The 57,671-nt window shown below is 71.8% G+C and carries 46 protein-coding genes and 1 tRNA gene (2 of these 47 only partly in view); 22 read left to right on the plus strand and 25 right to left on the minus strand.

Annotation, left to right across the window (positions count from 1 at the left end):
- Nucleotides 1-668 carry the 3' portion of a hypothetical protein gene (locus ACGFZN_RS11320; protein WP_393858206.1) on the plus strand. 52 nt of this gene lie to the left of the window's left edge, so 668 of the gene's 720 nt are visible here — the last part of the coding sequence; the start codon falls outside the window, past its left edge; it ends in the stop codon at nucleotides 666-668.
- Nucleotides 669-723: 55 nt separating this feature from the next.
- Here ACGFZN_RS11320 and ACGFZN_RS11325 read toward each other — a convergent pair whose 3' ends face one another.
- The 4 genes from ACGFZN_RS11325 to ACGFZN_RS11340 all read right to left on the minus strand — a co-directional run bounded on the left by ACGFZN_RS11325 (nucleotide 724) and on the right by ACGFZN_RS11340 (nucleotide 8,823).
- A complete protein-coding gene (locus ACGFZN_RS11325; RefSeq protein ID WP_393858207.1) occupies nucleotides 724-1,440 on the minus strand; it encodes an HNH endonuclease family protein in 717 nt (238 codons plus the stop codon).
- A gap of 221 nt (nucleotides 1,441-1,661) precedes the next feature.
- Nucleotides 1,662-5,195 carry a transcription-repair coupling factor gene (gene mfd, locus ACGFZN_RS11330; RefSeq protein WP_393858208.1) on the minus strand — a complete coding sequence of 1,178 codons (3,534 nt, stop codon included), beginning with the start codon at nucleotides 5,193-5,195 and terminating at the stop codon, nucleotides 1,662-1,664.
- Nucleotides 5,196-5,455: 260 nt separating this feature from the next.
- Nucleotides 5,456-8,038: an ABC transporter permease gene (locus ACGFZN_RS11335; protein WP_393858209.1), complete on the minus strand. Its 2,583-nt coding sequence runs from the start codon at nucleotides 8,036-8,038 to the stop codon at nucleotides 5,456-5,458.
- On the minus strand, nucleotides 8,035-8,823 hold the full coding sequence (locus tag ACGFZN_RS11340) for an ABC transporter ATP-binding protein (RefSeq protein WP_393858210.1): 789 nt from the start codon (nucleotides 8,821-8,823) through the stop codon (nucleotides 8,035-8,037). Before ACGFZN_RS11340 ends, ACGFZN_RS11335 begins: the two co-directional genes overlap by 4 nt.
- Before the next feature lie 411 nt (nucleotides 8,824-9,234).
- Between ACGFZN_RS11340 and ACGFZN_RS11345 the strand changes: the two genes are divergently transcribed.
- From ACGFZN_RS11345 to ACGFZN_RS11355, 3 genes are all read left to right on the plus strand, one after another.
- Complete coding sequence (locus tag ACGFZN_RS11345; protein WP_393858211.1) at nucleotides 9,235-10,740, plus strand: MFS transporter; 1,506 nt, start codon at nucleotides 9,235-9,237, stop codon at nucleotides 10,738-10,740.
- A gap of 199 nt (nucleotides 10,741-10,939) precedes the next feature.
- Nucleotides 10,940-11,419: a DUF485 domain-containing protein gene (locus ACGFZN_RS11350; protein ID WP_393858212.1), complete on the plus strand. Its 480-nt coding sequence runs from the start codon at nucleotides 10,940-10,942 to the stop codon at nucleotides 11,417-11,419.
- Nucleotides 11,416-13,059, plus strand: a complete 1,644-nt coding sequence (locus ACGFZN_RS11355; protein ID WP_393858213.1) for a cation acetate symporter — start codon at nucleotides 11,416-11,418, stop codon at nucleotides 13,057-13,059. Before ACGFZN_RS11350 ends, ACGFZN_RS11355 begins: the two co-directional genes overlap by 4 nt.
- Before the next feature lie 13 nt (nucleotides 13,060-13,072).
- Here ACGFZN_RS11355 and ACGFZN_RS11360 read toward each other — a convergent pair whose 3' ends face one another.
- The 3 genes from ACGFZN_RS11360 to ACGFZN_RS11370 form a co-directional block, all read right to left on the minus strand.
- Complete coding sequence (locus ACGFZN_RS11360; protein WP_393858214.1) at nucleotides 13,073-13,960, minus strand: DivIVA domain-containing protein; 888 nt, start codon at nucleotides 13,958-13,960, stop codon at nucleotides 13,073-13,075.
- 344 nt (nucleotides 13,961-14,304) lie between these two features.
- A complete protein-coding gene (locus ACGFZN_RS11365; RefSeq protein ID WP_393858215.1) occupies nucleotides 14,305-17,220 on the minus strand; it encodes an SUKH-4 family immunity protein in 2,916 nt (971 codons plus the stop codon).
- Between the two features lie 10 nt (nucleotides 17,221-17,230).
- On the minus strand, nucleotides 17,231-18,226 hold the full coding sequence (locus ACGFZN_RS11370) for an SMI1/KNR4 family protein (protein WP_393858216.1): 996 nt from the start codon (nucleotides 18,224-18,226) through the stop codon (nucleotides 17,231-17,233).
- Between the two features lie 264 nt (nucleotides 18,227-18,490).
- Here ACGFZN_RS11370 and ACGFZN_RS11375 point away from each other — a divergent pair, with 264 nt between their 5' ends.
- Both ACGFZN_RS11375 and ACGFZN_RS11380 read left to right on the plus strand, forming a co-directional pair.
- Entirely contained in the window at nucleotides 18,491-19,006 is a 516-nt protein-coding gene (locus ACGFZN_RS11375; RefSeq protein ID WP_393858217.1) for a YwqJ-related putative deaminase, read from the plus strand.
- An 86-nt stretch (nucleotides 19,007-19,092) separates the two neighbouring features.
- A complete protein-coding gene (locus tag ACGFZN_RS11380) occupies nucleotides 19,093-19,650 on the plus strand; it encodes an SUKH-3 domain-containing protein (RefSeq protein WP_393858218.1) in 558 nt (185 codons plus the stop codon).
- A 9-nt stretch (nucleotides 19,651-19,659) separates the two neighbouring features.
- Here ACGFZN_RS11380 and ACGFZN_RS11385 read toward each other — a convergent pair whose 3' ends face one another.
- Nucleotides 19,660-20,961 (minus strand): sensor histidine kinase, encoded by a 1,302-nt coding sequence (locus tag ACGFZN_RS11385; protein ID WP_393858219.1) that lies wholly within the window; start codon nucleotides 20,959-20,961, stop codon nucleotides 19,660-19,662.
- A gap of 166 nt (nucleotides 20,962-21,127) precedes the next feature.
- On the opposite strand from ACGFZN_RS11385, the gene ACGFZN_RS11390 reads away from it, so the two are divergent.
- The 8 genes from ACGFZN_RS11390 to ACGFZN_RS11425 all read left to right on the plus strand — a co-directional run bounded on the left by ACGFZN_RS11390 (nucleotide 21,128) and on the right by ACGFZN_RS11425 (nucleotide 27,683).
- Nucleotides 21,128-22,000: a hypothetical protein gene (locus tag ACGFZN_RS11390; RefSeq protein WP_393858220.1), complete on the plus strand. Its 873-nt coding sequence runs from the start codon at nucleotides 21,128-21,130 to the stop codon at nucleotides 21,998-22,000.
- A 13-nt stretch (nucleotides 22,001-22,013) separates the two neighbouring features.
- Nucleotides 22,014-22,085 (plus strand) — tRNA-Gln (locus tag ACGFZN_RS11395).
- 118 nt (nucleotides 22,086-22,203) lie between these two features.
- Nucleotides 22,204-23,652, plus strand: a complete 1,449-nt coding sequence (gene glmU / locus ACGFZN_RS11400) for a bifunctional UDP-N-acetylglucosamine diphosphorylase/glucosamine-1-phosphate N-acetyltransferase GlmU (protein ID WP_393858221.1) — start codon at nucleotides 22,204-22,206, stop codon at nucleotides 23,650-23,652.
- A 155-nt stretch (nucleotides 23,653-23,807) separates the two neighbouring features.
- Nucleotides 23,808-24,788, plus strand: a complete 981-nt coding sequence (locus tag ACGFZN_RS11405) for a ribose-phosphate diphosphokinase (RefSeq protein ID WP_393858222.1) — start codon at nucleotides 23,808-23,810, stop codon at nucleotides 24,786-24,788.
- 210 nt (nucleotides 24,789-24,998) lie between these two features.
- Nucleotides 24,999-25,595 (plus strand): 50S ribosomal protein L25/general stress protein Ctc, encoded by a 597-nt coding sequence (locus ACGFZN_RS11410; protein ID WP_393858223.1) that lies wholly within the window; start codon nucleotides 24,999-25,001, stop codon nucleotides 25,593-25,595.
- 77 nt (nucleotides 25,596-25,672) lie between these two features.
- Nucleotides 25,673-26,278, plus strand: a complete 606-nt coding sequence (gene pth / locus ACGFZN_RS11415) for an aminoacyl-tRNA hydrolase (RefSeq protein ID WP_393858224.1) — start codon at nucleotides 25,673-25,675, stop codon at nucleotides 26,276-26,278.
- A gap of 52 nt (nucleotides 26,279-26,330) precedes the next feature.
- The gene (locus tag ACGFZN_RS11420) at nucleotides 26,331-26,846 is read left to right on the plus strand and encodes a hypothetical protein (protein ID WP_393858568.1); all 516 of its coding nucleotides are present in this window, start codon (nucleotides 26,331-26,333) and stop codon (nucleotides 26,844-26,846) included.
- A 126-nt stretch (nucleotides 26,847-26,972) separates the two neighbouring features.
- Nucleotides 26,973-27,683, plus strand: coding sequence for an LPXTG cell wall anchor domain-containing protein (locus tag ACGFZN_RS11425; protein ID WP_393858225.1), 711 nt, complete (start codon nucleotides 26,973-26,975; stop codon nucleotides 27,681-27,683).
- 91 nt (nucleotides 27,684-27,774) lie between these two features.
- Here the strand turns inward: ACGFZN_RS11425 and ppc are convergent, their stop codons facing one another.
- Entirely contained in the window at nucleotides 27,775-30,507 is a 2,733-nt protein-coding gene (gene ppc / locus ACGFZN_RS11430; protein ID WP_393858226.1) for a phosphoenolpyruvate carboxylase, read from the minus strand.
- Between the two features lie 302 nt (nucleotides 30,508-30,809).
- On the opposite strand from ppc, the gene ACGFZN_RS11435 reads away from it, so the two are divergent.
- Nucleotides 30,810-31,817, plus strand: coding sequence for an acyl-CoA desaturase (locus tag ACGFZN_RS11435; protein ID WP_393858227.1), 1,008 nt, complete (start codon nucleotides 30,810-30,812; stop codon nucleotides 31,815-31,817).
- On the plus strand, nucleotides 31,814-32,491 hold the full coding sequence (locus ACGFZN_RS11440) for a TetR family transcriptional regulator (RefSeq protein ID WP_393858228.1): 678 nt from the start codon (nucleotides 31,814-31,816) through the stop codon (nucleotides 32,489-32,491). Before ACGFZN_RS11435 ends, ACGFZN_RS11440 begins: the two co-directional genes overlap by 4 nt.
- 13 nt (nucleotides 32,492-32,504) lie before the next feature.
- On the opposite strand, the gene ACGFZN_RS11445 is transcribed toward ACGFZN_RS11440, so the two are convergent.
- Nucleotides 32,505-32,867, minus strand: a complete 363-nt coding sequence (locus tag ACGFZN_RS11445) for a VOC family protein (protein WP_393858229.1) — start codon at nucleotides 32,865-32,867, stop codon at nucleotides 32,505-32,507.
- Nucleotides 32,864-33,682, minus strand: coding sequence for a trans-aconitate 2-methyltransferase (locus tag ACGFZN_RS11450; protein ID WP_393858230.1), 819 nt, complete (start codon nucleotides 33,680-33,682; stop codon nucleotides 32,864-32,866). Before ACGFZN_RS11450 ends, ACGFZN_RS11445 begins: the two co-directional genes overlap by 4 nt.
- An 87-nt stretch (nucleotides 33,683-33,769) precedes the next feature.
- On the opposite strand from ACGFZN_RS11450, the gene tamR reads away from it, so the two are divergent.
- Nucleotides 33,770-34,267 (plus strand): MarR family transcriptional regulator TamR, encoded by a 498-nt coding sequence (gene tamR / locus ACGFZN_RS11455; protein ID WP_393858231.1) that lies wholly within the window; start codon nucleotides 33,770-33,772, stop codon nucleotides 34,265-34,267.
- Here tamR and ACGFZN_RS11460 read toward each other — a convergent pair.
- From ACGFZN_RS11460 to galT, 4 genes are all read right to left on the minus strand, one after another.
- Nucleotides 34,226-34,993, minus strand: coding sequence for a response regulator transcription factor (locus ACGFZN_RS11460; RefSeq protein ID WP_330339504.1), 768 nt, complete (start codon nucleotides 34,991-34,993; stop codon nucleotides 34,226-34,228). The two genes, tamR and ACGFZN_RS11460, sit on opposite strands and share 42 nt — an antisense overlap.
- Before the next feature lie 346 nt (nucleotides 34,994-35,339).
- Nucleotides 35,340-36,494, minus strand: coding sequence for a galactokinase (gene galK / locus ACGFZN_RS11465; RefSeq protein WP_393858232.1), 1,155 nt, complete (start codon nucleotides 36,492-36,494; stop codon nucleotides 35,340-35,342).
- A complete protein-coding gene (gene galE, locus ACGFZN_RS11470) occupies nucleotides 36,494-37,456 on the minus strand; it encodes a UDP-glucose 4-epimerase GalE (protein ID WP_393858233.1) in 963 nt (320 codons plus the stop codon). The genes galK and galE overlap by 1 nt, the downstream gene beginning before the upstream one ends.
- Nucleotides 37,453-38,514 carry a galactose-1-phosphate uridylyltransferase gene (gene galT / locus ACGFZN_RS11475; RefSeq protein ID WP_393858234.1) on the minus strand — a complete coding sequence of 354 codons (1,062 nt, stop codon included), beginning with the start codon at nucleotides 38,512-38,514 and terminating at the stop codon, nucleotides 37,453-37,455. The genes galE and galT overlap by 4 nt, the downstream gene beginning before the upstream one ends.
- A gap of 180 nt (nucleotides 38,515-38,694) precedes the next feature.
- Here galT and ACGFZN_RS11480 point away from each other — a divergent pair, with 180 nt between their 5' ends.
- Together ACGFZN_RS11480 and ACGFZN_RS11485 are read left to right on the plus strand one after the other, a co-directional pair.
- Nucleotides 38,695-40,386: a sodium:solute symporter family protein gene (locus ACGFZN_RS11480; protein WP_393858235.1), complete on the plus strand. Its 1,692-nt coding sequence runs from the start codon at nucleotides 38,695-38,697 to the stop codon at nucleotides 40,384-40,386.
- 21 nt (nucleotides 40,387-40,407) lie between these two features.
- Complete coding sequence (locus ACGFZN_RS11485) at nucleotides 40,408-40,758, plus strand: hypothetical protein (protein ID WP_393858236.1); 351 nt, start codon at nucleotides 40,408-40,410, stop codon at nucleotides 40,756-40,758.
- A 112-nt stretch (nucleotides 40,759-40,870) separates the two neighbouring features.
- Here the strand turns inward: ACGFZN_RS11485 and ACGFZN_RS11490 are convergent, their stop codons facing one another.
- The 4 genes from ACGFZN_RS11490 to ACGFZN_RS11505 form a co-directional block, all read right to left on the minus strand.
- Nucleotides 40,871-41,554: a LuxR C-terminal-related transcriptional regulator gene (locus ACGFZN_RS11490; RefSeq protein WP_393858237.1), complete on the minus strand. Its 684-nt coding sequence runs from the start codon at nucleotides 41,552-41,554 to the stop codon at nucleotides 40,871-40,873.
- 232 nt (nucleotides 41,555-41,786) lie between these two features.
- Nucleotides 41,787-43,535, minus strand: coding sequence for a PQQ-binding-like beta-propeller repeat protein (locus ACGFZN_RS11495; RefSeq protein ID WP_393858238.1), 1,749 nt, complete (start codon nucleotides 43,533-43,535; stop codon nucleotides 41,787-41,789).
- A gap of 82 nt (nucleotides 43,536-43,617) precedes the next feature.
- On the minus strand, nucleotides 43,618-45,378 hold the full coding sequence (locus tag ACGFZN_RS11500; RefSeq protein ID WP_393858239.1) for a PQQ-binding-like beta-propeller repeat protein: 1,761 nt from the start codon (nucleotides 45,376-45,378) through the stop codon (nucleotides 43,618-43,620).
- A 278-nt stretch (nucleotides 45,379-45,656) separates the two neighbouring features.
- Entirely contained in the window at nucleotides 45,657-47,465 is a 1,809-nt protein-coding gene (locus tag ACGFZN_RS11505; RefSeq protein ID WP_393858240.1) for an ABC-F family ATP-binding cassette domain-containing protein, read from the minus strand.
- 182 nt (nucleotides 47,466-47,647) lie between these two features.
- On the opposite strand from ACGFZN_RS11505, the gene ACGFZN_RS11510 reads away from it, so the two are divergent.
- Nucleotides 47,648-48,265, plus strand: a complete 618-nt coding sequence (locus ACGFZN_RS11510) for a Uma2 family endonuclease (protein ID WP_393858241.1) — start codon at nucleotides 47,648-47,650, stop codon at nucleotides 48,263-48,265.
- A 6-nt stretch (nucleotides 48,266-48,271) separates the two neighbouring features.
- Here ACGFZN_RS11510 and ACGFZN_RS11515 read toward each other — a convergent pair whose 3' ends face one another.
- From ACGFZN_RS11515 to rsmI, 6 genes are all read right to left on the minus strand, one after another.
- Nucleotides 48,272-49,165 carry a 4-(cytidine 5'-diphospho)-2-C-methyl-D-erythritol kinase gene (locus ACGFZN_RS11515; RefSeq protein WP_393858242.1) on the minus strand — a complete coding sequence of 298 codons (894 nt, stop codon included), beginning with the start codon at nucleotides 49,163-49,165 and terminating at the stop codon, nucleotides 48,272-48,274.
- The gene (gene rsmA / locus ACGFZN_RS11520; protein WP_393858243.1) at nucleotides 49,162-50,031 is read right to left on the minus strand and encodes a 16S rRNA (adenine(1518)-N(6)/adenine(1519)-N(6))-dimethyltransferase RsmA; all 870 of its coding nucleotides are present in this window, start codon (nucleotides 50,029-50,031) and stop codon (nucleotides 49,162-49,164) included. Before rsmA ends, ACGFZN_RS11515 begins: the two co-directional genes overlap by 4 nt.
- Before the next feature lie 99 nt (nucleotides 50,032-50,130).
- Entirely contained in the window at nucleotides 50,131-51,570 is a 1,440-nt protein-coding gene (locus ACGFZN_RS11525) for a ubiquitin-like domain-containing protein (RefSeq protein WP_393858244.1), read from the minus strand.
- A gap of 159 nt (nucleotides 51,571-51,729) precedes the next feature.
- Complete coding sequence (locus ACGFZN_RS11530; RefSeq protein WP_393858245.1) at nucleotides 51,730-52,626, minus strand: TatD family hydrolase; 897 nt, start codon at nucleotides 52,624-52,626, stop codon at nucleotides 51,730-51,732.
- A 47-nt stretch (nucleotides 52,627-52,673) separates the two neighbouring features.
- On the minus strand, nucleotides 52,674-53,075 hold the full coding sequence (locus ACGFZN_RS11535) for a hypothetical protein (protein WP_393858246.1): 402 nt from the start codon (nucleotides 53,073-53,075) through the stop codon (nucleotides 52,674-52,676).
- Nucleotides 53,076-53,410: 335 nt separating this feature from the next.
- Nucleotides 53,411-54,259 (minus strand): 16S rRNA (cytidine(1402)-2'-O)-methyltransferase, encoded by an 849-nt coding sequence (gene rsmI / locus ACGFZN_RS11540; RefSeq protein ID WP_393858247.1) that lies wholly within the window; start codon nucleotides 54,257-54,259, stop codon nucleotides 53,411-53,413.
- Between the two features lie 139 nt (nucleotides 54,260-54,398).
- Here rsmI and ACGFZN_RS11545 point away from each other — a divergent pair, with 139 nt between their 5' ends.
- A complete protein-coding gene (locus ACGFZN_RS11545) occupies nucleotides 54,399-56,147 on the plus strand; it encodes a dolichyl-phosphate-mannose--protein mannosyltransferase (protein WP_393858248.1) in 1,749 nt (582 codons plus the stop codon).
- A 172-nt stretch (nucleotides 56,148-56,319) separates the two neighbouring features.
- Nucleotides 56,320-57,671: the 5' portion of a penicillin-binding transpeptidase domain-containing protein gene (locus ACGFZN_RS11550; protein ID WP_393858249.1), read on the plus strand. The gene runs 316 nt beyond the window's last position; only the first 1,352 of its 1,668 coding nucleotides appear in the window; the start codon lies at nucleotides 56,320-56,322; its stop codon lies beyond the right edge, outside the window.

The raw sequence follows: 57,671 nt of genomic DNA on the forward strand, positions 1-57,671 counted from the left end.
TGGCCCTCACCGCCTGTTCCTCCGGTTCGTCCTCCGACACCGGCGGGGCGAGCACGGCGTCGGCCAAGGCGAAGGACCCCAACGCCGGGCTCGCCACCGGTACGCAGCTGAAGAAGGCGCTGGCGCCGGCGTCCGCCTTCCCCACCGGGTTCGCCCCCGAGGCCGACGGCGCCTCGGACTCCGGCGGCACCTTCCTCGACCCGTCCGGCCGCAGCAAGGCGAAGCCGGACTGCACCCGGCTGGAGGCCACGTCCTGGATCCAGGTGACCGGCTACAAGGGGGGCGTGTCGTTCGCGCAGAACGACTACGTGAACCACGGCAAGACCGAGGAGGTCGCCCAGGAGATCGACGCGTTCCAGGGCACCACCGCCACCGCGGTGATGAAGCAGATGCAGGCCGTGGCCGACGAGTGCGCCACCTTCACGGACACCGACGCGCACGCCAAGGTGAAGCTCACCGGGACGTCCACGTCCGGGCTCGGGGACGAGGCCTACACGATGACGCTGACGAGCGGCGCCTGGGAGAACGGCACCACGCTCATGGCGGTGCGCTCCGGGAACTCGGTGATCACCGTGCTGTCCACGGCGGGCTCCGACAACGGCGCCGCCAGCGCGAAGAAGGTGACGAGCCGGATCCTGGACTCGCTGAAGGCCCTCAAGACCGCCTGACGGAGGCCGACGGAAGCCGTCGACTGACGCGGCCTCGGCCTGCACGCGTATGCGCTCAGTGCGCGCGGAAGCGGGCCGGGGCCTTGGTGGGGTTGCCGCCCGTGGGAAGTTTCTGGCCGGGGCAGCCGCCGAGGACCTTCTTCATGGCGGCCTTCTCGGCGGCGGTGACCCACAGCCCGTACTTCTTCTTCACCGCGACCTGCTCGGCGACATAGGTGCAGCGGTAGGCCTTGTTCGGCGGGAGCCAGGTGGCCGCGTCGCCGTCGCCCTTGCCGCGGTTGGTGCTCGCGTCGACGGCGATCAGGTTGAGGGGGTCGTTGGCCAGGGCTATGCGCTTGCTGGCGTCCCAGTACTTGGCGCCCTTCTGCCAGGCGTCGGAGAGGGGGACGACATGGTCGATGTCGACCTGGCTGCTGCCGCGCCGGTAGGTGATCTCCTTGCCGGAGTAGGGGTCGGGTTCGAGCAGTCCGTAGGAGACCTTGCAGCTGCCGCCGGTGAACTTCACGTCCTTCAGGTCGCGTTTGAGGATGTCGTCGCGGGTGTCGCAGGAGTTGGAGTCGGTGTCCGCCCAGGCGGTGCCGAATCGTTCCCGCGAGTAACCGGTCTTGGGCGCGCGGCCCTTGACCGTCAACGAGTCGACGGCGGCCAGGGCCGCGCCGCTGCCCCCGGCCGGCTCGGGCCCGGAGGACCCGCCGGCCTTGTCCGTCCTGCAGCCGGCCACGGCGACCAGCACGGCCACGGCGGCGACCGCCCCACCCCTCAGACGCGTCACGGTGCGTCCCCCTTGCCTGTCCTGGTCCGCCCGACGGCTCCGGCGGAATCGTTCCGTCCCTTACCGTAACCGCCGTACGGCCGCCAGCAGATGGGGACGAAAGCGGCGCTTCGGGGCGGCGGGCGGGGAACCGGTGCACGGGGGTGCCGTACGGGGGGCGCACGGCCGGTGCGCCCCCGCGGCCGTGACGTCTTCTACGACCCCCCGGACCGAGACGGGTCCTACGACCCCAGGACGGATGCCAGGAACTCGCCGACCCAGCCCAGCAGTTCGCGGCCGACCAGGGGCTTGCCGCCGACCTTCGCGGTCTTCGGGCGCGGGACCAGCACCTGGTGCGCGGCCGGCTTGATGACCGTGCCCGGGTAGAGGCGCTTGACGCGCAGTTCCTGCGACTCGCGCAGTTCCACGGGCGCGAAGCGGATGTTGGCGCCCTGGAGCACGATCTCGCCCACGCCGCAGGCCCGCGCGAGCATCCTGAGGCCGGCCACCAGCAGCAGGTTCTCCACCGGTTCGGGCAACTTGCCGTAGCGGTCGGTGAGTTCCTCGCGGACGGCCTTGATGTCCTCTTCGGAGTTGGCGGAGGCGATGGAGCGGTAGGCCTGGAGGCGCAGGCGCTCGCCGGGGGCGTAGTCGTGCGGGACGTGCGCGTCGACGGGCAGCTCGATCTTGACCTCGAGCGGCGGCTCCTCCTCGATCTCGCCGGTCTCCAGCTGGCGCCGGTAGTCGGCGACGGCCTCGCCGACCATGCGGACGTACAGGTCGAAGCCGACGCCCGCGATGTGGCCGGACTGCTCGCCGCCGAGGAGGTTGCCGGCGCCGCGGATCTCCAGGTCCTTCATCGCCACGTACATGCCGGCGCCCATCTCGGTGTGCTGGGCGATGGTGGCGAGCCGTTCGTGCGCGGTCTCCGTCAGGGGCTTCTCCGGCGGGTACAGGAAGTAGGCGTATCCGCGCTCGCGGCCCCGGCCGACGCGGCCGCGCAGCTGGTGCAGCTGGGACAGGCCGAAGGTGTCGCCGCGCTCCACGATCAGGGTGTTGGCGTTGGAGATGTCGATGCCGGACTCGACGATCGTGGTCGAGACGAGGACGTCGAACTTCTTCTCCCAGAAGTCGACGACGACCTGCTCCAGCGCGGACTCCGACATCTGGCCGTGGGCCGTGGCGATGCGCGCCTCGGGGACGATCTCGCGGAGCCGGGCGGCCGCGCGGTCGATGGACTCGACGCGGTTGTGGATGTAGAAGACCTGGCCCTCGCGCAGCAGTTCGCGGCGGATGGCGGCGCCGATCTGCTTCTCCTCGTACGGCCCGACGAAGGTGAGGACCGGGTGGCGCTCCTCCGGCGGGGTGGTGATGGTCGACATCTCGCGGATGCCGGTCACGGCCATCTCCAGGGTCCGGGGGATCGGCGTCGCGGACATGGTGAGCACGTCGACGTTGGCGCGGAGCTTCTTCAGCTGCTCCTTGTGCTCGACGCCGAAGCGCTGTTCCTCGTCGACGATGACCAGGCCCAGGTCCTTGAACTTCGTCTCGGAGGAGAACAGCCGGTGGGTGCCGATGACGACGTCCACCGAGCCTTCCCTGAGGCCCTCGAGGACGGCCTTGGCCTCGGTGTCGGTCTGGAAGCGGGACAGCGCCTTCACGCTCACCGGGAACTGCGCGTACCGCTCGGAGAACGTCCCGAAGTGCTGCTGCACCAGCAGGGTCGTCGGCACCAGGACGGCGACCTGCTTGCCGTCCTGCACGGCCTTGAAGGCGGCCCGCACCGCGATCTCGGTCTTGCCGTAGCCGACGTCGCCGCAGATCAGGCGGTCCATGGGGACCGACTTCTCCATGTCCTCCTTGACCTCGGCGATGGTGGTGAGCTGGTCGGGGGTCTCGGCGTAGGGGAAAGCGTCCTCGAGTTCACGCTGCCAGGGCGTGTCGGTGCCGAAGGCGTGGCCGGGGGCGGCCATGCGCGCGCTGTAGAGCTTGATCAGGTCGGCGGCGATCTCCTTGACGGCCTTCTTCGCGCGTGCCTTGGTCTTCGTCCAGTCGGCGCCGCCGAGCCGGTGCAGGGTGGGGGCCTCGCCGCCGACGTACTTGGTGATCTGCTCCAGCTGGTCGGTGGGGATGTAGAGGCGGTCGCCGGGCTGGCCGCGCTTGGCGGGCGCGTACTCCACGACCAGGTACTCGCGGGTGGCGCCCTGGACGGTGCGCTGCACCATCTCGATGTAGCGGCCCACGCCGTGCTGTTCGTGGACGATGTAGTCGCCCGCCTCCAGGGTGAGCGGGTCGATGGTCTTGCGGCGTCGGGCGGGCATGCGGGCGCCGTCGCGGGTGGCGGCGCGCTGCCCGGACAGGTCGGTCTCGGTGAGCACGGCGAGCTTCAGGGCCGGATCGATCAGGCCGTACTCGATGGAGCCGCAGGAGACGTGCACCACCGACGGGCTCGGTTCGCCCAGGTCGGCGTCCATGCGGGCGGCGATGCCCTCGTTGCCGAGCACCTCGACGGTGCGGGCGGCCGGGCCGTGGCCCTCGGTGACGAACACGGTGCGCCAGCCGTCGGCGAGCCAGCCCTTGGTGTCGGCGAGGGCCCGGGCGGTGTCGCCCCGGTAGCTCTCCGGCGCGCGCATGCCGAGCTTGAGGGTGTCCGCGTCGAGCGTTTCGTCGGCGGCGAAGGGGGAGACCGACCACCACATCATGCCCAGCTCGCGCGCCCGGTCGCGGACGTCGGCGATGGACCACAGGGAGGCGGCGCCGACGTCGATGGGGGCCTCGCCGCCGCCGGCGGTGGCCGCCCAGGAGGCCTGCAGGAACTCCTGGCTGGTCGCCACCAGGTCGGCGGCACGCGTGCGGACCCGCTCGGGGTCGCAGACCACGGTCATGGCGCCCGCGGGCAGGACGTCGAGGAGCAGCTCCATGTCGTCGACCAGGACGGGGGCGAGGGACTCCATGCCCTCGACCGCGATGCCCTCGGCGATCTTGCCGAGCAGCTCGCCCAGCTCGGGGTGTTCCTCGGCCAGGGCACGCGCGCGTGCCCGGACGTCGTCGGTGAGCAGCAGCTCGCGGCACGGCGGCGCCCACAGGCCGTGCTCGGCGACTTCGAGGGAGCGCTGGTCGGCGACCTTGAAGTAGCGGATCTCCTCGACGTCGTCGCCCCAGAACTCGATGCGCAGCGGGTGTTCCTCGGTGGGCGGGAAGACGTCCAGGATGCCGCCGCGCACCGCGAACTCGCCGCGCTTCTCCACGAGCTCCACGCGCGCGTAAGCGGCGGCCGCCAGGGCTTCGACGACGTCCTCCAGGTCGGCGCTCTGGCCCGTCCTCAGGGACACCGGTTCCAGGTCGCCGAGGCCCTTGACCTGCGGCTGCAGCACGGAGCGCACGGGGGCCACGACGACGGAGACCGGGCCGGTCCCGGGGTCCTGGGGGCTGGGGTGGGCCAGGCGGCGCAGGACGGCGAGGCGGCGGCCGACGGTGTCGCTGCGCGGGCTGAGGCGCTCGTGCGGGAGCGTCTCCCAGGAGGGGTACTCCACGACGCCGGCCTCAGGCAGCAGGGAGCGCAGGGCCGCCGCCAGGTCCTCGGCCTCGCGGCCGGTCGCCGTGACCGCGAGGACCGTACGGCCGGCCTCGCGGGCCAGGGCGGCGACCGTGAAGGGGCGGGCCGCCGGGGGGCCGACCAGGTCGACGTGCATGCGGTTGCCGTCCGCGGCCGCCGAGATCGCTTCCGCGAGGGCGGGGTCCTTGACGACGGCGTCGAGCAGACCGTGCAGGCTCATGGGGCTTTGTTTTCCGTCCGGGGGTGGGCAACGCAAGCAGCCCGGTGCGGTGAGCAGCCGGGGGTGTCCAGCGTACGACTCCGTCAGCGTTGGCGCTGAAGCCTGTGGATAACTCTGCTGCCCGGCGCCCGGTGCTGCAGTCCGCCTTCTTGACAGCAGACCGGCAAAAATCCCGGTGCCGGGAAGTCGTGGTGACTTCCCGGCACCGGGTTTCCCCCCGCAACCCCCGTGTGCGGTGGTCGTCGGGCCGGCCTGTGCGGCTAGTCCGTGGCGATGGCGTTCAGGACGTTCATCCGGCCGGCCCGGAACGCCGGGATCAGGGCGGCGAAGAGGCCCACGAAGGCCGAGGCGACGAAGACCGTGGTGATCGTCGGCCAGGGGATCTCGAGGATCTTCAGGCCCTGCAGGGCGAGGAGCTTCTGGGCGGTGGCGCCCCAGCCGATGCCCAGGCCGAGGCCCAGGAGGGCGCCGAAGACGGCGATCACCACGGACTCCAGGCGGATCATGCGGCGCAGCTGGCGGCGGGACAGACCGATCGCCCGCATCAGGCCGATCTCCCGGGTCCGCTCGACCACCGACAGCGCCAGGGTGTTCACGACGCCGAGGACGGCGACGATGATCGCGAGGGCGAGCAGGCCGTAGATCATGTTCAGCAGCTGGCCGATCTGGTCCTTCAGCGCCTTCTTGTAGTCGGTCTGGTCGCGCACGGTGAGCTGCGGGTAGTCGTCGTGCAGGGCCGACTTCAGGGACGCGTAGGCGGCGGCCTGCCGTCCGTGCTCGGCGGTGGCGAAGACCAGCTGGTCGAGCGGCATCTTCGCGGCGGGCACGTACCTGGCGAGCGTGCTGATCGACGTGTACATCGCACCCTGGTCGATCACGTCGTCGCTGCTGGTGATGGCCCGGACCGTCAGGTGGGCGGTGGAGCCCTCCTTGAACGCGACGGTGATCTTCGAGCCGAGGTGGATGCCGTGGGCCTGGGCGAACTTCTCGTGGACGGACATCGAGTCGGGCAGGTAGGCGTCCGTGAGGTTGCCGGCGACGGTCTTCTTGCGCAGGTCGGTGGCGTAGGTCCGGTCGGCCGCGGTGATGTCGGTGTTCTTCAGGGTCCGGCCGTCGGGGGTGGTGAAGTCGGCCAGGGTCGGCTTGTACTCGGTGACCCGGGCGAGCCCGGGGGTGTCCTTGATGAGCCTGACCGCCTGCGGGACGACGCGCTGGCCGTTGTCGCCCTGGATGATGAAGTCCGTGCCGACGGTCTTGTCGAGCTGGTCGGTGGCCGAGGCGACCATGGAGGAGCCGACCACGGACAGGCAGGCCACCAGGGCCAGGCCGATCATGAGGGCCGCGCCGGTGGCGCCGGTGCGGCGCGGGTTGCGCAGCGCGTTGCGCTCGGCCATGCGGCCGACGGGCCCGAACACGCGCAGGATGATCGCGCCGAGGACCCGGACCAGGCCGGCGGCGAGCAGCGGGCCGATGACGACGAAGCCGATCAGCGTGGTCACCACGCCGAGGCCCAGCCAGCCGGAGCCCGCCTTGGCCTTGTCCGCGGTCGCGGCGACGTACAGGCTCCAGCCGCCGGCGGCGGTGAGGAGCAGGCCGATCACGGCGCGGACGGCGCCGGCCTTGGCGTCGGCCGGGGCGCCGGCGTCGCGCAGGGCGGCCATCGGGGAGACCTTGCCGGCGCGCCGGGCGGGCAGGTAGGCGGCGAGGACGGTGACGACGACGCCGAGGAGCAGGCCGACGGCCGGGGTGGTCCAGGCGACGGTCAGGTCGTCGGTGGACAGGTGCATGCCCATCTTGCCCATGAGGTTCATCAGGCCGACGGCGATGCCGACGCCCGCGCCGACGCCGAGCACCGAGCCGATCACGCCGAGCAGCAGGGCCTCGATCAGCACGGACCGGTTGACCTGCTTGCGGGAGGAGCCGATGGCGCGCATCAGGCCGATCTCGCGGGTGCGCTGGGCGACCAGCATGGAGAAGGTGTTGATGATCAGGAAGATGCCGACGAGGAAGGCGATCCCGGCGAAGCCGAGCATCGCGTACTTCATGACGTTCAGGAAGCTCTCGACGCTCTTCTGGTTGGCGTCGGCGACCTCCTTGGCGGTCTGCACCTTGTAGCCGCGGCCGAGGGCGGCGGTCACGTTCTGCTTCAGCCGGTCGTCGGCGACGCCCTTGGCGGCGGTGACGTTGACGTTGGTGTAGACGCCGGTGCGGCCGATCAGGGTCTGCTGGGCCGTCCTGGTGTCCAGGTAGAAGATGGCCGCGCCGGGGTTGGTCACCTTGAAGGCGGCGATGCCGGACACGCGCGCGTGGTGCGTGCCGACGACCGAGATCATCCCGATGTCGTCGCCCAGCTTGAGGTGGTGCTTGTCGGCGGTGTCCTCGTCGACCATGACCTGGTCGGGGCCCTCGGGCGCCGTACCGGTGACGATCTTCATGGTGCGGGCGTCGTTGCCGTTCCAGCTGCCGACGATGGTCGGCGCGCCGCTGCTGGGCGAGAGCTTGTCCTTCTTGGCGTCGATGACGGTGACCGTGGTGGAGAACACGGTGCCCTCGGCCTTCGCCACGCCCCGGGCGCCGCGGACCGTGCCGACGACGGAGGCCGGCATGACCGGCGGCTTGCCGGTGCGGGAGGTGGTCTCACCGGTGTCGGAGGAGTCCTTCGCGCTGACCGTCACGTCCGCGGACGTGGCCTGGAAAAGCTTGTCGAAGGTGGTGTTCATGGTGTCGGTGAACACCAGGGTGCCGCACACGAACGCCACCGACAGCAGGACCGCGATCGCCGAGAGCGCCATCCGGCCCTTGTGGGCGAGGAAGTTGCGCAGGGAGGTCTTCAGGACGGTCATGACGTGCGCCCCCGGGCGTCGAAGTCCTTCATGCGGTCCAGGACCTGATCGGCCGTCGGCTGGTGCATCTCGTCGACGATCCGGCCGTCGGCGAGGTAGAGCACGCGGTCGGCGTAGGAGGCGGCGACGGGGTCGTGGGTGACCATCACGATGGTCTGGCCGAGTTCGTCCACCGAGCGGCGCAGGAAGCCGAGGACTTCGGCGCCGGCGCGCGAGTCGAGGTTCCCGGTCGGCTCGTCCCCGAAGATGATCTCGGGGCGGGCGGCGAGCGCGCGGGCCACGGCGACGCGCTGCTGCTGGCCGCCGGAGAGCTGGGTCGGCCGGTGCTTGAGGCGTCCGGCGAGGCCGACGGTCTCCACCACGCGGTCCAGCCAGACCCGGTCCGGCTTGCGGCCCGCGATGTCCATGGGCAGCGTGATGTTCTCGATGGCGTTCAGCGTGGGCAGCAGGTTGAACGCCTGGAAGATGAAGCCGATCCGGTCCCGGCGCAGCCGGGTGAGCTTCTTGTCCTTCAGGCCGGTGATCTCGGTCTCGTCCAGGTAGATCTGGCCGCTCGTCACCGTGTCGAGCCCGGCGAGGCAGTGCATCAGCGTGGACTTGCCGGACCCCGAGGGCCCCATGATCGCGGTGAACCGGCCCCGCGCGATGTCCACGTCGACGTGGTCGAGGGCCACCACGCGGGTCTCGCCGGACCCGTACGCCTTCACGACCTGCCGCGCCCGCGCGGCAACGGCCGTACGCCCTCCAGTGCCCCCGTGCCTGGGAATGGTCACAGCCGATGTCACGGTATGTCTCCTATGTCGGTCGGCAAATCGGTGAGTGGTGCCCCGGCGAGCCAGGGCGTGGTTCTGAGTACGTCGATGAGTCTCGCGGCCGGCGGGGTCCTCGCGCGCTGGTGCGAAGCCCCCTCTTCCGCGGGGGAAAACCCCACCCCGCCGGTGCGGTCAGCCGCCCCCCAGCGGCGTAAAGCCAGGTTAAGGACCGGGCCCGCCCCGGCACGTCCTCCGCCGGGACGACCCCTCCCCGAGCCGTGGTACGGAGAGACCCCTAGGGGTCCTCCATCCCCGGACGGAGATGCGTCTCGGGGTCGCCTCCACCCCTCGGTGCGCGAAGCCTCCACCCTGCCGCCGCGTGAGAGTCGATGGGAAGCTGTCGTACCGGAGATAGGTGCAAGGGGCACGGGGAGGGGTTCCACGGTGGGAAGCACGACACCCGCGATACGCGGCGGCGCCGTCGACGGACAGGACACCCGGCGCCGCGGCGCCGTCGTCGCCGCGCTGATGCTGGCCATGGCGCTGGCCGCGCTGGACTCCACCGTCGTCTCCACGGCCGTACCGCAGATCGTCGGCGACCTCGGCGGTTTCTCGGTGTTCTCCTGGCTCTTCTCCGGCTATCTGCTCGCCGTGACCGTCACGCTGCCCGTCTACGGCAAGCTGTCGGACACCTTCGGCCGCAAACCGGTGCTGGTGACGGGCGCGGCCGTGTTCCTGGCCGGCTCGCTGCTGTGCGCGGGCGCCTGGAACATGGCGGCGCTGATCGCGTTCCGGATCGTGCAGGGCCTGGGCGGCGGGGCGTTGCAGGGCACCGTGCAGACCCTCGCCGCCGATCTGTACCCGCTGGCGGAGCGCCCGAAGATCCAGTCGAAGCTGTCCACGGTGTGGGCGGTGTCGGCGGTGGCCGGCCCGGGGCTCGGCGGGGTGCTCGCCGCGTACGCCGACTGGCGCTGGATCTTCCTGGTCAACCTGCCGATCGGCGCGGCCGCGCTGTGGCTGATCGTCCGTCATCTGCACGAGCCGCAGCGGGAGAAGCCGGAGAACGCGGCCCACGCGCGCGTGGACTGGGCCGGCGCGCTCGCGGTGTTCGCCTGCGGCGGGGTGCTGCTGACCGCGCTGGTGCAGGGCGGGGTCGCCTGGCCGTGGCTGTCGGCGCCGTCGCTGACGCTGTTCGGCACCGGACTCGCGCTGGCGGCCGTGGTGGTCGCCGTGGAGCGGCGGGCGGCGCAGCCGATCATCCCCGGCTGGGTGTGGCGGCGGCGCACGATCGCCGCCGTCAACCTGGCGCTGGGCGCGCTGGGGCTGCTGATGGTGGCGCCGAGCGTGTTCCTGCCGACGTACGCGCAGTCGGTGCTCGGACTCGCGCCCGTGGCCGCCGGTTTCGTGCTGTCGGTGTGGACCCTGTCCTGGCCGGTGTCGGCGGCGCTCAGCCAGCACGTCTACCGCCGCATCGGCTTCCGCGACACCGCGCTGCTCGGCATCGGCCTGGCCGCGCTGATCCTGTGCGCGTTCCCGCTGCTGCCGTATCCCGGCTCCTGGTGGCAGCCGACGCTGCTGATGCTGCTGCTGGGCGGCGCGCTCGGGCTGTTCCAGCTGCCGCTGATCGTCGGGGTGCAGTCGACGGTGGGCTGGTCGGAGCGGGGCACCACGACCGCGTCGGTGCTGTTCTGCCGGCAGACCGGACAGACCCTGGGCGCCTCGCTGTTCGGCGCCGTCGCCAACGGCGTGCTGGCCGCGCGCCTGGGCGGGGCGGGCGATCTGGACTCCGTCACGCGCGCGCTGGACGCCGGTACGGCCCCCGAGGCGACCCGGCACGCGATCGCCGGCGCCGTGCACGCGGTGTACCTGGGGGCGGCCGCCGCGGCGGCGCTCGCCTTCGTGGTGCTGCTGACGGTGGCGCCGCGCCGGTTCCCGGTGCGGGACGAGTGAACGGCCCGCCGAAGACGGCAGGTTAACGCGGGTAACACCCCAGGTGGGCACGGCTCCGCGCACAGTAAGCGCATACCGACCGGCCAGTTCGGTGAAAACGCCGCGCGGCACCCCACCCGCGAGTAGCGTGCGTGGCTCCACACCCCCCACCTCCCTGCGGTCCGCCGCCACGGACCCGAGCCGCGCAAGGAGCCCCGGGATGTCACAGGACCCGCCGCGCCCGCCGTACGACCCGCCCCACCCGTATCCCGACCGCTTCCCGCCCGTCCACGACCGGCCCCCCTCCCCCTGCGGGCCGCCCCGCCTCACCTACCCCTGGCAGCCCGCTCCCCCGCCGCCGCCCCGCCCGCGGCCGCGGACCGGCCGGGAACCCGTCGGCCACCACAGCGACCTCAGGGTGCTGCGCAGCGCCTACCGCTGGCAGCGGCGCACCGCCACCCTCACCGCCCTCGGCTACTTCACCCTGTTCCTGGTCCTGTCCGCCTGCGCGCCCGGGGTGATGACCCGCACGGTCGCCGACGGCATCCCCGCCGGCCTGCTGCTCGCCGTGGCCCAACTTCCGGTCACCTGGCTGGCCATCGCCCTGTACGAGCTCACCGCCCGCCGGCACGTCGATCCGCTCGCGGACCGTATCCGCAGGGAAGCCGAACTGAACGCACGCCGAGGAGCGCTCCGATGACCGCCGCAGCCACACCCGCCCCGGGCGGCTTCACCGGATTCAGCGGCTCGGCCCAGTCGATGTCGCTGGTCGCCTTCTCCACCGTCGCCACCGTCACCCTGCTGCTGTGCGTGATGGCCGGCCCGGACCGCGACGACCTCGACGAGTTCTACACCGGCTACAGCTCCCTGTCCCCGCTGCGCAACGGCCTGGCCATCGCCGGCGACTACATCTCCGCGGCCACCGTCCTCGGCACCGGCGGAGTGATCGCCCTGTGCGGCTACGACGGCGTCGTCCTCGCGCTGAGCACCGCGCTGTCGCTGATGCTGCTGATGTTCCTGCTGGCCGAACCGCTGCGCAACGCGGGCCGGTTCACCATGGGCGACGCGCTCGCCCGCCGGCTGCCGGGCCGCTGTGTGCGCATCACGGCCTGCGCGGTGACCATCGCCGCGCTGCTGCCGCTGATGCTGGTCCAGCTCGCCGGCACCGGGCAGCTGATGGCGTTCATCCTGGGGTTCTCCGACGCGTCCCTGAAGACCGCGTGCGTCGTCGGCCTCGGCGCCCTGATGATCGCCTACGCGGCGATCGGCGGCATGAAGGGCACCGCGCTCATCCAGATCCTGAAGATCGTGATGCTGGTCGGCTCGGGCGCCGTGATCGCCCTGCTGGTCCTGCACCGCTTCGACTGGGACCCCGGCGCCCTGTTCACCGCGGCCGCCGGCAACAGCGGCGCCGGGCCCGCCTTCCTCCACTCCGGCCTGGAGTTCGGCACCTCCGGCACGTCCCGTCTCGACATGGTCGCCTCCGAGCTGACCGTGGTCCTCGGCGGCGCCTGTCTGCCGCACATCACCATGCGCATGTACACCGCCTCCAGCGCCCGCCAGGTGCGCCGCTCGATGTCCTGGGCGGTGTCCATCGTCGCCCTGTTCGTGCTGGTCATCACGGTGGTCGGGTTCGGCGCCACGGCGCTGGTCGGCCGCGCCGTGATCGCCGGGGCCGACCCGCAGGGCAACACCGCCTATCTGCTCGGCTCGCGGGCCGTGTTCGGTGCCGACGTGTCCACGGCCGAGACGTTCCTGTTCACCATGGTGACGACGGCGCTCTTCCTGACCCTGCTCGCCTCGGTCGCCGGGATGATCCTGGCCTGCGCCAACTCCCTCGCCCACGACGTGTTCGCGGCCCGCGTCCAGGAGATGCCGGCCCGGCGCGAGATGGCCCTCGCCCGCGTCTCGGCGCTCGCCATAGGGGTGCCGACGATCCTGCTCGCCACCCTGGTGCAGCACCACAGCCTGCAGCCCCTGGTGACGCTCTCCTTCTGCCTGGGCGCCTCCGCCATCGCGCCCGCCCTGGTGTACGGGCTCTTCTGGCGCCGCTACACCCGCAGCGGCCTGCTGGCCACGCTGATCGGCGGCACCCTGACCGTGCTGCTGCTCATGCCCGGCACCAAGCTGGTCTCCGGCTCACCCGTCTCCGCCTTCCCGCACGCCGACTTCAACTGGTTCCCGTTCACCACCACCGGCATCGTCTCCATCCCGGCCGGCTTCTTCTTCGGATGGCTCGGCACGGTCGTCTCCGGCCGCGCCAAGGCGGAGCAGCAGCGGCGCCAGTACGAGGCGGTGGAGGGCTGGATCCTGGCGGGCGCGGTCCGCAGGGGCGGCTGACCGGCGCGGCGGATCACTCCGGGGCCGCCCGGCTGGTCAGGGCGTGCAGCCTGCTGCGCGCGTGATCCATGTGCGCCCGTACGACGTCCCAGGCCTCGCCGTGCGCGCGCAGCACCTGCTCCGTCTCCAGGGCGATGCGTTCCTCGCGCACACGCGCCTCGGCGATGATCGCGGCGGCACGCGCGGGCGCCTCCTCCTGGCTGCGCCGCGCGTACTCCTCGGCCTGCGCCAGGGCCCGCTCGGCGTCGGCCAGTCCCGCCTCGGCGCGGCCGATGCGCTCGTCGAGCCGGGCCTGGAGCGCGGCGGCCCGCGCGGCCGCCTCGCGCTCGGCCCCGGCCCACCGTTCGGCCAGCTCCCGGGACTGCGCGGCGAGCATGCCGGCGGCGCGCTGCCGCACCTCGCGCACCTCGGCGAGCACCGCAGAGCGCCCCTCCCGCACCGCGCGCCGGGTGCCGGTGCGCAGGCCGTCGGCCTCGGCGCGCGCGGCCTCGAGCCTGCGGCGGGCGTGTTCGTCGGCCTCCGCGCGGAGCGCGTCCGCCGCCTCCTGCGCCTCCCGCCGTACCCGGTCGGCGTACGCCCGCGCGTCCTCGACGTGCTGCTGCGCCTCCTGCCGCGCGCGCTCGCGCAGGTCATCCGCCTCCTGCACCACCCGCTGGAACAGCCGGTGCGCGCCTTCGCCGAGCGACTCGTAGGTCTGCGGCGGAAGCCGGGCGACGGTCTCACGCAGCCGCGCCGCCTCCGCCTCCATGTTCTTGGCGAGCACGGTCAGCCGCGCGGCCCGCTCCCAGGCGGCGTCGCGGTCGTCCGACAGCCGTGCCAGGAAGGCGTCGACCTGCTCGGGGCGGTAGCCGCGCCCCCGGACCGTCACGAAGCCGTGCGGTGACATCGATGCGCTGCCCACCCTGGGAACCCCTCTCCACCGGACGTACACGACAGGATGATTCCGCGCACATCTTGATGGATCGGACATAAGTGTTCATAACGCGACACTCCGCAGTCACGTCACGCTCCGAAGGCCACGAATCCCGCACACCGCGATCGGCCAACACCGGGCACACCGGCTCCGAGCACGCCCACCTCGGCGGAGACGAACGGTCAACGGGCCGTCACCGGGCCGCGCCCGCAGGGCGGATGAGGACGACTGCGGGCCACCCGTCCGGCCGACCCGGATCCCGGCCGGGCGAGTGCTCGTGCCCTCCACGCGCGCGTGGAGGGCACGATCCGCTCAGCGCCGGCAGGCCCCCGCTACAGCAGCCCGTCCCACATCTGCTCCAGCAGCACCGACCACCAGTTCTCCGGCGAACCCAGCGCCGCCGGGTCCAGCGCGGCCAGCTGCGCCTGGAAGTCGACGGTCCAGCGGCCCGCCTGCTCCTGGTTCAGCCCGAACCGCAGCCGCCACATCCGGCCCAGCAGGGCCAGGCAGCGCGCGAACTCCGGCAGCCCGGTGTTCACGAACTGCGGCGGCACCGGAGCACCGCCCGGCCCCGCCTCCACCGGCACGGCCACGATGTTCGCCGTGCCGTACTGCACACAGAGCGCCTTGCCGAAGTCGGTGCCCATCACCAGGTACGAGCCCGCGTCCGCCGCCGGCTGCACCCCGCGCTCGGCCGCCAGCTCCGCCAGCGTCGGCACCGGCCGGCCCGGCTGGGCCTGCGCCCAGAAGAACGGGCCCATGTCCACCGGCAGACCGGCCACCACCAGCGTGTGCGCCACGATCGGCGGCACACCCTGCCGCGACACCGCCTGCTGCTCGAACCGGAAGATCCCCGGCCCGAACGCCGCCGCCAGCTCCTGCGCGACGCCCTCCGGCGGCACCGGCGGCGCGGCCTGCACCGGCGGCAGCGGCGCCCGCACCGGCGCGGGCCGCGCCGGCCCGTCCGCCACCTGGTGCAACTCGCCCTGGTGCGCGAGCAGTTGCTGCATCCCCTGCTGCCGGCTCGCGTGATCCGTGCCGTACGGCGCGATGCTCGTGATCCGCGCCTGCGGCCACTGCTCGCGGATCATCCGCGCGCAGTAGGCGCCCGGCAGCTCGCACGACTCCAGCTCGGTGTGCAGCTCCAGCACCTGGTCCGGCGGCACGTTCATCGCCCGCAGCTCGTGGAAGATCTGCCACTCCGGGTGCGGCGTGCCCGGCGCCGAACGCCGGATCAGCTGCTGCTCCGAGCCGTCCTGCGCCCGGTAGCGCAGCACCGCCTGATAGCCGGGGCCCACCGTCGGCTGCCCCTGCTGCGGATACCCGTACGCCGGCACCTGCCCCGGCGCGGGCGCGCCGGGCGGCGGCATCGCACCCGGCGGCATCGGCTGCGGCCCGCCCGGAACGCCCGGCGGCATGCCGGGGGCGCCCGGCACACCGAGCACGCCGGGGGCGGGCGGCGGCGGGGGCGCGCCGGGGCCGGACGGCGGCAAAGGCGCGCCCGGACCGGTCACCGGGGGCCCGGCCAGCACGGTCTCCGCGTGATGCACACCACCGGCCGGAGTGCCGGGGGCAGGGGCACCCGGAGGCTGGGGGACGCCCGGTGCGTGAGGCATGCCCGGGGCCGCGGGAGCGCCGGGCGGTGGCGGCATGCCCGGGGCACCCGGACCACCCTGCACGCCAGGGCCGCTCTGCGCACCGGGAACACCCGGGGCGCCAGGGGGCTGCGGGCCACCACCGAGGAGGCCGGGGTCGGCGAACACCGTCGCGGCGTGGTGCACATCGCCCGGAGCGTTCGGCGCGCCCGGCGGCTGCGGGCCGTCCGCGCCCGGCATGCCCTGTCCCCCGGGGCCCTCCGGCCCGAGCGCGGACACGAGCTGCGTCGGCACATACCCACCACCGGGCGCACCCGGCGCGGGCGGCGGCGCGCTCCCCGGGCGCACGCCCGGCGTACCAGGGGCCGGCGGCGGAGGCGGCGGCGCGCCCACACCACCGCGCGGCTTCTTCGGCGGCGGCGCGGCCTTGCTCGTCGCGGCATCCGCGATGTCCCCCGCGTTCGGCGCGAGCCGCCGCCCCGGCCCGCCCGCGTCCGCCGGAGGCTGCGGCGCACCGCCCGGCGCCTGCGGATAGCCGTAACCCGGAGCACCCTGCGCAGCACCGGGGCCCGGCGGATAACCGTATGTCGGCGCACCCGCGGGCGGCGGGGGCGTGCTGCCCTGCGGCGCACCGGGAGCAGCGGGCGGCGGGGTTCCGGGCGCCGACGGGTACGCGGGCACGCCCGGCGCGGGCATGCCGGGAGCCCCCGGCTGCTGCGGATGGCCGTACGGCGCTGCACCGGGCGGCGGAGGCGGAGGCGTACCGCCCTGCGCGGCCCCCGGCGCGCCCGGCGCCTGCGAGGAACCGAGGGCCGGGGCGACCGCCGTCGGCGGCAGCCGGCTGCCCCCCGACATCAGCGCCGTCTTGGCGTCCGGAGCGCTGGCCGGCGGCCGCGGAGGCTCGTCCGCATCGCTCAGCGGCGGCGCGAACACCGTCGCCGGCAACGGCACCGACCGGTCGTCCTCACCCGCGTCCGCGTTGGTGTCCGTACCGGCCCAGGGCGTCGCCCCCGCCGGCACGTCCGCCACGGCAGGCGCGTCCGCGACAGAAGGCACCTCCGCGGCCGGAGGCGCATCCGCAGGAGGCGCATCCGAGGGAACCGGCGCCCCCGCCTGCGTCCGCGCGAGCCCCGCCTTACCGGACGAACCCTCACCAGCGGCACCCGAACCGGCCCCGGACGCCCCCGCACCAACCGGAGACGACCCCCCGCCGGAGGAATCCGCGGCAGCCGGAGACGACCCCGCGCCGTCCCCGTCCCGCGGCACCCGCTCCCCGATGCCCAGCTTGTCCGCCGCCTCCTGCAACCACTCCGGAGGCGTCAGCAGGAACGACGTCTGGTTGAGGTCCACCCGGGCCGCCGCCGGCGCCGGCACCGCGTCCTGCGGCTCCCCGGCACCGCCGTACTCCTCCTCGTACCGGCGGATCACCTCACCCACCGGCAGAGCGGGCCACAGCGTGGCCTCCCCGCTGTCCCGGGCGATGACCAGCCGCTGCGCACCCGCGTCCGAACGCGGGCCCTCCGCGCGGTCCTCGCCCCACACCACGAAACCCAGCTCGAACTCCCGCACCCGCACCTCACGGTGCTGGTACGCCGGCACATCGCCGTTGATCCACTCCTCGGCGCGCTCCTGCGCCTGCGCGTAGGTCACCATCGCCTGAAACTCACTCCCCCACCGCGCCGGACGACACCGGAACGACCCGCGCGAAACCACCGTCGACCATCAGATGCGCCACCGTCTCCAGCTCCGGCGGACTGCCCGCCAGCCGCGACAGAAAGGCGTCGAAATCGTCACCGCACGGCAGCAGCAGACGCTCCACCCGCTCCGCCGGAGACCACGACGGATCCACGTCCCGCACATCGTCGTACGCGCAGAACCACACCGAACCCAGCCGCTCGCCCTTCACCTTCACCGCGAGCAACCCGCCCTGCACGAACGCCACCGCGAGATAATCCTTCGTCAGATGGTCGCGCAGACACTTGTTCACATACACCAGGTCGTTGACCGCCGCCTCGTCCCGCACCGTGAAGAACGGCTGGTCCAGCAGCACACCCAGCTCCGCGTCCAGCGCCGTACCCACCGGCGCACACCCGCCCGCCGCCTTCAGGAATGAGCGATACGCCCCCGGAAGCCGGTAGCCCAGGTCCTCCTCGACGCCCTGCACCTGCGCCTCCGACACCGCCACACCCGACTTCGGCAGCCCGAAGTGCGCCGGCCGCGTCTCCTGCAACGGCCGCGTCCCCCGCTTGCCGTGGTCCACCGGCGCCGTCGCCACCCCACCGTGATGCCGCAGCAACGCCTTCACCTCGACCGGAACCAGCTCCAGCCGCCGCGTCCCCGCCACGTGATGCCACGTCCAGCCGTGCGGCGTCGCCACATCCGGCACCGTGTCCCACAACTCGTGCCCCGCCGCCGCCAACGCCGCGTTCGCCGACACATAGTCCGTCAGCCGCAACTCGTCGACACCGAAACCCTCCGGCGGCTCGGCGATCTCCACCGCCACACGCGCGTACGGAGAGAAATCCGGGTAACCACGCTCATCGACCCGTACCCCTCTCGGGTGACGCGCCGCCCGCACCGGATCCGGAAAGTGCACGACCTGCCCGGCATAAGCCGCGTTCGGCGGCGCGGCTTGCTGCCCGAGCCGACCTGTCGTCATGGCGGTAGCCCCCTGCGGCGTCATCTCTGGCCTGAACGGCGGTGTCGATCGCGAACGCCGACAGCCTATGCGGTACGCCCACCCCGGTCACCGGCCCACCGCACCCCCGCCGAAACCACCCCTGGGCACACCGTGACCAGCCGTCACCCCAACGTGACCAGCACACCCGACCCGGGCGTGTCGCACCGCCCCAGCTTCCGCACCAGCCACGGCATTTGGCACCCTGTGTCCTTCGGGGGGATGCCCGGGGAGGGAACAACGATCATGAATACCTTGCGAACCGGAGGTACCGACGTGCGGTCCGGCGACCCACGCATCGGCTGGAGCAGCACCGACACACCCCCCGCCCCCACCCTCCGCCACCGCCGCGACGGCATCCTGCCCACCGTCGCCGCCGCCCTCTCCGTCCGCGGCGCCACCCTCACCGGCACCGCCGCCCGCGGCGACCAGCCCCCGCCCCTCCACCCCCTCGTCCAGGACTTCCTCGACACCCTCACCAGCGCCCAACGCGACCGCTTCACCGGCCGCTGCGCCGAAACCATCCTCATCTCACGCCACCTCGCCGCCGCCGACGCCGCCCGCAGCAAACGCGCCGCCCGAAAACCCATGACCAACGGCGAAGCCCGCAAAGCCCTCAAACACGCCAAACTCACCGCCCGCCGCATACGCGAGGACGGCGACCCCCTCCACGGCAGCTTCGCCACCCCCTGCCGCGCCTGCACCGCCCTCAGCGCCCACTTCGGCGTCCGCATCGTCGACCCCACGGCAACCGACGGCTGAACACCACCGTCACCCGCACCACCACCGGCGCCCACACGGCGCACGACACGGACGACGACGACACGGACGAGACGGACGAACGGCAGATGCACCCCGACCACGCCACCACCCCCAAGCCCCCCGCCCACCCCGGACACGCGAACACGACCGGGACCGGGACCGGGACGACCCCGCCCCGCTTCCCCGTCCCCGTCGACGCCGCCCTGCGCACCGCAGGCTGGCAACCCGGACGCTGGGACATCAAACAAGCGGAGATCTGGGCCGACACCCTCCGCGAGCACACCTCACCCGCCGGACACCGGCACACCGTCTTCCCCGCCGCCGTCGAAGCCTGGGCCGAATTCGGCGGCCTCACCATCACCCCCCACGGCCCCGGCCGCCAGATCGCCCCCGCCGCCCTCCACCTCGACCCCCTCCACGGCCTCCACCACGCCCGCACCCTCGGCGACCTCGGCCGCGCCCTCGGCACCGAACTCTGCCCCCTCGGCGAGGAGACCGACACCGCCGCCGTCCTCGCCATCGACGCCCAAGGCCGCGTCTACACCCTCGACCACACCGGCGACTGGTACGTCGGCCCCGACATCGACCACGCCCTGACCACCCTCATCACCGGCATCCAGCCCGTACGCCTCACCGCCGGCTGACCCCCTCCCCTACGCCGCCGGAATCACCGCCGACACCCGGAAACCCCCCGCATCCGTCGGCCCCGACACGAACACACCACCCAGTGCCACGACCCGCTCACGCATCCCCACCAGGCCGTTCCCACCCGACGGCAACCCCGCCGCCGACGCAGACCCCGGCTCCGGCGGCGGCTCGTTCTCCACCTGCATCGCGATCTCCGACACCCGGTGCGCCAACCGCACATGCGTCTTCGCACCCGCCGCGTGCTTGTGGACGTTCGTCAACGCCTCCTGCACCACCCGGAACGCCGTCTGCTCGATCTCCGCCGCATACGACCGCACCTCCCCCTCCACCGACAGATCCACGACCATCCCCGCCGCGGCCGACTGCCCGATCAACTCCTCCAGCTCCGACAACGACGGCCCCTCCTCCTCCCCCGCCCGCGACGCCGCGACCGCGGCCGCCTCCCGCACCGCCGCCAACGGCACCCCCGACGCACGCCGCACCGGCTCCTCCCCCGCCCGCAGCACCCCCAGCATCTGCCGCAACTCCGTCAACGCCTGCCGGCCCATGTCCCCCACCAGCGCGGCATTGCGCACCGCCTTCTCCGGATCCTTCCGCGCCACCGCCTGCAACGCCGCCGCATGCACCACCATCAGACTCACCCGGTGCGCGACCACGTCATGCATCTCACGGGCGATCCGCGTCCGCTCCTCGTTCCGCGCCCACTCGGCCCGCTCCTCCGCACGCTCGGCCAGCAACTGAAGCTCCCGCTCCAGACTGTCCGCCCGCTCCCTCAGGCTCTCCATCAACCGCCGCCGCGCCCCCACATACAGCCCCAGCAGCACCGGCGGCGCCGTCAGACCCAGCGCCGTCGTCACCGCCGCGAACGGCACGAACCAGTCGCCCAGCGTCAGATCACCCCGCGCCATCCCCTGGCGCACCCGCACGAACGTCACCACCGCCGTGCCCACCAGCGACATCCCCGCCAGCGCCCCGATGATCCGGCGCGGCACCTCACACGCCGCCAGCGTGTACAGGCCGACGATCCCCAGCAGGAACCCCATCTGCGCCGGCGTGATCGCGATGGCGACCAGCACGACGGCGATCGGCCACTTCCGCCGCACCAGCAGCACGCAGCCGGCGACCACCCCGAAGACGATCCCCACCGCCACCGGAATGCCCGCGTCCCGCGCGAACGGCACACCCTCCGCACCGCACTCCACGGCCGACACCAGCGCCAGACTCCCGTCCAGCACCGCACTGCGCCACCTGGTCCACCACCACGGCCCGGTCCCGGCCCTGGCGTGCTCTTCCCCCGTCGTGGTCATGGCTCCAGCCTACGGTCGACGCCTGCGCCTTTTCCGGTGACTTTCGCCGGCCTCCACACGCCGCGACCGGTAACCGAACACCCTCGAAACCCACCAGAATCACTCGAACTGGTGAACCCTTCCCGTTCGACCCCGGAACCCCTCATTCCGCCCGGACGGTATGCCCATGGCACATTCACCAAGCAAATACAACGGCTTCGAGAGCCTGCGCGAGCAAGCGGTCGCCCTACGCCGGGCCGGCCTCAGCCGCCGCCAGATCCGCGACCGGCTGCACGTCGACAACAACGACATCCTCAACCGCCTCCTGGAAGGCGAGCCGCCGCCCGAGTGGACCAGGCGCCCGAACGCGAAGGACGACCTCAGGGACAGGGCCCGCGAGCTACGACTCCAGGTCTGGACCTACGACCGGATCCAGGTCGAGCTGGGCTGCTCGAAGAGCTCGATCTCACTGTGGGTACGGGATCTGCCGAGGCCGGAGCGCAAGCGGAGCTACGAAGAAGCAGCGGCCATCGCCCGGAGGGGCTGGGAGGCGAAGCTGCAGATCCGCGAGGAGGAGCGACAGCGCACCAAGGAGGCGGCCAAGCGGGCGATCGGAAGCCTCTCCACCCGTGAACTCTTCCTGGTGGGCGTGAGTCTCTACTGGGCCGAGGGCAGTAAGGACAAGCCGTACGACCGCCGCGAGAACGTCATCTTCGTCAACAGCGATCCGGGAGCCGTCACGGTCTTCCTCGCCTGGCTCGACCTCCTAGGAGTGGAGCGCGAGCGCCTGCGGTACACCGTCATGATCCATGAGAACGCAGACGTCGGAGGGGCCGAAATGTACTGGGCCGATCTCGTCGGCGCCGATCGGTCCTTCTTCAAGAAGACGACCCTCAAGAAGCACAACCCCAAGACCATCCGCAAGAACACCGGTGAGAACTACCGCGGGTGCCTCGTGATCAAAGTCCTGAAAGGAGCGGACTTGTACCGTCGCATCGAAGGCTCTTGGTACGGCATAGTGTTGGGAGCCACCCAGCCGGTCGGTGAAATGTCCGATTAGGTCTGGTTTGTAATCCCCTGTGGTGTAATGGGCAACACTATCCACTTTGGATGGATCATTCCAGGTTCGAGTCCTGGCAGGGGAGCACCTGCTCGGTTCGGGCCCTGACCACCATCGTCAGGGCCCGCTCTCATGCCCCCCGAAACTCCCCCCGGTATCCTGCGGCTGTCATCCCCACTCACCCACAGCCGAAGGGCAACCCCGTGAGCGCCATCCGCCCGGCAGCCGTCGTCGTTCTCGCAGCGGGTGAGGGCACCCGTATGAAGTCGGCCACACCTAAGGTTCTGCACGAGATCTGCGGTCGTTCCCTCGTGGGCCATGTGCTGGCCGCCGCCCGTGAGTTGGACCCCCAGAACCTGGTCGTCGTCGTGGGGCACGCCCGTGAGCAGGTCACCGCGCATCTGAACGAGGTCGACCCGGCCGTCAGGACCGCCGTGCAGGCGGAGCAGAACGGCACGGGGCACGCCGTGCGGATGGGCCTGGAGGAGCTGGGCGGGTCCGTGGACGGGACCGTGGTGGTGGTGTGCGGGGACACGCCGCTGCTGACGGGCGAGACGCTGCAACAGCTCGCGCGGACCCACGCCGCCGACGGCAACGCCGTGACCGTGCTGACCGCCGAGGTGCCGGATGCCACCGGTTACGGGCGGATCGTCCGCGACGAGGCGACGGGGGCGGTGACCGAGATCGTGGAGCACAAGGACGCCTCCGACGTCCAGCGGTCGATCCGGGAGATCAACAGCGGGGTGTTCGCGTTCGACGGGCAGCTGCTGGCGGACGCGCTGAAGAAGGTGCGGACGGACAACAGTCAGGGTGAGGAGTACCTCACCGATGTGCTGGGGATCCTGCGGGAGGCCGGTCACCGGGTGGGTGCGTCGGTGGCGGGTGATCACCGGGAGATCGCGGGGATCAACAACCGGGTGCAGCTGGCCGAGGCGCGCCGGATCCTGAACGAGCGGCTGCTGACGGCGGCGATGCTGGAGGGGGTCACGGTGGTGGATCCCGCGTCGACGTGGGTGGATGTGACCGTCTCGTTCGAGCGGGATGTCGTGGTGCATCCGAACACGTTGCTGACGGGGTCCACTCACCTGGGTGAGGGTGCCGAGGTGGGGCCGAACAGCCGGCTGAAGGACACGCGGGTGGGTGCGGGGGCGCGGGTGGACAACACCGTGTCGGACGGGGCGGTCGTGGGCGCGGAGGCGTCCGTGGGGCCGTACGCCTATCTGCGTCCCGGTACGCGTCTCGGTGCCAAGGGGAAGATCGGGACGTACGTGGAGACGAAGAACGCGAGCATCGGTGAGGGCACGAAGGTGCCGCATCTGTCCTATGTGGGGGATGCGACGATCGGTGAGTACACGAACATCGGGGCGGCGAGTGTGTTCGTGAACTATGACGGAGAGCACAAGCATCACACGACGGTGGGCTCGCACTGCAAGACGGGTTCGGACAACATGTTTGTGGCTCCTGTCACGGTCGGGGACGGTGCGTACACCGCCGCCGGTTCTGTGATCACGAAGGATGTGCCGCCCGGTTCGCTGGCCGTGGCCCGCGGTCAGCAGCGGAATATCGAGGGTTGGGTGGCTCGGAAGCGTCCGGGGAGCGCGGCTGCGAGGGCGGCCGAGGCGGCGTCCCGGAGGGGCGAGAACGAGGACTGACCGGAAACGGGTGCGTCAAAGTCGGCGTACCGTGATAAGTGCACATCCGCACGCGTGCACCCGCACCCCCTACCAGCTGATTCGGCCTCTCTTGTGCTGTGGCGAGGCTGTGTGAGCAGTCGGCTGGCTGAGACAACCTCTGAGGAGACTGTGCTGTGACCGGGATCAAGACGACCGGCGTGAAGAAGTTGATGTTCTTCTCCGGCCGCGCCCACCCCGAGCTTGCCGAGGAGGTCGCCCAGCAGCTGGGTGTCGGGGTCGTCCCGACGAAGGCCTTCGACTTCGCGAACGGTGAGATCTATGTCCGCTATCAGGAGTCGGCGCGTGGTGCGGACTGTTTCCTGATCCAGAGCCACACGGCTCCGATCAACAAGTGGATCATGGAGCAGTTGATCATGATCGATGCGCTGAAGCGAGCTTCGGCGCGTTCGATCACGGTGATCGTGCCGTTCTACGGTTACGCGCGGCAGGACAAGAAGCACCGGGGGCGTGAACCGATTTCGGCGCGTCTGATCGCGGATCTGATGAAGACGGCGGGTGCGGACCGGATCCTGACGGTGGATCTGCACACGGATCAGATCCAGGGGTTCTTCGACGGGCCGGTGGACCATCTGTTCGCGCTGCCGCTGCTGGCGGACTACGTGGGCGGGAAGGTGGACCGGGACAAGCTGACGGTGGTGTCGCCGGACGCGGGCCGGGTGCGGGTGGCGGACCGGTGGTGCGACCGGCTGGGTGCGCCGCTGGCGATCGTGCACAAGCGGCGTGACAAGGACGTGGCGAACCAGGTGACGGTCCACGAGGTCGTGGGTGAGGTCAAGGGCCGGGTGTGTGTCCTGGTCGACGACATGATCGACACCGGTGGCACGATCTGTGCGGCGGCGGACGCGCTGTTCGCGCATGGTGCGGAGGACGTGATCGTGACGGCGACGCACGGTGTGCTGTCGGGTCCGGCGGCGGACCGGCTGAAGAACTCGCGGGTGAGTGAGTTCGTGTTCACGAACACGCTGCCGACGCCGGCGGAGCTGGGCCGGGATCTGGACAAGATCACGGTGCTGTCGATCGCTCCGACGATCGCGAGTGCGGTGCGTGAGGTGTTCGAGGATGGTTCGGTGACGAGCCTGTTCGACGAGCAGTGAGGTTTCTGCACCGGCTTCGTGCGCGGTTGCGCTGACCGCGGCTGAAGATCGTTTTGGGTACGGCCTCCTTCGCCGGGTAAACTGCTGCAGTTGCTCGGCGAGGGAGGCCGTACTCGTGTACGGCGGTCCGTTATCGACGCGCTCTTCGTAGCAGGCCGTTCGTGGCCGGGTGACCACGTCCGTTCCTAGTTCCTACGAGGAGTGATCATCATGTCCGAGGTGAAGCTCGCCGCCGAGACCCGTACCGAGTTCGGCAAGGGTGCGGCCCGTCGCATCCGCCGTGACAACAAGGTTCCGGTTGTTCTCTACGGCCACGGCACCGACCCGGTGCACCTGACCCTGCCGGGTCACGACCTGCTGCTGGCGCTGCGTACGCCGAACGTCCTGATCTCCCTGGACATCGACGGCAAGACCAGCGAGCTGGCGATCCCGAAGTCCGTGCAGCGCGACCCGCTGAAGGGCTTCCTGGAGCACGTGGACCTGCTGCTGGTCAAGCGTGGCGAGAAGGTCACGGTCGAGGTTCCGGTGCACACCGAGGGCGAGCTGGCCCCGGGCGGCAACCTGCTGGAGCACGTCCTGGACGCGCTGCCGGTCGACGCCGAGGCGACCCACATCCCCGAGGCCGTGACGGTCTCCATCGAGGGCCTGGAGGCCGGCGCCTCCATCCACGCCAAGGACATCACCCTGCCGCAGGGCGTCTCCCTGGCCGTGGACGAGGACGCGGTCGTGCTGCAGGTGCTGCAGGCCCAGGCCGAGGAGACCGAGGGCGAGGCCGCCGAGGAGGGCGAGGAGGCGGCCGAGGCCTGATCCTCGACCGTCGTCGTCATCGGTTCAGCCGCCGCTGCCTCTCGCGGGCAGCGGCGGCTGGCGCGTATCAAGGAGAGATGGACGTGACCACCCCAGCGGGCACTGATCCCTGGCTGATCGTCGGGCTCGGCAATCCCGGGCCGGAGTACGCCATGAACCGGCACAACGTCGGCTTCATGGTGGCGGACCTGCTCGCGGAGCGGATCGGGGGGAAGTTCAAGCGGGCGGGCAAGGCGCAGGCGCAGGTGCTGGAGGGGCGGATCGGTCCGGCGGGGCCGGGGAGCCGGCGGGTGATCCTGGCGAAGCCGATGTCGTACATGAACCTGTCCGGTGGTCCGGTGAACGCGCTGCGGGACTTCTACAAGGTGCCGGTGGCGCACATCGTGGCGGTGCACGACGAGCTGGACATCGACTACGGGACGCTGCGGCTGAAGCTGGGCGGCGGTGACAACGGGCACAACGGTCTGAAGTCGATGACGAAGGCGATGGGTCCGGACTACCACCGGGTGCGGTTCGGGATCGGGCGGCCTCCGGGTCGTATGCAGGTGGCGGACTTCGTGCTGAAGGACTTCTCCTCGGCGGAGCGCAAGGAGCTGGACTACTTCGTGGACCGGGCGGCGGACTCGGTGGAGTGTCTGGTGACGGAGGGTCTGGAGCGGGCGCAGAGCGCGTACAACTCCTGACATGTGCGGGTAGGGCGGGCAGGCGAGTTGACCGGTCGTGGCCCCATGGCCAATGATCCCGGCCATGCCTGCCTCAGCCACCTCTGCTCGCCGGGCGTCCGTGACCGCGCTGCGGTTCGGGCGGGTCGCGGCGATGGGCGCGGTCGCCGCGCTGATCGTGTTCGCCGGGGTGTGGGGTTCCTGGGGGACCGCGCAGCACGTGATGCTGACGAAGGGCCGGGAGCAGGGCACGGTGCGGGTGACCTCGTGTGCGGGGGACACGTGCACGGGTGCGTTCCGGCCGGTGTCGGCGGGCGCGCGGGCACGCGCGCGGGTGGAGCTGGCGAAGTCGGTGGCGGTGCGCAAGGGGCGGACGTACGACGTGGTGCTGAAGCCGGGTACGGCGGTGGCGGTGCGTTCGGGTCCGGCGGGGGTTCTGTACGCGTGGGTGCCGTTGGGCGGTGCGCTGCTGCTGGCGTCGGTGGTGGTGGCCGGCGGGATGCGGCTGACGCGGGTGGCGTGGGTGCTGGCGGGGTGTGGGGTGGCGTTGCTGACGGGCGCGTTCGTGGCGGTGTCCGCCGGTTCGTGAGGCGGCGCGCCGGTGGCGGTGTGCAGGTGTTGTCTGTTCGTGATTGACGCTGGGTCAGCGCGGGATGGAAGCTGAGCCGCCACCCCCTCTTCTTCCCCATCAGCAACATGAAGAGTGGACCGCCTCATGCGTACCCCCACCCGCGTCGGCGCCGTGTGCGCCGTCGCTGCCGCCGCCGTGTTCACGGCGCCCTCCGCTCATGCGGCCGCGCCCGGCGACAACGGCACGGTCAAGATCCACGATGCCTCGACCGGCGAGGAGCTGCGCCGGAACGAGCCGCACGTGTGCACGTTCTACCTGGACGCCTTCGGTTTCGACGGTGGCCAGCAGGTGTCCTGGCACATCGATTCCTGGGCGCCGACGGCCGGCGTGAAGGGCGAGACGGTGAAGTCCGGTTCGATCGCTCTGGACGGCGCGGGTCATGGCCGTACGGAGGATCTGTCGCTGCCGGACGGGCACTACAAGCTGTTCTGGAACTTCGCCGGTGAGAAGAGCAAGGCGGCGAAGCACAAGGTGTTCTGGACGGACTGCTCGTCCTCCGAGGGCGGCACGGGTCCGTCGGCGTCCGCGTCCCCGTCCGCCCCTGCGTCCGCGTCGGGCTCGGCGTCGGCGTCGGCCGGGTCGTCCTCGTCGGCCGCCGCGTCGGCATCGGCGTCCGCTTCCGCCGGTGGTGCCGTCCCGTCGGCGTCCGCCTCGGCGCAGGGCGGTGCGGGCGGGGGCGACCTGGCCGAGACCGGCAACGGCGTCCCGGTGGGTGTGCTGTCGGGTGTGGCGGCGGCGCTGGTCGCGGGCGGCGGTTTCCTGGTGCTGCGGCGCCGGAAGGCGGCCCGCGGCTGATCGCCGGCCCTGGTGAACGGGCGGTGCCCCCGAGCAGCGTGGCTCGGGGGCACCGTCGTGTGCCGTGGCCGTCGTGCGGCGTTCTCTTCGGTCAGCCGGTGTTGCGCAGGCCGGCGGCGACGCCGTTGACGGTGAGCAGCAGGGCGCGGGAGAGCAGCGGGTCGGGCTGTTCGCCGGCCGCGGCGGCGTCGCGCTGCCGCTTGAGGAGGGCGACCTGGAGGTAGCTGATCGGGTCGAGGTAGGCGTCGCGGATGGCGAAGGTCTGCTTGAGGACCGGCTGGTGGTCCAGGAGTTCCTTCTCGCCGGTGACGCGCAGGACCTCGGCGACGGTCAGGTCGTGTTCGGCCTTGATGGTGTCGAAGACGTGCTTGAGCTCGTCGGGGACGAGGGTGTCGACGTAGTGCTGGGCGATGCGCAGGTCGGTCTTCGCGAGGGTCATCTCGACGTTGGAGATGAAGTTGCGGAAGAAGTGCCACTGCTGGTGCATCTCGGCGAGGACGGTGTCGAGGCCGGCCTCGCGCAGGGCCTTGAGGCCGGAGCCGACGCCGAACCAGCCGGGGACGATCTGCCGGGACTGGGTCCAGCCGAACACCCACGGGATGGCGCGCAGTCCGTCGAGCGAGACGCCCGAGCCGGGGCGGCGGGAGGGCCGCGAGCCCAGGTGCAGTTCGGCGAGCTGGTCGACGGGGGTGGAGGCGAGGAAGTACGTCGGCAGGTCGGGGTCCTCGACCAGGCGGCGGTAGGCGGCGTGGGCGGCGTCGGAGACGACGTCCATGGCCGCGTCCCAGCGGGCGAGGGCCTCGGTGGACTGGCGGGGGGCGGTGTGCAGGGCGGAGGCCTGGAGGGTGGCCGCTACGGTCAGTTCCAGGTTCTCCCGGGCGAGGGAGGGGATGAGGTACTTGTCGGAGATGACCTCGCCCTGCTCGGTGACCTTGATCTCGCCTTCGAGGGTGCCCCAGGGCTGGGCGAGGATGGCGTCGTGGGAGGGGCCGCCGCCGCGGCCGACGGTGCCGCCGCGGCCGTGGAAGAGGCGCAGCCGGACGCCGTAGCGGTGGGCGACGTCGCGCAGGCGGCGCTGGGCGCGGTGGATCTCCCACTGGCTGGTGGTGATGCCGCCGAACTTGGAGGAGTCGGAGTAGCCGAGCATGACCTCCTGGACGTCGCCGCGCAGCGCGACCAGGCGCCGGTAGGACGGGTCGGAGAGCATGTCCTCGAGGATGGTGTCGGCGGCGCGCAGCTCGTCGGTGGTCTCCAGCAGCGGCACGATGCCGATCTTCGCCCAGCCGGCGTGCAGGTCGATGAGGCCGGCCTCGCGGGCGAGGACGGCGGCGGCGAAGACGTCGTCGGCGCCCTGGCACATGGAGATGATGTAGGACTCGATGACCTCGGGTCCGAAGACCTCCAGGGCGCGCTTGATCGTCTGGAAGACGCCGAGGGTCTTCTGCCCGGCGGCGTCGACGGGGGCCGGGGTGGGGGCGAGCGGCCTTCTGGAGCGCAGTTCCTTGGCGAGGAGCTTGGCGCGGTACTCGCGGGGCATGTCGGCGTAGCGCCAGGACTCCTCGCCGAGGCGGTCGAAGAGCTGGCCGAGGGCGTGGTGGTGGGCGTCGGCGTGTTCGCGGACGTCCATGGTGGCGAGCTGGAGGCCGAAGGCGGCGAGGGTGCGGATGGTGCGGGCGAGGCGGCCGTCGGCGAGGAGGCCGCCGCGGTGCTCACGCAGGGAGCTCTGGATGATCCGCAGGTCGGCGAGCATCTCACTGGTGCCGAGGTAGTCGCGGCCCGGCTCGTGCGGGGTGCCCTTGGCGAGGCGCTGCTTGGTGTTCTCCAGCTTCTGCCGGATGCAGGTGGCCTTGAGCCGGTAGGGCTCCTCGGCGTTGAGGCGCTTGTAGCGGGGGCTGATCTCGGGCAGCCGCTCCAGGTCGGTCTTGAGGGACTCGAGGAGTTCCTCGGTGGCGCCGGTGTAGCGGATGGAGTTGGAGAGCAGGCCGCGCAGTTCGTCGATGGTCTCCAGGGCGTCGTTGATGCCGTGTTCGTGCTGGAGGATCAGGACGTCCCAGGTGACCTCGGGGGTGACGTTGGGGTTGCCGTCGCGGTCGCCGCCGATCCAGGTGCCGAAGGTGAGGGGGCGGGTGCCGTCGGGGAGCTTGACGCCGACGCGTTCCAGTTCGGCGGTGAGGTCCTCCAGGACGTCGCCGACGGCGTTCGCGTGGAGCTCGTCGAGGTAGTAGATGGCGTTGCGGGCCTCGTCGGCGGGTTCGGGGCGTACGACGCGCAGCTCGTCGGTCTGCCAGACGAGGTCGATGTTCTCGGCGAGGCGGACGTCGTGGCGGCGGCGGTCGGAGCCCTGGACGGGGGTCTCCAGGAGTGCGGCGATGCGCCGGAGCTTGTTGAGGACCGAGCGGCGCGCGGCCTCGGTGGGATGCGCCGTGAACACCGGGCGGACGTTCAGGTTCTGGACGGTCTGCTTCAGGTGCTCGGGGTCGGCGTCCTTGAGCCGGTCCGCCGTACGGGCGAGGAGGCCGCCCTCGGCGGCGCGTCGGGCACGCAGTTCGCGGCCGCGGTGCACCTGCTCGGTGACGTTGGCGAGGTGGAAGTAGACCGAGAAGGCGCGGACCAGCTTGGCCGCGGTCTCCAGTTCGGTGCCGCGCAGCAGCTCGGCGGCGGCCTCGCCGTCCTCGCGGGTGAGGCGGCGGACCTTCTCGACCAGGTCGAGGAGCTCGGGTCCTTCCTGCCGTACGAGGGTCTCGCCGAGGAGATCACCCAGCCGGCGGATGTCGGCGCGCAGCTCGCTGCTGGTCGTGGTGGTCTGGTCGTCGGCACTGCTCACAGGTGCGGCTCCTTGCAGTGTGGAAGCTCGTCTGGAGGGAACCCGGCCGGCTGCCGCGGCGGCGGGTGCCGCATACGGGCCGGAGCGTCCGGGAAGGAAACTTCAGCGGACCGCGCTGTCCGACCGAGTTCAAGGATAGGTGTCGATGAGGACGCGCAGGCTCCGGGGCTCTTGCCGCCGCACGACACGCTGCCATACTTACGACGCCGTAGGTTACGGAACCGTAGGGAAGCACCGTCCACTTCCGTGCGGTTCCGCCGGCCCGGCGCCTGCCTCGACCCTCGACCCCACAGGGGACGCGCATGACCTCAAGTTCCGACGTGATCGAAGAAGCCCGTAAGGCCACCGACACCTCTCCCCCCTCCGCCACGCTGGGTGGCGAGCAGAAGCGTTCGATCGAGCAGATCACGCTGCTTTTGTTCATCACCGTGCCGTTCCTGGCACTGGTGGCGGCCGTGCCGCTGGCCTGGGGCTGGGGGGTGAGCTGGCTCGATCTGGGCCTGCTGGTGTTCTTCTACTTCCTGGGGTGCCACGGCATCACGATCGGTTTCCACCGGTACTTCACCCACGGTTCGTTCAAGGCGAAGCGGCCGCTGCGGATCGCGCTGGCGATCATGGGGTCGCTGGCCGTGGAGGGGCCCCTGGTGCGCTGGGTGGCCGATCACCGCAAGCACCACAAGTTCTCCGACGCCGAGGGCGACCCGCACTCGCCGTGGCGGTTCGGGGAGACGGTCCCGGCGCTGATCAAGGGCCTGTGGTGGGCCCACATCGGCTGGATGTTCGACGAGGAGCAGACGCCGCAGGACAAGTACGCGCCGGATCTGATCAAGGACCCGGCGATGCGGGCGATCTCCCGCCAGTTCGTGCTGTGGACGGCCGTGTCCCTGGGGCTGCCGCCGCTGATCGGCGGTCTGGCGACGATGTCCTGGTGGGGTGCGTTCACCGCGTTCTTCTGGGGTTCACTCGTGCGGGTGGCGCTGCTGCACCACGTGACGTGGTCGATCAACTCGATCTGCCACGCGGTGGGCAAGCGGCCGTTCAAGTCGCGGGACCGCTCGGGCAACGTGTGGTGGCTGGCGGTGCTCTCCTGCGGCGAGTCCTGGCACAACCTGCACCACGCCGACCCGACGTCGGCGCGACACGGTGTGATGCGCGGCCAGATCGACTCCTCGGCGCGGTTCATCCGGATCTTCGAGCTGCTCGGCTGGGCGTACGACGTGCGCTGGCCGTCACGCTCGCGTATCGATTCCCGCCGCAACACCGGTGACGACGGCTTCCGGCGCCGGAAGGAGACCGCGAAGGCGGCATGATTGACGCCGTGGCGACCGACTCCAGCAGCACCTCAAGCAACGAAAAGCCGCGGCGGACCCGCCGGACCCGTATGACCGGTGCCGAGCGCCGCCAGCAGCTGCTGGAGATCGGTCGCACCCTCTTCGCGGCGAAAGGTTTCGAAGGCACCTCCGTGGAGGAGATCGCGGCCAGGGCCGGGGTGTCCAAACCGGTGGTGTACGAGCATTTCGGCGGCAAGGAGGGCCTGTACGCGGTGGTCGTGGACCGCGAGATGCGCCGCCTGCTGGACATGGTGACCGGCTCCCTGACGGCCGGGCACCCGCGCGAGCTGTGCGAGCAGGCGGCGTTCGCGCTGCTGGACTACATCGAGGAGTACACGGACGGCTTCCGCATCCTGGTCCGCGACTCCCCCATCCCGCAGTCCACGGGGTCCTTCGCCTCGCTGATCTCGGACATCGCGACGCAGGTGGAGGACATCCTGGGCCGCGAGTTCAAGTCCCGCGGCTTCGACCCGAAGCTGGCCCCGCTGTACGCGCAGGCGCTGGTCGGCATGGTGGCGCTGACCGGCCAGTGGTGGCTGGACGTGCGCCGCCCGAAGAAGGCGGAGGTCGCCGCGCACCTGGTGAACCTGGCGTGGCACGGCCTGGACGGTCTGGAGCAGAAGCCGCGGCTGATCGGGCACCGCAGGAGCTGACCCGGAGCGGGGGCTAGCCGGCCGGTTCCAGGAACTCCAGCCGGTTGCCCACCGGATCCTCGGAGTAGAAGCGCAGGTGGCCGGGGAGGTTGTCGTCCCAGGTCACCGGTGCGCCCCGGGCGGCGAGCCGGGCGGCGTACGCCTCGATGCCCGTCACCCTGAGCCCCGGGTGGGCCTTCCTCGCGGGCCGGAAGTCCTCCTCGGCACCCAGGTGCAGCTGCACGGCTCCCGCCTGGAACCAGCAGCCCCCGCGTGCCGCCAGGACCGGCGGTTTCGGGATCTCGGTCATGCCCAGGACGCCGGCGTAGTACGCCCGCAGCGCGTCCTCCGATCCGGGCGGGGCCGCCAGTTGTACATGGTCGAGCGCGGTGATCATGCCCGGGCCTCCTTCACGGCGACGGCGAACAGGCGGCGGAAGGGCAGGACGGTGCCGTACGGCGCGCTCGGGTACGCCTGCCGCAGCATGTCCCGGTACTCGGCGAGGAACCGCTCCCGGGCCTCGGGGTCGTCGGCGAGGGCGGTCAGCGCGGGCCTGAGTCCGGTGCCCTTCACCCAGTCCAGGACGGGATCCTCGCCCTGAAGGACGTGGAGGTACGTCGTCTGCCACACGTCGGTCGCGCAGCCCAGGCGGGCGAGGCGGTCCAGGTAGGCGCCGGGGGTGTGCACGGAGTCGGTGCGGCGCAGCACATCGGCGAGGCGGCTCTTCCAGCGGGGGGCGGCGGCGAGTTCCCGCATCAGGGCGTGCAGCGGGGCGTCGATGTTGTCCGGCACCTGGAAGGCGAGGGTGCCGCCGGGTCTGAGGCCGGCGATCCAGTCGGCGAAGCGGTCGGCGTGCCCCGGCACCCACTGCAGCGTCGCGTTGGAGACGATCAGGTCGTGCGGCTCCTCGGGCGCCCAGGTGCGGACGTCGGCGTGGGCGAAGTCGAGCCGTCCGCCGCCGGCCGTGGGTCCCTCGTGCGCGGTGTGGGCCGCGTCGAGCATGGCGGGCGAGTTGTCGTAGCCGGTGACGTGGGCGGCGGGCCAGCGTTCGGTGAGCCGCGCGGTGACGTTGCCCGGGCCGCAGCCGAGGTCGGCGACGCGGGGCGCCGGGGTGGGCGGGTCGGGGACGCGGGCGAGCAGGTCGGCGAAGGGACGGGCCCGGTGACCGGCGTGCCGCAGATACTGCCCGGGGTCCCAGCTGGGTGTCGTCATGCGTCCACTCTCCCCCCCATTTCTCTTGATGTCAAGAGACTTGAAATCAAGAGACTTCATGTCGACACAACCACTACACTGATCTCCATGGAGGACGAGGTCGATCGGCTGGTCGCAGCGTGGCGCCGGGAACGTCCGGACCTCGACGTGGAGCCGCTGGAAGTGCTCAGCCGGGTGAGCCGGCTCGCCCGGCATCTGGACCGTGCCCGGCGGCTCGCCTTCGCCGAGCATCAGCTGGAGCCGTGGGAGTTCGACGTGCTCACCGCGCTGCGGCGCGCCGGCACGCCGTACCAGCTCTCCCCCGGCCAGCTGCTGACGCAGACCCTGGTCACCTCGGGCACGATGACCAACCGCATCGACCGGCTGGCCAAGAAGGGCCTGGTGGAGCGGCTGCCGGACCCGAGCGACCGGCGCGGTGTGCTGGTCCGGCTGACCGACACCGGCCGGGACCGCGCCGACCAGGCGCTGGCCGGCCTGCTGGAGCAGGAGCGGGCGATCCTCGGCGAGCTGTCCCACGCCCAGCGGGCGGAACTGGCCGGGCTGCTACGCCAATTGACCGCCCCGTTCGACAACATCCCCGGTTAGGTCGGCCGGGCCGACCCCCGCGCGGCGGGCCAGGGCGACGGCGGCCAGCGTGGAGTGGACGCCCAGCTTGCCGAGGACGTTCTGCATGTGGGTGCGCACGGTGTGCGGGGAGAGGAACAGCCGCTCGGCGACGGCCTTGCGGCCCAGCCCCGCGACCATGCAGCGCAGCACCTCCCGCTCGCGCGGGGTGAGCGACTCCACCAGCCGCTCGCTCTCGGTGCGGTGCCGGCGGGCGGCCGTCAGCTCCCTGAGGACGCCGGTGAGCAGCGCGGGCGGCAGATGGGTCTCGTCGCGCAGCACGCCCCGGATCACCGTCAGCAGCCGGGACAGCGAGCAGTCCTTGGCGACCCACCCGGAGGCGCCGGCCTGCAGAGCGAGCGCCGCGCGCCGGGAGTCGTCCTTCTCGGCGAGCACGACGATCCGCACCCCGGGCTGCGCGGCGCGCACGCCCGCGACCAGGGAGATCCCGTCGACCAGGCCCTCCTCGTCGCCGTCCTGCACGGGCACGGCGGGACGGCCGCCGGGCACGGTGCCGCCGAGGTCGGCGTCGACCAGCAGCACGTCGAAGCGGCGGCCCTCCCCGGCCGCCCGCTCCAGGCAGCGCAGCGCGGCGGGGCCGCTGCCGGCGGCGGAGACCTCGACGTCCGGCTCGGCGGCCAGGGCGGCGGCGAGCGACTCGGCGAAGATGCGGTGGTCGTCGACGACCAGGACTCGGATACGAACCACGAAACCCCTCCCGGACCGGGCCTGGTCCTGTGGAGAACGAGACGCCGCGCAGGCTCGGCACCCGCCGGACGGACACGGCACCCACGCGGAGAGGCCACGCGCCGCACGGCCGCCGCCGTCGCGGAAACAGATACCCCACCGCGGGCGCCGTACCCGCCTGTCTCGCCCCCTGATCAGCACCGGCCCCCACCGGCGCTGCTCCTCAGAGTACGGATGGCAGCACCCGGTGGAAGCCGATTTACAGAACTGGCCGCCTTCGGGCGTGTGGGGTGAGCCGGGAGTTTCGTATCGGGACGAAAGTCGACAGAGCCCGACGTGATCTGCCGGGTGCAGACCGGCGAGGGCGTCACAGCAACCGGACGGCACCCGCCGACGGCACCGCCTCGAACACGCGCGGGGTCGTGAACTCCGCGGCGGCGAACGCCTCCTCGACGGCCTTGGTGAGGGTGTCCACCTCGGCCGCCTCCGTCAGCACGATCGCCGAGCCGCCGAAGCCGCCGCCGGTCATGCGGGCGCCGAGCGCGCCGTTCGCCAGGGCGGTGTCGACGACCAGGTCCAACTCCGGGCAGGAGATGCGGAAGTCGTCGCGCAGGGAGGCGTGCCCCTCGGTGAGGACGGCGCCGATGGCGCGGGTGTCGCCGGCCCGGAGCAGTTCGACGACCCGCTCGACGCGCTGGTCCTCGGTCACCACGTGCCGGACCAGGCGGCGCACCTCCTCCTCGTCGCCCAGCCGCTGGAGCGCCGCCTCGAGCTCGCCGTAGGGGATGTCCCGCAGGGCGTCGACGCCGAGCAGGGCCGCGCCCTTCTCGCAGCCGGCGCGGCGCTTGCCGTACTCGCCGCCGCTGTGCGCGTGCTTGACCTGGGTGTCGACGACCAGCAGCCGCAGGCCCTCGGCCGCGAGGTCGAACGGGATCTGCCGCTGGGACAGGTCGCGGGTGTCGAGGAACAGGGCGTGGCCGGCCTCGCAGCAGGCGGACGCAGTCTGGTCCATGATGCCGGTCGGGGCGCCGACGTAGACGTTCTCGGCGCGCTGGCACAGGCGCGCCAGCTTCCAGCCCGGCAGCCCCAGTTCGTACAGGTCGTTCAGGGCGAGGGCGATCACCACCTCCAGCGCCGCCGAGGAGGACAGGCCCGCGCCGGTCGGGACCGTCGAGGACAGGTGGACGTCCGCGCCGGTCACCGCGTGGCCCGCCTCGCGCAGCGCCCAGACGACCCCCGCCGGGTACGCCGTCCAGTCGTCGTCGCTCTGCGGGGCCAGGGCGTCCAGCCGCAGCTCCTTCACGCCGCCCCCGATGTCCGCCGAGTGCAGCCGCAGGACGCCGTCGGCGCGGCGGGAGACCGCGGCGACGGTCCGGTGCGGCAGGGCGAACGGCATCACGAAGCCGTCGTTGTAGTCGGTGTGCTCACCGATCAGGTTGACCCGGCCCGGTGCCGCCCAGACGCCGTCCGGCGCGGCCCCGTACAGCTCGGTGAAGCGCTGCGCGACCTGCTGTGCCCCCACTACTGCCCCCTTGCGATGTGCTGTGCGAACTCCCACGCGTCCGCGACGATGCCCGCGAGATCCGCGCGGGACGGGTTCCAGCCGAGTTTCTCGCGGGCGGCCTCGGCGGAGGCGACCAGGACCGCGGGGTCGCCGCCCCGGCGAGGGGCGACCACCTCGGGGATCGGGTGGCCGGTGACCTGCCGGACCGTCTCGATGACCTGGCGCACGGAGAAGCCCTCGCCGTTGCCGAGGTTGCAGATCAGGTGCTCGCCCGGGCGGGCCGACTTCAGGGCCAGCAGGTGGGCCTCGGCCAGGTCGGCGACGTGGATGTAGTCGCGCACGCAGGTGCCGTCCGGGGTCGGGTAGTCGTCGCCGTAGACGGAGATCGCCTCGCGGCGGCCCTGGGCGACCTGGAGGACCAGCGGGATGAGGTGCGACTCGGGGTCGTGGCGCTCGCCGTGGGCGCCGTAGGCGCCGGCCACGTTGAAGTAGCGCAGGGAGACCGCGGCCAGGCCGTGGGCGTCCGCCTCGCTGGTGATCATGTGGTCGACGGCCAGCTTGGTGGCGCCGTAGGGGTTGGTCGGCCGCGTCGGGGCGCTCTCCACGATCGGGACCTGCTCCGGCTCGCCGTAGGTGGCCGCCGTGGAGGAGAACACCAGCCTGCGCACGCCCGCCTCGCGCATGGCGCCGAGCAGCGCCAGCGAGCCGGCGACGTTGTTGTCCCAGTACTTCTCCGGCTTCACCACCGACTCGCCGACCTGCGAGGAGGCGGCGAAGTGCAGCACGCCGTCGTAGGAGGGGTCGAGCCACTTGGCGGCGTCGCGGATGTCGCCCTCGACGAAGGCCGCGCCGGCCGGGACGCCCTCGCGGAAACCGGTGGAGAGGTTGTCCAGGACGGTGACCTCGTGGCCGGCCTCCAGCAGGTGCTGGGCCACGACACTGCCGACGTAACCGGCGCCACCGGTCACCAGGTACTTCATGAACTCGCTACCTCTCGCAGTCGCTCGGCCGCGCGTTCCGGCGGCACGTCGTTGATGAACACGTTCATGCCGGACTCGGAACCCGCGAGGAACTTCAGCTTGCCGGAAGTGCGGCGGATGGTGAAAAGCTCGAGGTGGAGCGCGAAGTCGTCGCGGGTGACGCCGTCGAACTCCTCCAGCGCGCCGAAAGGGGCCTGGTGCCAGGCCGCGATGTACGGCGTCGGAGGCTCACCCTCGCCGAAGATCCGGTCGAAGCGCTTCAAGAGTTCCAGATACACCTGGGGGAATTCTGTGCGCGCCGCCTCGTCGAGGGCGAGCAGGTCGGGCACGCGGCGCTTCGGGTACAGGTGGACCTCGTACGGCCAGTGCGCCGCGTACGGCACGAACGCCGCCCAGTGTTCACCCTCAAGGACGACCCGCTCCCCGGCGCGTTCCTGTTCCAGGACGGCGTCGAAGAGGTTCTCGCCGCCGGTCGCCTCCTTGTGCGCGGCGAGCGAGCGGAGCATCAGCGCGGTGCGCGGGGTGGTGAACGGGTAGGCGTAGATCTGTCCGTGCGGGTGACCCAGGGTCACACCGATCTCGGCGCCGCGGTTCTCGAAACAGAACACCTGCTCGACGGAGGGCAGATGCGACAGCTCCGACGTCCGGTCCGTCCAGGCGTCCAGCACCAGGCGCGCCTGCTCGGCGCTCAGGTCGGCGAAGGAGGCATCGTGGTCGGAGGTGAAGCAGACGACCTCGCAGCGGCCGGAGTCCCCGGCGAGGGAGGGGAACCGGTTCTCGAAGACGACGACGTCGTACGACGAGTCCGGGATCTCGCTGAGCCGGCCGTCCCGCGTCGGGCACAGGGGGCACTCGTCGGCCGGCGGGTGGTAGGTGCGGCCCTGGCGGTGGGAGGCGACGGCGACCGAGTCGCCGAGCAGCACGTCACGGCGGATCTCGGACGTCGTATGGGTCCGCTCCAGCGGGCGGCGGTCGACGGCGTCCCGCACGGTGTCGTCCCGCAGGTCGTAGTAGATGAGCTCACGACCGTCGGCCAGCCGTGTCGAGGTCTTCTTCAACGCCGGACTCCTCTACGTCCCGCACCCAATCACTCAACACAATCAAACATAACAGATCACAACTCGACAACACTGCGGTTCATCACAATCAAACAAAGAACACCAACAGAAGTGTTCAAATACTGAAGGCGGCGGCGTAGGTTCCGCTCTGGATCAGTTCGCGCAACGAAGCGAGTACCCATGCAAACCCCCACAGACAGCCCCGTGTACCTGGCGGCGCAGCTACGGCTCCCCACCAACTGGCTGGACTACACGATCCTGGCGATCTACTTCGTCGTCGTGCTCGGCATCGGCTTCGCGGCCCGCCGCTCGGTGAAGACCAGCCTCGACTTCTTCCTGTCCGGTCGCTCGCTGCCCGCCTGGATCACCGGCCTCGCCTTCATCTCGGCGAACCTGGCGGCCACCGAGATCCTGGGCATGGCGGCGAACAGCGCCCAGTACGGCGCGTACACCGTGCACTGGTACTGGATCGGCGCCATCCCGGCCATGGTCTTCCTGGGCCTGGTGATGATGCCGTTCTACTACGGCAGCAAGGTCCGCTCGGTCCCCGAGTTCCTGCTGCTGCGCTTCGACCGAGCCGCGCACCTGCTCAGTTCGATCCTGTTCGCGTTCGCCGCCATCCTCATCGCGGGCGTCAACCTCTACGCCCTCGCGATCGTCGTGGAGGCCCTGCTCGGCTGGCCGCAGTGGGTGGCCATCGTGGTCGCCGGCGCCTTCGTCCTCGCGTACATCACCCTCGGCGGTCTGTCCTCGGCGATCTACAACGAGGTCCTGCAGTTCTTCGTGATCCTGGCCGCGCTCATCCCCATCACCGCGCTCGGCCTGAAGAAGGTCGGCGGCTGGGACGGCCTGACGCACAAGCTCACCGCGAGCCACGGGGCGAACTTCACCACCGCCTGGGGCGGCACCGGCATCGGCCACGTCAACCCGCTCGGCGCCAACTGGCTGACCATCGTCCTCGGCCTCGGATTCGTCCTCTCCTTCGGCTACTGGACGACCAACTTCGCCGAGGTGCAGCGCGCCCTGTCCGCCAAGAACCTCTCCGCCGGTCAGCGCACCCCGCTGATCGCCGCCTACCCGAAGATCTTCATCGTCTTCCTGGTGATGATCCCGGGCCTGGTCGCCGCCGCGCTCATCCCGAAGTTCGGCACCGCCGGCTCCGGCTACCAGTACAACGACGCCATCCCGTACCTGATGCAGGAGCTGCTGCCCAACGGCGTGCTCGGCATCGCGGTCACCGGTCTGCTCGCCGCCTTCATGGCCGGCATGGCGGCCAACGTGTCGTCCTTCAACACCGTGTTCACCAACGACATCTGGGCGAAGTACGTGGTGCGGGGCCGCGAGGACGCGTACTACGTCCGGTTCGGCCGCCTGATCACCGTCATCGGCGTCCTCGCCTCCATCGGCACGGCGTTCCTGGCGTCCTCGTTCTCGAACATCATGAGCTACCTGCAGACGCTGTTCTCCTTCTTCAACGTGCCGATGTTCGTCGTGTTCATCGTCGGCATGTTCTGGAAGCGGGCGTCCGCCAAGTCCGGCTTCTGGGGCCTGCTCGCGGGCACCGTGACCGCGATGGTCAACTACTTCGTCCTCTACAAGAAGGGGATCATCGACATCCCCTCCGACCAGGGCGCCAACTTCGTCTCCGCGATCGCGGGCTTCGTCGCCGGCGCCGTCGTGATGGTCGCGGTGTCCCTGTTCACCCGGCCCAAGCCGGCCGAGGAGCTGCAGGGCCTGGTCTACGGCACCCGCTCCCCCGGCATGTCCGAACCGCCCGCGCCCGGGGACGAGGCCTGGTACCGCCGGCCGGCCCTGCTCGGCTGGGGCGCGGTCGTGCTGGCCGCCGCCTGCTACATCCCGTTCTCGTTCTGACGCGGGAGGATCGAGGAAACCATGAGCGACAACGCGCACTCCGACCGCCCGGGCGAGGGCTTCCACTACAGCGAGAAGGACGTCCAGCGGGAGGTCACCGAGCTGCAGGGCAAGTCGGCGACGGCGGCCCGCATCTTCGACCTGCGCCGCATCATCGGCGGCCTGTTCGTGCTGTACGGCGTCATCGTCACCATCACCGGCATCACCGACTCCAAGGCCGCCATCGACAAGGCCCAGGGCGTCAACATCAACCTGTGGACCGGGATCGGCATGCTCCTGCTGGGCATCTTCTTCCTGGTCTGGCTGAGGCTGCGGCCGACGCCGCCGCCGATTCCTCCGGAGGGGCTGCCGGAGGAGGAGCGGGGCGAGTAGCGCCGCACTCCTCGCCGGGGGCGTGGAGCTGCTCGCGCGGCTCGCGCCCCCTCGCCGCAGCTGCGGGCAGTGGTGCCGCCGGGGTGACGCGGCCCGCACCGGCGCCGGGCCTCTATTCGGGACCGGGACGCAGCGGCCCCGCCCGATCCAGCAGTCCCGTCCGCGCGGCCAGCGCCGCCGCCTCCAGCCGCGACCCCACGCCCAGCTTCATCAGGACCCGCTGGACGTGGGTGCGGGCGGTGCTCGGCGCGATGCCCATGCCGGCGGCGATCACCCGGGTGTCCTCGCCGTCGGCCACCCGGACCAGCACCTCCACCTCCCGCGGCGTCAGCATCGACAGCAGCCGCTGGGCCTCGTCATCGGGCTGCGCGGCGGGGTTGAGCAGCTCCCCGAACGCCCCCTGCAGCAGTTGCGGGGCGACCGCCGCCTCCCCGGCGCGCGCCTTCATGATCGCCCGCTCCACGCCCTCGATCCGCTCGTCGTGCCGCACGTACCCCGACGCGCCGGCCGCGAACGCCGCCGCGATCCCGCGCGGCGACGGCACCGGCCCGAGCACCAGCACCGCGACCTGCGGCCGCTCCCGCTTGATCTTCGTCACCGGGTCGAAGACGCCCGGTTCGGCCGGCGCCGCCGTACCCAGCAGGCACACCTCCGGCGCCCGCGCGATCACCAGGTCCGCCGCGCCCGCGGCCGGCGCCGCCGCGGCGAGCACCCGGTGCCCGCGCAGCTTGAGCGCCGACGCGAGCGCCTCCGCGAGCAGGCGATGGTCGTCGACGACCATGAGCCGCACTCCCATAGAGCAACCCCCCAGTCCCCCCCATGGATGCCCCACTATGGACGCCCACCGGTCCGCAAGGACAGAGGGCCCCCCGGCACCTCCGCCCTCTATATGCCCCCGGAAGCTACACGCTTGTTCGACGTCGCGCTGCCCCTCCTGATGAGAAGTGCCCCGGATCGATGAAATCCGGGGCACTTCTCGGCAAGTCACCCATTCGGGGGAGACCCGTCACGGCGGCCCGGCGGGACGGTCAGCCGCCCGTGCCGAACGCCAGCACCAGGTCGTCCTCGCCGATCGACGACGAGCCCTTGTGGGCGGCGAAGATCTGCCCCATGTACAGGCGGCCGTCGTGGAAGAGGTACTCATGGCTGTCGGGCAGGAAGTTGCTCTCCGCCTCGCGCACCTTGCGCTCGGACGGGGTCACCAGCAGCTTGGTCTCCTTGAAGCTGCCGCCGTCGATGCTGACGACCTGACCGCCGCCGTTGTAGGTCGGCGGCTTGTAGGCGAGCAGATTGCTCCCGTCCATGCGCAGCGGCACGATCGTGGAGTCGTCGCCGGCGTCGGCGCGCTGGCCCGTCGGCTTCCCGGTGGTGAGGTCGAAGGCGACGATCGAGTTGGTCTGGCCGTATCCGGAGGAGGAGTCGTGCTCCGCGGTCGGCAGGTAGAGCTTGCCGTTGCCGACGACGATCTCGTGGCAGTCCTCGAAGCGGGTGATTCCCTCGCACTTGCCGCCGTAGGCGTCGGTCGGCGCCGAGATGTGCGCGAGCAGCTTCCCCGTCTTGTTGTCGATGGAGAAGTAGTCCATGTTCTGGCTGTTGTCGCCCGCGCGGGCGGCCACCACCAGCGGGTCGGTGGAGACGACGGAGGCCTCGTCGATGCCCTGGTCCAGGCGGTACTCGGAGATCACCTTCCCCGTCTTCGGGTCCAGGGTCTGGATGAGCAGCCGCGTGTTGTCGACGTCTCCGCAGTTGCGCACCGCGACCAGCTTGGCGCCGCCGCCGTACCCGGCGTCGTAGCAGTCGTCGCCCGGCTTCGGCAGCCACAGCGGCTTGCCGGAGTCGATGTCGAAGGCGGCCCCGCCCTCGGTGTCGCCGACCGCGACGGTGCGCTGGCCGACCGTCACGTTCTGGTAACTGACCGGGTAGTCACCGGACTTGACCGTCTTCGTCCACAGTTTCTTGCCGGCGTCCAGATCGATCGCGGCGATCTGCGTGCACCCGGCGAAGTGGTCCTTCGTGTCCCACTTCGGCTGGTAGGTGATCGCGGTCCTGCCGTCGGACGTGGCCTGCCTGCTGGCCGCGCAGACCGGGCCGGGCAGCTTGATCGTCCACAACCTGGTGCCCTTGGCCGGGTCGTAGCCGACGACCTCGGCGACACCGCTCTTGGCGTAGACCTTGTCGGTCAGCCATGAGCCCACGGTGCTCACCACGTCGTCCGCCGTGGGCCGCGCCACCTTGAACAGCACCTTCGCCGCCGGGTCGGCCGGCACTTTCTCCTTGCCGCCGCCGGTGCCGCCGCTGCCGTTCTTGCCGCCGGTGCCGCCGGTGCCGCCGCTGGAGGAGGCCGTGTCGTGCTTCTTGCCGCCGTCCCCGGAGGAGTTGGCGTACCAGATGCCGCCGGCGACGATCAGGGCGATGGCGACGACCGCCGCGACGACGATGACGAGCGCGGTGGTGTTCCGTCCGCCGCCCTGCCCCGGCTGCGGCGGCATCGGCGCCTGCGGCGGCCGGCCCGGATAGCCGTAACCGGGCGGTACGGGCTGGGCGTACGGGTTCTGCGGGACCCCGTAACCGGCGACGGGCTGCTGGCCGTACGGGTTCTGCTGCGGGCCGGGGTAGCCGTAACCGGGCTGGGGCGGCTGCGGGGGCGGTGCCGGATGCGGGTAGCCGTAGCCGGGCGGCGGCTGCGGGGGCTGCTGCGGGGCCTGGTTCGGGTTCGTGGGGCCGAAGCCGGGCTGCTGCGGCGGCTGGTTCGGCGGCGGAGGGGGCGGCTGGGTCATGACGCGGGGTACCTCGGTGAGGCTCGGAAAGCCTGTCGGGGACGGGGACTCGGGACGGACGTGAAGGGCGCCGGACGGCGGCTCAGTTGCCGAAGGCCATGATCAGCTTTTCCTTCGCCTGGTCGCTGCCGGACAGCCGGCCGGAGGAGATGAAGAACCGCCCGCCGGCCCAGTCCACGACGCTGTCGTAGAAGGTGTCCTCGATCTCGGCGGTGCCCTGCGGGTTCTGCAGCAGCTTGGTGACAGGGTGGGAGGAGCCGCCGGCCGGGATCGACACGACCTGGCCGCCCGCGTCGTACGACGGCTGCACATAGGCGACGAGCCTGCCGCCCTCGACCTTCACCGGGTACATCGGCTCGTCCACCGGGGACTTCACCCGCCACTTCGCCTTGCCGTCGGCCAGGGAGACGGCGACGATCTCGTTGGCGCTCGCGGTGGCGTTCGTCGGCAGGTACAGCGTGTCGGCGTCCGCGGCCACGCCCTGGCAGCCCTGCAGATCGCGTTCGAGGATCGCCCAGCCGCAGCGCGGGCCGAACTTCTCGTCGACCTTCACCTCGGAGCGGAACGTGCCGTTCTTGGTGAAGGTCGAGATGTTCCAGGCCTTCTTGTCCTGGTTGGTCAGATAGACCACCAGCGGGTCCACGGAGAAGGTCCGGGTGACCTGCCAGCCCTTCTTCACCGGCTGGGACCAGCGCACCTTGCCGGTGGCCGGGTCCAGTTCCTGGATCTCGTCGTGCGCGTTGCCGCCGCCGGCGCCGCAGGAGGACACCTGGATCAGCCGGCCGCTGTCGCCCGCGTAGGCGGCGGGGAAGCAGGAGGCACCGTACTTCTCCTTGTCGTACAGCTTCTTGCCGCTGTCGATGTCGTACGCCGTGCCCGACTCCGAACGGCCCACCATCAAGGTCCTGCCGCTCACGGTCAGTTCGACGTTGAGCGCGCTGTCGAAGAGTCCGCCGTCGGCGACCTTGGCGCTCCAGCCCTTCTCGCCGGTGCCCAGGTCGATCTGCTGGAGCTGGTTGCACTTGGCGTTGTCGTCCGCGCCGCTCATGTACGCGACGACGACCTTGTCGTCCGCCGACTTCTCCGGGGTGACCGCGCAGATCTTCTGCGGGAAGGACAGTGGGCTCCAGGCGGGCGTGCCGTCTCCGACGCCGTAGGCGAAGACCTGCTTGTACGCCGCCTTCACCACCGCTTTGCCGGTGACCCACATGCCGGGCGCGTCGGCGCCGCCGCCGGGGGCGTCCGGGGCCGACTTGTACCAGAGCACCTTGGCCTCGCCGGCCTTGCGGCCCGCGTTGAGGTCCTCCGGGTCGTCACCGCCGCCGCTCGACGGGCTCGGCGAAGCGGAGGAGGAGTGCTCGGAGTCGTCGCTCTGCTGCGCGACCGGCTTCTTCTTGCCGCCGTCGCCACCGCCGCTCACCACCGCGGCCACCGTGCCGCCGATGACGAGCAGCGCGACCACCGCGGCGCCGACGATCAGCGCGGTCTTCTTCTTCCCGCCGGGCGCGGGGGCGGGCGCGCCGGGGTACGGCGGCTGCTGTGGGTGGCCGTACCCGGGCTGGGGCGCCGCCCCGTAGGGTCCCGGCTGCTGCGGATACCCGTAGGACGCGGGGGCGCCGTACGGGCCCGGCTGCTGAGGGTGGCCGTACCCGGGCTGCGGCGGGCCGGCCGGCGGCGGGGGCGCGGCGGGTGCCCCGGGGGCGGACTGGGGCCGTGTCTGCGGGGGGCCGAAGCCGCCCTGGGCCGGAGGCGTCCGGGGCTCCCCGAATCCGCCACCCTGCGGTGGCTGGTCCTGCGGCGCTCCGAATCCGCCCTGCGGCGGCTGACCGGGCGGCTGGGTCATCAGCGCTTCCCCCTCGTTCACTGATTCTTAGCCACGCCCTGAGGTTCTCGACGGACCCTGGGTCGTTACTCAGACGGTTCTCAGACGGCTCTTTCTATCACCCGGTACCGACAGCGCAGGGGCTCGGTTCCGCCGCTGTTCCCAAGGGACGACCGCCCTGTGATGCCGCCGTTACGCGCCTTCACGCCCCCTTCACGCGGCGCACGCAACAGCGGCGCGCGCGGCTTGATTCGAGCCGCGCGCGCCGGGTGCCGTCGAGTCCGTCCGCCGGTGCGCTGCTACGCGTCCTCCGCCAACTCCAGCCACCGCATCTCCAGTTCCTCGCGCTCGCCCACGAGGTCGCGCAGCTGGGCGTCCAGGTCGGCGACCTTCGCGAAGTCGGTGGCGTTCTCGGCGATCTGGGCGTGCAGCCTGGACTCCTTCTCGGAGATCTTGTCCAACTGGCGCTCGATCCGCTGGAGTTCCTTCTTCGCGGCGCGCTGGTCGGCGGCGGTCTTCTCCGTACCGGCCGGCTTGGGCGCCGCGGCGGCGGTCTGCGCCGCGACCGCCTCCTCCATGCGCCGGCGCCGCTCCAGGTACTCGTCGATGCCGCGCGGCAGCATCCGCAGGGTGCCGTCGCCGAGGAGGGCGAAGACGCGGTCCGTGGTGCGCTCGACGAAGAACCGGTCGTGGGAGATGACGATCATCGAGCCGGGCCAGCCGTCGAGGACGTCCTCGAGCTGGGTGAGGGTCTCGATGTCGAGGTCGTTGGTGGGCTCGTCCAGGAAGAGGACGTTGGGCTCGTCCATCAGCAGGCGCAGCAGCTGCAGCCGCCGCCGCTCACCGCCCGACAGGTCGCCGACCGGCGTCCACTGCTTCTCCTTGTTGAAGCCGAACGTCTCGCACAGCTGCCCGGCGGTCATCTCGCGCCCCTTGCCGAGGTCGACGCGCTCGCGGACCCGCTGCACGGCCTCCAGCACCCGCCAGGTGGGGTCGAGTTCGGCGACCTCCTGGGAGAGGTAGGCGAGCTTGACCGTCCTGCCGACGGCGATACGGCCGCCGGCCGGCTGCTCCTCGCCGTCGGAGTACGCGGCGGCGGCCATGGCGCGCAGCAGCGAGGTCTTCCCGGCGCCGTTCACGCCGACGAGACCGATCCGGTCGCCGGGGCCGAGCTGCCAGGTGACGTGCTTGAGCAGCACCTTGGGTCCGGCCTGCACGGTGACGTCCTCGAGGTCGAAGACGGTCTTGCCGAGCCGGGAGGAGGCGAACTTCATCAGCTCGCTGCTGTCGCGGGGCGGCGGCACGTCCGCGATCAGCTCGTTGGCGGCCTCGACGCGGAAGCGCGGCTTGGAGGTGCGCGCGGGCGCCCCGCGCCGCAGCCAGGCCAGCTCCTTGCGGATCAGGTTCTGCCGCTTGGCCTCCTCGGTGGCGGCGATCCGCTCGCGCTCGGCGCGCGCGAAGACGTAGTCGGAGTAGCCGCCCTCGTACTCGTACACGTCACCGCGCTGCACGTCCCACATGCGCGTGCACACCTGGTCGAGGAACCAGCGGTCGTGGGTGACGCACACCAGCGCCGAGCGCCGGTTCCGCAGGTGCTCGGCGAGCCAGGCGATGCCCTCGACGTCGAGGTGGTTGGTGGGCTCGTCGAGGACGATCAGGTCCTGCTCCTCGATGAGCAGCTTGGCGAGCGCGATACGGCGCCGCTCGCCGCCGGAGAGCGGACCGATGACGGTGTCCAGGCCCTTGGGGAACCCGGGCAGGTCCAGCCCGCCGAACAGCCCGGTCAGCACGTCCCTGACCTTCGCGTTGCCGGCCCACTCGTGGTCGGCCATGTCGCCGATCACCTCGTGCCGGACGGTGGCGGCCGGGTCGAGGGAGTCGTGCTGCGTGAGCACGCCGAGCCGCAGCCCGCCGGAGTGCGTGACCCGTCCGGTGTCCGCCTCCTCCAGTTTGGCCAGCATCCGGATGAGTGTGGTCTTGCCGTCGCCGTTGCGTCCGACGACCCCGATGCGGTCCCCTTCGGACACGCCGAGCGAGACGCCGTCCAGCAGGGCACGGGTGCCGTACACCTTGCTGACGTTCTCGACATTGACCAGGTTGACGGCCATTTCACTCCTGTGCGCGGGGCTGTGTCGACGTGCGGCTCCGCCGCGGGGTCAGCCTTCTAGCGTAGGGCCTCGGGGGTGGGGGGCGGGGCGCGAGGGGGTGGTCACTCTTTGTGATGACGTGATCGGGAACAGGCGGCTACGGTGGGAAGGCAGGTCGCAGAATCCCGCCCATGGGAGGAACCATGACTGCCGAGCCGATCTCCGAGGCCGCCGCGCCCGACGTCGAGCCGACCTCGCGGTGGCCAGTGCCTCCGGCGGACGGCTGGAGCGTGGACGACTTGTTCACCCTGCCCGACCTCCCGCCGCACACCGAGTTGATCGACGGGAGCCTCGTCTTCGTGAGCCCGCAGCGTCGTTTCCATGCCAACGTCATCGACCTGCTGGTCAACGGACTGCGTCAGAACCTGCCGCCCGAGTTCAAGGTCAGCCGAGAGATGACCGTGGTGCTGGACAAACGCAACGGCCCCGAGCCTGACGTCAGCGTGATCTGGGCAGACGCGGTCACCGGGCCCAGCCAGACCAGCTTCGAGGCCAAGGACGTGTTCTTGGCCGTCGAGGTCGTATCCCCCGATTCCGAGTCCCGTGACCGCACCACCAAGCCGCACAAGTACGCCCGCGCCGGCATCGAGAACTTCTGGCGGGTCGAGGAGAACGGACAGACAGGCAGGCCTGTGATCCACGTCTACGAACTCGACCCGGTCACCCGGGCCTATGTGCACGCGGGCATGCACCGCAACCGCATCGAGGTCGCCAAGCCGTACCCGATCGACATCGACCTGACCGCCATCGACCAGTACTGAGCGCCCTCAGAGAACCGTCGCCCCCGGCACCGGCCCCGCCGCCGTCCGCACCGACCTGCACGTCCCCGACGCCCGCAGGGCCTCGGCGACCTTCTCCGCCGCCCCGGCGTCCCGCGCGAGGAACGCCGTCGTGGGCCCGGACCCGGAGACCAGCGCGGCGAGCGCCCCCGCCCCGCGTCCCGCCTCCAGCGTGTCCGCCAGCTCCGGGAACAGGGACAGTGCCGCGGGCTGGAGGTCATTGGAGACCGAGGCCGCCAGCGCCTCCGCGTCCCCCTTCGCCAGCGCGGCCAGCAGCTCCGGGGAGGCCACCGGCTCCGGGATCTCCCGGCCCTCGGCCAGCCGGTCGAACTCGCGGAACACCGCCGGGGTCGACAGGCCCCGCCCGGCCATCGCGAACACCCAGTGGAAGGTGCCGCCGACCTCCAGGGCGGTCAGCCGTTCCCCCCGGCCGGTGCCGAGCGCGGCCCCGCCGACCAGGCTGAACGGCACGTCGCTGCCCAGGTCGGCGCAGATCGCCAGCAGCTCGGCCCGCGAAGCCGCCGTACCCCACAGCCGGTCGCAGGCGAGCAGCGCGCCGGCGCCGTCCGCACTGCCGCCCGCCATGCCGCCGGCGACCGGGATGTCCTTGGCGATGTGGATGTGGACGTTCGGCTCGATACCCCGGCGCGCGGCGAGCGCGATGGCCGCGCGGGCGACGAGGTTGGTGCGGTCCAGCGGGACCTGATCGGCGTCCGGGCCCTCGCAGGTGATCCGGAGTTCCTCCGCGGGGGTCACCGTCACCTCGTCGTGGAGGCCGACGGCGAGGAAGACGTTGGCGAGGTCGTGGAACCCGTCGGGGCGGGCGGCGCCGACCGCGAGCTGGACGTTGACCTTGGCCGGTACCCGTACCGTGACGCTCACGCGCCCGCCTCCCTGTTCTCCGCGATCCGCGCGAACTCCTCCACCGTCAGCGACTCGCCGCGCGCCTGGGGCGAGACGCCGGCCGCGACCAGGGCGGCCTCGGCCGCGGCGGCGGATCCGGCCCAGCCGGCGAGCGCCGCCCGCAGGGTCTTGCGGCGCTGCGCGAACGCCGCGTCGACCACCGCGAAGACCTCCTGTCTGGAGGCCGTGGTCTTCACCGGCTCCGCGCGCCGCACCAGCGACACCAGCCCGCTGTCGACGTTCGGCGCGGGCCAGAAGACGTTGCGGCCGATGGCCCCGGCCCGCTTCACCTCTGCGTACCAGTTGGCCTTCACCGACGGCACGCCGTACACCTTCGAGCCGGGCGGGGCCGAGAGCCGGTCGGCGACCTCGGACTGCACCATGACGAGCGTCCGCTCGATGCTCGGGAAGGTGTCGAGCATGTGCAGCAGCACGGGCACGGCGACGTTGTAGGGAAGGTTCGCCACCAGGGCGGTCGGCGGGGGGCCGGGCAGTTCGGTGACGTGCATCGCGTCGGAGTGGACCAGCGCGAACCGGTCGGCGCGCGCCGGCATGCGCGCCCCGATGGTCGCGGGCAGGGCCGCGGCGAGCACGTCGTCGATCTCGACGGCGGTGACCCGGTCGGCGACCTCCAGCAGGGCGAGCGTGAGGGAGCCGAGCCCCGGGCCGACCTCGACGACCACGTCCTCGGGGCGGACCTCGGCGGTGCGCACGATACGGCGGACCGTGTTGGCGTCGATCACGAAGTTCTGGCCGCGCTGCTTGGTGGGACGGACGCCGAGCGCTGCCGCGAGTTCACGGATGTCGGCCGGTCCGAGAAGGGCGTCGGGGGTGGGGCTGCTCACGGGGACAAGAGTACGGGGGCCCGGCCGGCCGGGTCGCCGGCACCGGGCGCACCCGGCCACGGACGGCGAGCCCCTGCGGCCTCTCGTCCACGCAACCGCTCACCCGTGCAGCCGGACCCCGCAGTGCGGCCAGGGCGTCGTCCCCCGGCGCTTGTACAGCTTCTTCGCGCGGAAGGTCTGTTCCGCCGCCGGCGCGTCCTGGGGGCGGCCGCTGCCGCCGAGGCTGCGCCAGGTGCGGGTGTCGAACTGGTAGAGCCCGCCGTACGTCCCGGAGGAGTCGACCGCGTGCGGCCGGCCGCCGGACTCGCAGGCGGCCAGACCGTGCCAGTTCAGGCCGTCCGCGCTGCTCACGGTCCTCGGCAGTGCCTTGGTGCCCACCTTCACGATCTGCTTGCGCGGCCCGCGGACCACTTCGGAGGTCACCCGGCGCGGCTTGTCCCGGACGCCGTTGACGGTCCGCAGCAGGTAGGTGTCGCGCCGCAGCCCGGGCCGTCCGGACTGCACGACGACCTCGGCGCCCCGGAACAGGGTGGGGTCCTTGACGCGCTCGACCTTGAACGGGATCGCCTCCTCGCGGACCTCCCGGGTGCCGCTGATCCGCAGCACGGTCACCGTCTGCCCGTCGCGCGGGAAGCTGTCGGGCGGTACGGAGGTGGTGTCCTGGCCGTGCAGGGTGATGCCGGCCTCCTCGACGGCCTCGCGGACGGTGGCGGCGTTGGTGCGGATGGTGCGGCTGCGGCCGTCGGCCATGACCGTGACGGTCCGCTCGGTGCGCACGGCGAGGTCGAGCCCGGTGCGTCCGATGGGCCGGCTGCCGGAGGCGGACAGGTAGGCGCCCTCCGCGCGCACCCCCAGCTCGTTCAGCGCCCCTTCCACGGTGTGCGCCGTCGTCCACACCTCGCGCCGCCGGCCGTCGAGGGTGAGCCGGACGGGGCGTCCGTGGCGCACGGCGACCTCGTCGCCGCCGGCGAGGGCCGTGCCGGGGGCGGGCGCCACCATGTCGTGCGCCCCGACGCGTACGCCTTCCTCGGCGAGCAGCCCGCGCACGTCGTCGGCGAAGGTGTGCAGGGTGCGCTGGTGGCCGTCGACGGTCAGCTCGACCGCCTTGTCCTGGGCGACGAACGCGGTGGTGCCGCCGGCGAGGAAGGCCACGACCAGCGCCTGCGGCAGCAGACGGCGCACGGCGGACTCCGGGCGTTCCATGCCGCGCGCCCTGCGCCGGCGTGCGCCTCGCCCGCTCGCCTCGGCGGCCGGCTCGCCGTCGTGCGTCTCCGCCTCGTCCGGGGCGGCCGCAGCGCGGGTCACGCCCACCCCGCGCCGGGGCGGCGCCGGCTCCTGGACGAGGTAGGCCTGCGCCTCGTACGCGGGCCGGTAGGTGTCCCGGTACAGCCCGGACGGCAGGGTCTCCGCGGTGTGCAGGGACATGCCGGGGCCGTACGGCTCGTGGGGTCCGGGCGGCTGGTGGGAGGACGCACCGGGCTGCTCGCGCCGCTCCTGCGGCCCATCGGTCCCGAACGTCTCGTAATGCGACTTGCTCACGCCGACACGCTCCAGAGGTGCCAGAGGGGTCCGGAGGGGTCCGGATCGGGCCCACAGAACCTAGCGGAGCGTTCGTCACTCTCCAAAGCGACTCGACCACGCACAGTTGCACGTCGAACCGTTCGGCCTATTTACCTACTAGCGCACGAGCGGTGGGGTTCAGTACCCGAAGGCGCGGGCCGTGTTGGCGGCCAGGGCCGTGGCCAGCGCGTCCTCGTCGATGCCGCGCACAGCGGCCATCGCCCGGACCGTGACGGGGACGAGGTAGGGCGCGTTGGGCCGGCCGCGGTACGGCGCCGGGGTGAGGAACGGCGCGTCGGTCTCCACCAGGACCAGCTCCAGCGGGGCGACGGCGAGGGCGTCCCGCAGGTTCTGGGCGTTCTTGAAGGTGACGTTCCCCGCGAAGGACATGTAGTAGCCCTCGCGGGCGCAGATCCGCGCCATCTCGGCGTCGCCCGAGTAGCAGTGGAAGACGGTGCGCCCGGGGGCGCCCTCCTCCTTCAGCACGCGCAGGACGTCCGCGTGCGCCTCCCGGTCGTGGATGACGAGCGCCTTGCCGTGCCGCTTGGCGATCTCGATGTGCGCGCGGAACGACCGCTCCTGGGCCGCCTTGCCCTCCGGGCCCGTGCGGAAGTAGTCGAGGCCGGTCTCCCCGACGCCCTTGACCTGGGGCAGCGCGGCCAGCCGGTCGATCTCGGCGAGGGCCTCGTCCAGCGCGGCGTCGCCGCCGGGCTCGCGGGCGCCCTGCCGGGACCATCCGTCGGGGTCGCCGTGCACGATGCGCGGGGCCTCGTTCGGGTGCAGGGCGACGGCGGCGTGGACGCCGTCGTGGGCGGCGGCGGTCTCGGCGGCCCACTGCGAGCCCTTGATGTCGCAGCCGACCTGGACGACGGTCGTCACCCCCACCGACGCGGCCTTCGCGAGGCCCTCCTCGACCGTGCCGGACTGCATGTCGAGATGGGTGTGCGAGTCGGCGACCGGGATCCGCAGCGGCGCCGGGAGCGGCGGTGCGGCGTTCTTGTCGCCCTTGGCGTTCTGGCCGGCGTTCGAAGGCATGCCCCGATCCTACGGAAGGGGCATGCCCGCACCGGCCGGCGATCCGCTCAGCCGGCCTTGCGGTGGAAGGGGTGGAAGAGGTCCGACAGGTGCCAGTGGTGCGGCTCCTCGGGCCGGGCGGGCACCTGCGGCGTCTCGACCGGGCCCGCCTGCGGCACGATGTGGTGCGGGTCGGCGGCGCCGCGCACCGAGGAGACCTGCCCCGCCCGCATGATCCGTACGACATGACCGTCGCAGTTGTGGCAGCGCGGCCGACTCAGCGGCGACGGCACGACCCGGCCGTCGGCCACGTACAGCACGAACTCCTGCCCGTCGCCGTCCTTGTGGTGCTCTATCTCGTACGACTGCTCCCAGCCGTGCCCGCATCGCATGCAGGCGAAGGCGTACGACTCGTGCACGACGGCGGTGGGCGTGCCACGGAGGCCGGTCTGCCCTGCGATCTCGCTCATGCCAGCTCCTCTTGTCCGCTGGACAAACGCCCCGGAACGGGGCGTCTCTTCAACCAGTGGACGCCTTCGCCGACGCGAACGCAGCAGGGCTGTCGAGTGTTGGAGGCGATTTGGGCCTTCCTTGCAGAAAGGGCCTCGTTCGGCGGCGTTTCGCTTTGCCATCGGCGACAGCCCTTTGCCGTCCCATGGCCCGCCCGCTCACCCGAGAACAGCCCTGCTCAGAGCGGGTGTGCGCAGCGTCACGCACGGCGCGCGGAAGCCGTGCGCGGCGGGCGCCCGGACACCCGCGGCCGCCGCCGGCGCACGCCCCGGGCCGTCAGCGGACCGAACCGCTGTCACTCACCCGAACGCTTCGCAGCAACCACCGCGTCGAAGACGACCCTCTTGGGCACCCCCGCCTCGACCGCCACCGCGGCGATCGCCTCCTTGCGCCGCTCACCCGCCTCCTCGCGCGCGCGCACCCGCCGCACCAGCTCCTCCGCGTCCAGCTCCTCGGGGCCGCTCTCCGGCGCCCCCTCGACCACCACGGTGATCTCCCCGCGGACCCCCTCGGCGGCCCACCGCGCCAGCTCGGCCAGCGGACCGCGCCGCACCTCCTCGTACGTCTTGGTCAGCTCGCGGCACACGGCGGCCCGCCGGGCGGCGCCGAAGACCTCGGCCATCGCGGCGAGGGTGTCGTCGAGCCGGTGCGGGGCCTCGAAGTAGACGAGGGTGCGCCGCTCGGCCGCGACCTCCCGCAGCCGGGACAGCCGCTCACCGGCCTTGCGCGGCAGGAAGCCCTCGAAGCAGAACCGGTCGACGGGCAGCCCCGACAGGGCGAGCGCGGTGAGCACGGCGGACGGCCCCGGTACGGCGGTGACCCGGATGTCCTGCTCCACCGCCGCCGCGACCAGCCGGTAGCCGGGGTCGGACACGGACGGCATCCCGGCGTCGGTCACGAGCAGCACGCGCGCGCCGCCGAGCAGTTCCTGGACCAGCTCGGGGGTGCGGGCGGACTCGTTGCCCTCGAAGTACGACACCACGCGGCCCTTGGGGGTGACGCCGAGGGCCTGGGTGAGCCGGCGCAGCCGCCGGGTGTCCTCGGCGGCGACCACGTCGGCGCCGGCCAGCTCCTCGGCCAGCCGGGGCGGCGCGTCCGCGATGTCGCCGATGGGGGTACCTGCCAGGACAAGGGTTCCAGTCACACCCCCATCCTCCCAGGAGCCGCCGACAGCCCGGCCCGCACCGGCGTTCCGGCCCGCGGCGGCCCGGAAACCGACCCGATTCCGACCACTGCCCCACATGCACGGGACTCGCACAGAACGGTTCCCTACCATGGCGCGGGTGACCAGTACCGCGTCCTCCACGGACCTCCGGCAGGGCCAGGCGCCGCACGACCAGCGGCCGCCGTGGCAGCAGCGGCTGCGCCGATTCGGGTACGTACCGGCCGAGGACGCGCCCTCGGGCGACGTGCGCGACCGGCTGGTACCGCCGTACACGGAGCCCGGCCCCCGGCTGTGGCAGGTGCTCGGCGTGCCGCCGGTCCTGGCCGGGCGGATCACGCGCTGGTCGGGCTGGGGCGGTCCGCTGCTGGTGACGCTGATGGCGGGCCTGATGCGGTTCTGGAACCTGGGCAGCCCGCGCGCGGTGATATTCGACGAGACGTACTACGCCAAGGACGCGTGGGCACTCGTCCACCGCGGCTTCGAGGTCAACTGGGACAAGAACGCCAACGACCTGGTGCTGCAGACGCACGGCCACCTCCCGATCCCCGCGGACGCGGCGTACGTGGTGCACCCGCCCGTCGGCAAGTACGTCATCGGGCTCGGCGAGCTGATGTTCGGGTTCGACCCGTTCGGCTGGCGGTTCATGACGGCGCTGCTGGGCACGCTGAGCGTGCTGCTGCTGTGCCGGATCGGGCGCCGGATGTTCCGTTCCACGTTCCTCGGCTGCCTGGCGGGCGCGCTGATGGCGGTGGACGGCCTGCACTTCGTGATGAGCCGCACCTCGCTGCTCGACGGCGTGCTGATGTTCTTCGTGCTGGCCGCGTTCGGCTGCCTGGTCATCGACCGGGACCGGTCGCGGGAGCGGCTGGCCGCCGCGCTGCCGGCCGGCCGCGACGGCCGGGTCCGCCCGGACCCGCGCGTGGCCGACACGTTCCGTTTCGGCCTGCGGCCCTGGCGCTGGGCGGCGGGGCTGCTGCTGGGCCTGGCCATCGGCACCAAGTGGAACGGCCTGTACATCCTGATCGCGTTCTGCGTGATGGCGGTGCTGTGGGACGTGGGGGCCCGCCGGACGGCCGGCGCCCTGCACCCGTACGCGGCGGCCCTGAAGTACGACACGGGCCTCGCCTTCGCGGCCACGGTCCCGGTGGCGATCGCCGTCTATCTGATGTCGTGGCTCGGCTGGATCCTCTCCCCCGCCGACGGCACCGGCGGCTACTTCCGCAACTGGGCGGCCACCGACGGCAAGGGCGGCAGCTGGACGTTCCTGCCGGACTGGCTGCGCAGCCTGTGGCACTACGAGCACGAGGTGTACGAGTTCCACGTCGGCCTGACGTCCCCGCACACCTACCAGTCCAACCCGTGGAGCTGGATCGTGCTGGGCCGCCCGGTGTCGTACTTCTACGAGTCCCCGAACCCCGGCGCCGACGGCTGCCCGGCGAACGCGGGCCAGAAGTGCGCCCGCGAGGTGCTGGCGATCGGCACGCCGCTGCTGTGGTGGGCCGCCTGCTTCGCGATCCTGTACGTGCTGTGGCGGTGGGCGTTCCGCCGCGACTGGCGCGCCGGCGCCATCGCCTGCGGCATCGCGGCGGGCTATCTGCCCTGGTTCCTGTACCAGGAGCGGACGATCTTCCTGTTCTACGCGGTCGTCTTCGTGCCGTTCCTGTGCCTGGCGGTGGCGATGATGATCGGCGCGATCGTCGGCCCACCGGGCTCCTCCGACACCCGCCGCGTGATCGGCGCGACGGCGTCGGGCGTCCTGGTGCTGCTCATCGCCTGGAACTTCATCTATTTCTGGCCGCTTTACACGGGCACCGCGATCCCGATCGACTCCTGGCGGTCGCGGATGTGGCTGGACACCTGGGTCTGATCCGGCGGTTGACGGCGGGCCGGCAGCGTGCACGCGCGCGTGGAATGTCGCAACCGTGCTACGGATCGGCCGCCGGCGTCACCCTTGGATGCAGGCACCTTAAGGTGAGTGCCGTCGTTGGGGAGTGTGAGGGCTGCGGGGACCCTGGGGAAGGCACGGAGGAACTGAGGCTGTGGGCAAGAGAAGGCGCGTCGCCGAGCGACGGAGGACGACCGGGCCCATGCTGGTCGGCGGGCTGATCGCCCTGGTCGTCGGCGCCGCCGGGTTCGCCGGCTACGCGCTGACCGGCCGTGGCGCCGCCGCCGACGAGCGGACCGGCGCCGCAGCCCACAAGGCCGTCAGGACCGGCCCGCTCACCGCCGCCGAGGTCCGCACGGCCTCCACCCGCTTCCTGACCGCGTGGCAGCAGGGCAGGCTCGCCGAGGCGGCCGCCGCCACCGACGACGCCTCCGCCGCCGCCCGGATGCTCGACGGGGTCGCGAAGGACGCCCACTTGAAGGACGTCACGCTCACCCCGGGCGCGGCCAAGGGCGACACGGTGCCGTTCTCCGTGAAGGCGACCGTGTCGTACCAGAAGCTCGGCAAGCCGCTGGCGTACGGCAGTTCGCTGACCGTGGTGCGGCGGGCGAGCGACGGCAAGCCGCTGGTCGACTGGCACTCCTCGGTCGTCCACCCGGCCCTGAAGGACGGCGACACGCTCGTCACCGGCGAGTCGGGCACTCCGCCGATCAAGGCGCTGGACCGTGACGGCGGCGAGCTGACGGCCGCCAAGTACCCGTCGCTGGGCACGGTGCTGGACGGACTGCGGGACAAGTACGGCAAGACGGCGGGCGGCACGGCCGGCGTCGAGCTGCGCGTGGTGCGCGGCAAGGCGTCGCAGAAGGCCGGGCTGTCCGACAAGACGCTGGTGGAGCTGAGCAAGGGCACGCCGGGCACGGTGAGGACGACGCTGAGCCCCGCCGTCCAGGCGGCGGCCGAGCAGCAGGTGTCCCGGCAGAAGCGGGCGTCCGTGGTGGTCCTGCGGCCCTCGACCGGCGAGATCCTCGCGGTCGCCAACACCGACCACGGCTTCAACGTCGCCTTCCAGGGCTCGCTCGCGCCCGGCTCCACGATGAAGATCGTGACCTCGACCATGCTGTTCGAGAAGAAGCTCATCAGCCCGGACGCGTCGCACCCGTGCCCCAAGACGTACAAGCTGGCGGGCTGGACGTTCCACAACGACGACGACTCCGAGATCAAGAAGGGAACGTTCAAGCAGAGCTTCGGGGCCTCCTGCAACAACGCCTTCATCGACTTCGCGCCGAAGCTGTCGAACAGTGACCTGACGAAGGAGGCCCAGCAGGTCTACGGCCTCGGCATGGACAACTGGGCCATCGGCGTGCCGTCCTTCGACGGTTCCGTGCCGGTGCAGAGCGGCGCGCAGATGGGCGCCTCGCTGATCGGGCAGGGCGGGGTGCGCATGAACCCGCTGAACATGGCGTCGGTGGCGGCCACGGTGGAGTCGGGCTCCTTCCACCAGCCCTA

It is taken from the genome of Streptomyces sp. NPDC048192, assembly GCF_043202415.1.
In the GTDB taxonomy this organism is placed as follows: domain Bacteria; phylum Actinomycetota; class Actinomycetes; order Streptomycetales; family Streptomycetaceae; genus Streptomyces.

Coding starts and splice junctions, on each gene's coding strand:
- ACGFZN_RS11435 (WP_393858227.1), top strand. CDS start 30,810: ATGACCTCAAGTTCCGACGTGATCGAAGAAGCCCGTAAGGCCACCGAC.
- ACGFZN_RS11365 (WP_393858215.1), bottom strand. CDS start 17,220: ATGGTGACCTACGCGCAGGCGCAGGAGCGCGCCGAGGAGTGGATCAAC.
- ACGFZN_RS11380 (WP_393858218.1), top strand. CDS start 19,093: ATGCACCCCGACCACGCCACCACCCCCAAGCCCCCCGCCCACCCCGGA.
- ACGFZN_RS11335 (WP_393858209.1), bottom strand. CDS start 8,038: ATGACCGTCCTGAAGACCTCCCTGCGCAACTTCCTCGCCCACAAGGGC.
- ACGFZN_RS11445 (WP_393858229.1), bottom strand. CDS start 32,867: ATGATCACCGCGCTCGACCATGTACAACTGGCGGCCCCGCCCGGATCG.
- ACGFZN_RS11375 (WP_393858217.1), top strand. CDS start 18,491: ATGAATACCTTGCGAACCGGAGGTACCGACGTGCGGTCCGGCGACCCA.
- ACGFZN_RS11505 (WP_393858240.1), bottom strand. CDS start 47,465: ATGGCCGTCAACCTGGTCAATGTCGAGAACGTCAGCAAGGTGTACGGC.
- tamR (WP_393858231.1), top strand. CDS start 33,770: ATGGAGGACGAGGTCGATCGGCTGGTCGCAGCGTGGCGCCGGGAACGT.
- ACGFZN_RS11350 (WP_393858212.1), top strand. CDS start 10,940: ATGTCACAGGACCCGCCGCGCCCGCCGTACGACCCGCCCCACCCGTAT.
- galE (WP_393858233.1), bottom strand. CDS start 37,456: ATGAAGTACCTGGTGACCGGTGGCGCCGGTTACGTCGGCAGTGTCGTG.
- ACGFZN_RS11485 (WP_393858236.1), top strand. CDS start 40,408: ATGAGCGACAACGCGCACTCCGACCGCCCGGGCGAGGGCTTCCACTAC.
- ACGFZN_RS11530 (WP_393858245.1), bottom strand. CDS start 52,626: ATGCCTTCGAACGCCGGCCAGAACGCCAAGGGCGACAAGAACGCCGCA.
- ACGFZN_RS11355 (WP_393858213.1), top strand. CDS start 11,416: ATGACCGCCGCAGCCACACCCGCCCCGGGCGGCTTCACCGGATTCAGC.
- ACGFZN_RS11510 (WP_393858241.1), top strand. CDS start 47,648: ATGACTGCCGAGCCGATCTCCGAGGCCGCCGCGCCCGACGTCGAGCCG.
- ACGFZN_RS11370 (WP_393858216.1), bottom strand. CDS start 18,226: ATGACGACAGGTCGGCTCGGGCAGCAAGCCGCGCCGCCGAACGCGGCT.
- ACGFZN_RS11440 (WP_393858228.1), top strand. CDS start 31,814: ATGATTGACGCCGTGGCGACCGACTCCAGCAGCACCTCAAGCAACGAA.
- ACGFZN_RS11535 (WP_393858246.1), bottom strand. CDS start 53,075: ATGAGCGAGATCGCAGGGCAGACCGGCCTCCGTGGCACGCCCACCGCC.
- ACGFZN_RS11450 (WP_393858230.1), bottom strand. CDS start 33,682: ATGACGACACCCAGCTGGGACCCCGGGCAGTATCTGCGGCACGCCGGT.
- mfd (WP_393858208.1), bottom strand. CDS start 5,195: ATGAGCCTGCACGGTCTGCTCGACGCCGTCGTCAAGGACCCCGCCCTC.
- ACGFZN_RS11495 (WP_393858238.1), bottom strand. CDS start 43,535: ATGACCCAGCCGCCCCCTCCGCCGCCGAACCAGCCGCCGCAGCAGCCC.
- ACGFZN_RS11500 (WP_393858239.1), bottom strand. CDS start 45,378: ATGACCCAGCCGCCCGGTCAGCCGCCGCAGGGCGGATTCGGAGCGCCG.
- pth (WP_393858224.1), top strand. CDS start 25,673: ATGGACGTGACCACCCCAGCGGGCACTGATCCCTGGCTGATCGTCGGG.
- ACGFZN_RS11420 (WP_393858568.1), top strand. CDS start 26,331: ATGATCCCGGCCATGCCTGCCTCAGCCACCTCTGCTCGCCGGGCGTCC.
- ACGFZN_RS11425 (WP_393858225.1), top strand. CDS start 26,973: ATGCGTACCCCCACCCGCGTCGGCGCCGTGTGCGCCGTCGCTGCCGCC.
- ACGFZN_RS11490 (WP_393858237.1), bottom strand. CDS start 41,554: ATGGGAGTGCGGCTCATGGTCGTCGACGACCATCGCCTGCTCGCGGAG.
- ACGFZN_RS11390 (WP_393858220.1), top strand. CDS start 21,128: ATGGCACATTCACCAAGCAAATACAACGGCTTCGAGAGCCTGCGCGAG.
- ACGFZN_RS11385 (WP_393858219.1), bottom strand. CDS start 20,961: ATGACCACGACGGGGGAAGAGCACGCCAGGGCCGGGACCGGGCCGTGG.
- ACGFZN_RS11480 (WP_393858235.1), top strand. CDS start 38,695: ATGCAAACCCCCACAGACAGCCCCGTGTACCTGGCGGCGCAGCTACGG.
- ACGFZN_RS11410 (WP_393858223.1), top strand. CDS start 24,999: ATGTCCGAGGTGAAGCTCGCCGCCGAGACCCGTACCGAGTTCGGCAAG.